This window comes from Pseudomonas sp. GQ91 (genome assembly GCF_059758795.1).
The window spans coordinates 343,227-399,263 of sequence record NZ_JCAXED010000005.1 but is presented as its reverse complement, the minus strand read 5'-3'; the positions used below and the strand labels follow the sequence as shown (position 1 = coordinate 399,263).

General features: G+C 58.2%; 52 protein-coding genes and 2 tRNA genes (2 of these 54 running past the window's edge). 24 read left to right on the top strand and 30 right to left on the bottom strand.

Translation table 11 applies throughout. The annotated features are described in order from the left end of the window. Positions 1-9, top strand: partial view of a LysE family translocator gene (locus tag AC6CIA_RS10350; protein ID WP_498311770.1) — the final stretch only. The gene continues 591 nt to the left of window position 1, outside the view; 9 of the gene's 600 nt are visible here — the last part of the coding sequence; its start codon lies off the left edge, out of view; its stop codon occupies positions 7-9. Between the two features lie 45 nt (positions 10-54). On the opposite strand, the gene AC6CIA_RS10345 is transcribed toward AC6CIA_RS10350, so the two are convergent. From AC6CIA_RS10345 to AC6CIA_RS10330, 4 genes are all read right to left on the bottom strand, one after another. After that, positions 55-339, bottom strand: a complete 285-nt coding sequence (locus AC6CIA_RS10345; RefSeq protein ID WP_339529346.1) for a DUF4156 domain-containing protein — start codon at positions 337-339, stop codon at positions 55-57. A 116-nt stretch (positions 340-455) separates the two neighbouring features. Then, positions 456-1,052 carry a LysE family translocator gene (locus tag AC6CIA_RS10340; RefSeq protein WP_498311769.1) on the bottom strand — a complete coding sequence of 199 codons (597 nt, stop codon included), beginning with the start codon at positions 1,050-1,052 and terminating at the stop codon, positions 456-458. 108 nt (positions 1,053-1,160) lie between these two features. Continuing rightward, on the bottom strand, positions 1,161-1,997 hold the full coding sequence (locus AC6CIA_RS10335; RefSeq protein ID WP_498311768.1) for a helix-turn-helix domain-containing protein: 837 nt from the start codon (positions 1,995-1,997) through the stop codon (positions 1,161-1,163). A 189-nt stretch (positions 1,998-2,186) separates the two neighbouring features. Then, complete coding sequence (locus AC6CIA_RS10330; protein ID WP_498311767.1) at positions 2,187-2,516, bottom strand: hypothetical protein; 330 nt, start codon at positions 2,514-2,516, stop codon at positions 2,187-2,189. Positions 2,517-3,235: 719 nt separating this feature from the next. On the opposite strand from AC6CIA_RS10330, the gene AC6CIA_RS10325 reads away from it, so the two are divergent. Both AC6CIA_RS10325 and AC6CIA_RS10320 read left to right on the top strand, forming a co-directional pair. Then, a complete protein-coding gene (locus tag AC6CIA_RS10325; protein ID WP_498311766.1) occupies positions 3,236-4,174 on the top strand; it encodes a retron St85 family effector protein in 939 nt (312 codons plus the stop codon). Then, positions 4,171-5,103 (top strand): retron St85 family RNA-directed DNA polymerase, encoded by a 933-nt coding sequence (locus AC6CIA_RS10320; protein ID WP_141562821.1) that lies wholly within the window; start codon positions 4,171-4,173, stop codon positions 5,101-5,103. Before AC6CIA_RS10325 ends, AC6CIA_RS10320 begins: the two co-directional genes overlap by 4 nt. A gap of 38 nt (positions 5,104-5,141) precedes the next feature. Here AC6CIA_RS10320 and AC6CIA_RS10315 read toward each other — a convergent pair whose 3' ends face one another. After that, the gene (locus AC6CIA_RS10315; protein ID WP_498311765.1) at positions 5,142-6,785 is read right to left on the bottom strand and encodes a DUF6119 family protein; all 1,644 of its coding nucleotides are present in this window, start codon (positions 6,783-6,785) and stop codon (positions 5,142-5,144) included. A gap of 203 nt (positions 6,786-6,988) precedes the next feature. On the opposite strand from AC6CIA_RS10315, the gene AC6CIA_RS10310 reads away from it, so the two are divergent. The 3 genes from AC6CIA_RS10310 (at position 6,989) to AC6CIA_RS10300 (ending at position 9,212) form a co-directional block, all read left to right on the top strand. Further along, positions 6,989-7,591, top strand: coding sequence for a hypothetical protein (locus AC6CIA_RS10310; protein WP_498311764.1), 603 nt, complete (start codon positions 6,989-6,991; stop codon positions 7,589-7,591). A gap of 172 nt (positions 7,592-7,763) precedes the next feature. Further along, positions 7,764-8,396, top strand: a complete 633-nt coding sequence (locus AC6CIA_RS10305; protein ID WP_498311763.1) for a hypothetical protein — start codon at positions 7,764-7,766, stop codon at positions 8,394-8,396. A 180-nt stretch (positions 8,397-8,576) separates the two neighbouring features. Next, entirely contained in the window at positions 8,577-9,212 is a 636-nt protein-coding gene (locus tag AC6CIA_RS10300) for a BRCT domain-containing protein (RefSeq protein WP_339529352.1), read from the top strand. A gap of 180 nt (positions 9,213-9,392) precedes the next feature. Here AC6CIA_RS10300 and AC6CIA_RS10295 read toward each other — a convergent pair. The 8 genes from AC6CIA_RS10295 to AC6CIA_RS10260 form a co-directional block, all read right to left on the bottom strand. After that, a tRNA-Thr gene (locus AC6CIA_RS10295) sits at positions 9,393-9,468 on the bottom strand. Between the two features lie 110 nt (positions 9,469-9,578). Continuing rightward, positions 9,579-10,766 (bottom strand): MFS transporter, encoded by a 1,188-nt coding sequence (locus AC6CIA_RS10290; RefSeq protein ID WP_498311762.1) that lies wholly within the window; start codon positions 10,764-10,766, stop codon positions 9,579-9,581. 230 nt (positions 10,767-10,996) lie between these two features. Then, positions 10,997-11,917 carry a LysR family transcriptional regulator gene (locus AC6CIA_RS10285; RefSeq protein ID WP_498311761.1) on the bottom strand — a complete coding sequence of 307 codons (921 nt, stop codon included), beginning with the start codon at positions 11,915-11,917 and terminating at the stop codon, positions 10,997-10,999. 305 nt (positions 11,918-12,222) lie between these two features. Beyond that, the gene (locus tag AC6CIA_RS10280; protein WP_498311760.1) at positions 12,223-13,446 is read right to left on the bottom strand and encodes a methyltransferase; all 1,224 of its coding nucleotides are present in this window, start codon (positions 13,444-13,446) and stop codon (positions 12,223-12,225) included. After that, positions 13,427-14,116, bottom strand: a complete 690-nt coding sequence (locus AC6CIA_RS10275; RefSeq protein WP_339529471.1) for an ABC transporter permease — start codon at positions 14,114-14,116, stop codon at positions 13,427-13,429. Before AC6CIA_RS10275 ends, AC6CIA_RS10280 begins: the two co-directional genes overlap by 20 nt. A gap of 38 nt (positions 14,117-14,154) precedes the next feature. Then, positions 14,155-14,850, bottom strand: coding sequence for an ABC transporter permease (locus tag AC6CIA_RS10270; RefSeq protein ID WP_339529356.1), 696 nt, complete (start codon positions 14,848-14,850; stop codon positions 14,155-14,157). Positions 14,851-14,925: 75 nt separating this feature from the next. Beyond that, positions 14,926-15,690: a transporter substrate-binding domain-containing protein gene (locus AC6CIA_RS10265; protein WP_339529357.1), complete on the bottom strand. Its 765-nt coding sequence runs from the start codon at positions 15,688-15,690 to the stop codon at positions 14,926-14,928. 13 nt (positions 15,691-15,703) lie between these two features. Next, positions 15,704-16,477, bottom strand: coding sequence for an ABC transporter ATP-binding protein (locus tag AC6CIA_RS10260; RefSeq protein ID WP_084380961.1), 774 nt, complete (start codon positions 16,475-16,477; stop codon positions 15,704-15,706). Positions 16,478-17,032: 555 nt separating this feature from the next. Between AC6CIA_RS10260 and gabP the strand changes: the two genes are divergently transcribed. Further along, positions 17,033-18,424 (top strand): GABA permease, encoded by a 1,392-nt coding sequence (gabP, locus tag AC6CIA_RS10255; RefSeq protein WP_498311759.1) that lies wholly within the window; start codon positions 17,033-17,035, stop codon positions 18,422-18,424. 225 nt (positions 18,425-18,649) lie between these two features. Here gabP and AC6CIA_RS10250 read toward each other — a convergent pair whose 3' ends face one another. Continuing rightward, positions 18,650-19,063, bottom strand: a complete 414-nt coding sequence (locus AC6CIA_RS10250) for a hypothetical protein (RefSeq protein WP_084380959.1) — start codon at positions 19,061-19,063, stop codon at positions 18,650-18,652. A gap of 150 nt (positions 19,064-19,213) precedes the next feature. Here AC6CIA_RS10250 and AC6CIA_RS10245 point away from each other — a divergent pair, with 150 nt between their 5' ends. Beyond that, positions 19,214-20,191: an arsenic resistance protein gene (locus AC6CIA_RS10245; protein ID WP_498311758.1), complete on the top strand. Its 978-nt coding sequence runs from the start codon at positions 19,214-19,216 to the stop codon at positions 20,189-20,191. Between the two features lie 15 nt (positions 20,192-20,206). Here AC6CIA_RS10245 and AC6CIA_RS10240 read toward each other — a convergent pair whose 3' ends face one another. The 5 genes from AC6CIA_RS10240 to AC6CIA_RS10220 form a co-directional block, all read right to left on the bottom strand. After that, entirely contained in the window at positions 20,207-20,890 is a 684-nt protein-coding gene (locus AC6CIA_RS10240; RefSeq protein ID WP_498311757.1) for a DUF899 domain-containing protein, read from the bottom strand. A 168-nt stretch (positions 20,891-21,058) separates the two neighbouring features. After that, a tRNA-Phe gene (locus AC6CIA_RS10235) sits at positions 21,059-21,134 on the bottom strand. Positions 21,135-21,237: 103 nt separating this feature from the next. After that, positions 21,238-21,510, bottom strand: coding sequence for an oxidative damage protection protein (locus AC6CIA_RS10230; RefSeq protein WP_498311756.1), 273 nt, complete (start codon positions 21,508-21,510; stop codon positions 21,238-21,240). Continuing rightward, the gene (mutY, locus tag AC6CIA_RS10225; RefSeq protein WP_498311755.1) at positions 21,507-22,574 is read right to left on the bottom strand and encodes an A/G-specific adenine glycosylase; all 1,068 of its coding nucleotides are present in this window, start codon (positions 22,572-22,574) and stop codon (positions 21,507-21,509) included. The genes AC6CIA_RS10230 and mutY overlap by 4 nt, the downstream gene beginning before the upstream one ends. Continuing rightward, positions 22,571-24,787, bottom strand: coding sequence for an AsmA family protein (locus AC6CIA_RS10220; protein WP_498311754.1), 2,217 nt, complete (start codon positions 24,785-24,787; stop codon positions 22,571-22,573). The genes mutY and AC6CIA_RS10220 overlap by 4 nt, the downstream gene beginning before the upstream one ends. A gap of 296 nt (positions 24,788-25,083) precedes the next feature. Here AC6CIA_RS10220 and AC6CIA_RS10215 point away from each other — a divergent pair, with 296 nt between their 5' ends. The 7 genes from AC6CIA_RS10215 to AC6CIA_RS10185 all read left to right on the top strand — a co-directional run bounded on the left by AC6CIA_RS10215 (position 25,084) and on the right by AC6CIA_RS10185 (position 30,966). After that, the gene (locus AC6CIA_RS10215; protein WP_498311753.1) at positions 25,084-26,745 is read left to right on the top strand and encodes an OFA family MFS transporter; all 1,662 of its coding nucleotides are present in this window, start codon (positions 25,084-25,086) and stop codon (positions 26,743-26,745) included. Between the two features lie 212 nt (positions 26,746-26,957). Further along, the gene (gene hisB / locus AC6CIA_RS10210; RefSeq protein ID WP_339529367.1) at positions 26,958-27,551 is read left to right on the top strand and encodes an imidazoleglycerol-phosphate dehydratase HisB; all 594 of its coding nucleotides are present in this window, start codon (positions 26,958-26,960) and stop codon (positions 27,549-27,551) included. Then, positions 27,551-28,189, top strand: a complete 639-nt coding sequence (gene hisH, locus AC6CIA_RS10205) for an imidazole glycerol phosphate synthase subunit HisH (RefSeq protein ID WP_498311752.1) — start codon at positions 27,551-27,553, stop codon at positions 28,187-28,189. The genes hisB and hisH overlap by 1 nt, the downstream gene beginning before the upstream one ends. Further along, positions 28,189-28,449 (top strand): DUF2164 domain-containing protein, encoded by a 261-nt coding sequence (locus AC6CIA_RS10200; RefSeq protein WP_498311751.1) that lies wholly within the window; start codon positions 28,189-28,191, stop codon positions 28,447-28,449. The genes hisH and AC6CIA_RS10200 overlap by 1 nt, the downstream gene beginning before the upstream one ends. 92 nt (positions 28,450-28,541) lie before the next feature. Beyond that, positions 28,542-29,291 carry a 1-(5-phosphoribosyl)-5-[(5-phosphoribosylamino)methylideneamino]imidazole-4-carboxamide isomerase gene (gene hisA, locus AC6CIA_RS10195; RefSeq protein WP_498311750.1) on the top strand — a complete coding sequence of 250 codons (750 nt, stop codon included), beginning with the start codon at positions 28,542-28,544 and terminating at the stop codon, positions 29,289-29,291. A gap of 83 nt (positions 29,292-29,374) precedes the next feature. After that, on the top strand, positions 29,375-30,145 hold the full coding sequence (hisF, locus tag AC6CIA_RS10190) for an imidazole glycerol phosphate synthase subunit HisF (RefSeq protein WP_154744819.1): 771 nt from the start codon (positions 29,375-29,377) through the stop codon (positions 30,143-30,145). Between the two features lie 65 nt (positions 30,146-30,210). Then, positions 30,211-30,966 (top strand): substrate-binding periplasmic protein, encoded by a 756-nt coding sequence (locus tag AC6CIA_RS10185; RefSeq protein ID WP_498311749.1) that lies wholly within the window; start codon positions 30,211-30,213, stop codon positions 30,964-30,966. Here AC6CIA_RS10185 and AC6CIA_RS10180 read toward each other — a convergent pair. From AC6CIA_RS10180 to gpmI, 4 genes are all read right to left on the bottom strand, one after another. Further along, positions 30,957-31,745 (bottom strand): divergent polysaccharide deacetylase family protein, encoded by a 789-nt coding sequence (locus AC6CIA_RS10180; protein WP_339529373.1) that lies wholly within the window; start codon positions 31,743-31,745, stop codon positions 30,957-30,959. The two genes, AC6CIA_RS10185 and AC6CIA_RS10180, sit on opposite strands and share 10 nt — an antisense overlap. Position 31,746: 1 nt before the next feature. Beyond that, positions 31,747-33,054 (bottom strand): S41 family peptidase, encoded by a 1,308-nt coding sequence (locus AC6CIA_RS10175; RefSeq protein WP_498311748.1) that lies wholly within the window; start codon positions 33,052-33,054, stop codon positions 31,747-31,749. Between the two features lie 29 nt (positions 33,055-33,083). Further along, positions 33,084-34,370, bottom strand: coding sequence for a murein hydrolase activator EnvC family protein (locus AC6CIA_RS10170; RefSeq protein ID WP_498311747.1), 1,287 nt, complete (start codon positions 34,368-34,370; stop codon positions 33,084-33,086). A gap of 258 nt (positions 34,371-34,628) precedes the next feature. Further along, positions 34,629-36,158 carry a 2,3-bisphosphoglycerate-independent phosphoglycerate mutase gene (gene gpmI, locus AC6CIA_RS10165; RefSeq protein ID WP_339529376.1) on the bottom strand — a complete coding sequence of 510 codons (1,530 nt, stop codon included), beginning with the start codon at positions 36,156-36,158 and terminating at the stop codon, positions 34,629-34,631. A 151-nt stretch (positions 36,159-36,309) separates the two neighbouring features. On the opposite strand from gpmI, the gene AC6CIA_RS10160 reads away from it, so the two are divergent. From AC6CIA_RS10160 to secB, 3 genes are read left to right on the top strand one after another with little or no spacing between them, the layout of a single operon-like run. Next, the gene (locus AC6CIA_RS10160) at positions 36,310-36,723 is read left to right on the top strand and encodes a rhodanese-like domain-containing protein (protein ID WP_339529377.1); all 414 of its coding nucleotides are present in this window, start codon (positions 36,310-36,312) and stop codon (positions 36,721-36,723) included. A 1-nt stretch (position 36,724) separates the two neighbouring features. Next, the gene (gene grxC, locus AC6CIA_RS10155; protein ID WP_498311746.1) at positions 36,725-36,979 is read left to right on the top strand and encodes a glutaredoxin 3; all 255 of its coding nucleotides are present in this window, start codon (positions 36,725-36,727) and stop codon (positions 36,977-36,979) included. Positions 36,980-37,018: 39 nt separating this feature from the next. After that, a complete protein-coding gene (gene secB / locus AC6CIA_RS10150; RefSeq protein ID WP_084381845.1) occupies positions 37,019-37,498 on the top strand; it encodes a protein-export chaperone SecB in 480 nt (159 codons plus the stop codon). A 135-nt stretch (positions 37,499-37,633) separates the two neighbouring features. Here secB and AC6CIA_RS10145 read toward each other — a convergent pair whose 3' ends face one another. Continuing rightward, positions 37,634-38,089, bottom strand: coding sequence for a tRNA (cytidine(34)-2'-O)-methyltransferase (locus tag AC6CIA_RS10145; RefSeq protein WP_498311745.1), 456 nt, complete (start codon positions 38,087-38,089; stop codon positions 37,634-37,636). On the opposite strand from AC6CIA_RS10145, the gene AC6CIA_RS10140 reads away from it, so the two are divergent. After that, complete coding sequence (locus tag AC6CIA_RS10140) at positions 38,088-38,528, top strand: hypothetical protein (protein ID WP_339529380.1); 441 nt, start codon at positions 38,088-38,090, stop codon at positions 38,526-38,528. The two genes, AC6CIA_RS10145 and AC6CIA_RS10140, sit on opposite strands and share 2 nt — an antisense overlap. A 380-nt stretch (positions 38,529-38,908) precedes the next feature. Here the strand turns inward: AC6CIA_RS10140 and ntrC are convergent, their stop codons facing one another. The 5 genes from ntrC to glnA all read right to left on the bottom strand — a co-directional run bounded on the left by ntrC (position 38,909) and on the right by glnA (position 44,419). Next, the gene (gene ntrC, locus AC6CIA_RS10135; protein ID WP_498311744.1) at positions 38,909-40,345 is read right to left on the bottom strand and encodes a nitrogen regulation protein NR(I); all 1,437 of its coding nucleotides are present in this window, start codon (positions 40,343-40,345) and stop codon (positions 38,909-38,911) included. Next, positions 40,342-41,427, bottom strand: coding sequence for a nitrogen regulation protein NR(II) (gene glnL, locus AC6CIA_RS10130; RefSeq protein WP_339529382.1), 1,086 nt, complete (start codon positions 41,425-41,427; stop codon positions 40,342-40,344). The genes ntrC and glnL overlap by 4 nt, the downstream gene beginning before the upstream one ends. Positions 41,428-41,722: 295 nt before the next feature. Continuing rightward, on the bottom strand, positions 41,723-42,148 hold the full coding sequence (locus AC6CIA_RS10125) for a cupin domain-containing protein (protein WP_498311743.1): 426 nt from the start codon (positions 42,146-42,148) through the stop codon (positions 41,723-41,725). A 76-nt stretch (positions 42,149-42,224) separates the two neighbouring features. Then, positions 42,225-42,761: a chorismate mutase gene (locus AC6CIA_RS10120; RefSeq protein ID WP_498311742.1), complete on the bottom strand. Its 537-nt coding sequence runs from the start codon at positions 42,759-42,761 to the stop codon at positions 42,225-42,227. A 251-nt stretch (positions 42,762-43,012) separates the two neighbouring features. After that, a complete protein-coding gene (gene glnA / locus AC6CIA_RS10115; RefSeq protein ID WP_498311741.1) occupies positions 43,013-44,419 on the bottom strand; it encodes a glutamate--ammonia ligase in 1,407 nt (468 codons plus the stop codon). Between the two features lie 332 nt (positions 44,420-44,751). On the opposite strand from glnA, the gene thiI reads away from it, so the two are divergent. Together thiI and typA are read left to right on the top strand one after the other, a co-directional pair. Beyond that, positions 44,752-46,206, top strand: coding sequence for a tRNA uracil 4-sulfurtransferase ThiI (thiI, locus tag AC6CIA_RS10110; RefSeq protein ID WP_339529386.1), 1,455 nt, complete (start codon positions 44,752-44,754; stop codon positions 46,204-46,206). Between the two features lie 139 nt (positions 46,207-46,345). After that, positions 46,346-48,166, top strand: a complete 1,821-nt coding sequence (gene typA / locus AC6CIA_RS10105) for a translational GTPase TypA (RefSeq protein ID WP_339529387.1) — start codon at positions 46,346-46,348, stop codon at positions 48,164-48,166. Positions 48,167-48,451: 285 nt separating this feature from the next. On the opposite strand, the gene AC6CIA_RS10100 is transcribed toward typA, so the two are convergent. Continuing rightward, a complete protein-coding gene (locus tag AC6CIA_RS10100; RefSeq protein ID WP_084379887.1) occupies positions 48,452-48,886 on the bottom strand; it encodes a YkgJ family cysteine cluster protein in 435 nt (144 codons plus the stop codon). Between the two features lie 227 nt (positions 48,887-49,113). Here AC6CIA_RS10100 and AC6CIA_RS10095 point away from each other — a divergent pair, with 227 nt between their 5' ends. The 3 genes from AC6CIA_RS10095 to AC6CIA_RS10085 all read left to right on the top strand — a co-directional run. Beyond that, positions 49,114-51,564 carry a glycogen/starch/alpha-glucan phosphorylase gene (locus tag AC6CIA_RS10095; RefSeq protein ID WP_498311740.1) on the top strand — a complete coding sequence of 817 codons (2,451 nt, stop codon included), beginning with the start codon at positions 49,114-49,116 and terminating at the stop codon, positions 51,562-51,564. A gap of 142 nt (positions 51,565-51,706) precedes the next feature. After that, on the top strand, positions 51,707-54,793 hold the full coding sequence (locus tag AC6CIA_RS10090) for a DUF2339 domain-containing protein (RefSeq protein WP_498311739.1): 3,087 nt from the start codon (positions 51,707-51,709) through the stop codon (positions 54,791-54,793). Next, positions 54,793-56,037: the 5' portion of a DUF3999 domain-containing protein gene (locus AC6CIA_RS10085; protein WP_498311787.1), read on the top strand. It continues 93 nt past the right edge of the window; only the first 1,245 of its 1,338 coding nucleotides appear in the window; the start codon lies at positions 54,793-54,795; the stop codon falls past the right edge of the window. Before AC6CIA_RS10090 ends, AC6CIA_RS10085 begins: the two co-directional genes overlap by 1 nt.

The window sequence follows — 56,037 nt, the reverse complement described above, 5'->3', positions numbered from 1 at the left end:
CAAGCATAAGTTCTGACCTTGACGGGAGACTTGCAACGGGTGCCCCTTGGTTTTTCATCGGCGGCAATTCAAGGCCGCCGCCTGGATTCTGGCGTCTTCCTCTACGTTGACAACGCTCATGCTGTCGCCTCCCAGTTCAGCGGCCTTGTTGAACGCCATATTGAGTGCGTCCCCGTTTGAGGAGCCCTTAACCGTAAATCCTTTGATGACCTGGCAAGCCTGGGCTGACGACGCCGTCACCAGGTTGACCTGCTGGCCTGCGTCAGTCAGTTGGGTGGTACAGGCTACGGTTGAAGTGGCGATCATGAGCAGCAACGAAACCGAATGCAGAGTGCGCATAATTTCAATATCCCTGTTTATGGGTTGCGCTTTTATAGGCGTTATCACCTATTTTAGATTTTTCCGCAAAACTCTTTCTGTCTTCACCTGAGTGTTCAAGCACTATTCTCCGCGCGTCAGACCATTACCGGCAACCAAGCGGATATCAGCAGCAGGCATGCCAGCACCTGGTTCATACGCTTGAGCGCCTGTGGCGAGCGCAAAACCCGGGCGCTCCCCAGGCCGAGTAACGCCCAAAAAGTCATGCACGGCAAGGAAACCAGCAAAAACAATAACGTCAGGAGCACCACGCGCAAGGTCTTGTCGCCATCCCCGACAAACACGCTGACCACCGCGAGAGCCATCATCCATACCTTGGGATTGATCAATTGCAGGGTAGCGGCACTGAACACATTGAGGCCCTTGTCGCGTGCTGTCGCCACATCCAGGGCGGGAGGTGGACTACTGAAAATCTGCCAAGCCAGCCAACTCAGCCACAGCACCCCGCACCAGACCATCGCCTGCTGCACCAACGGAAACCGCAGCAGCGTTTCACCCACCCCGAGACCGACTGCCAACACGATGAGCGCCGCCGCCATGCACGCCCCCAAGATGATCGGCAGCGTGGCATAGAGCCCGGCGCGCGAACTGTGACTTAAAACCAGAATATTGGTCGGCCCCGGGGTAATCGAAGCAACGAAGGCAAAGAGCACGAAAGGCAGTAACGATTCCATGGCTCAGGCTCCCGTGAGGCGCATTGAGACAGGGAAAGCGAGCAATGACACAAACATGGCATGGATCCCTTGAGCAGAAAGAAATCCATGGTGGCAAGTCAGCCCAAGTCAGTCTGGAAGGTTTGAGCAGCGCTTACGATAATCCGCCGGCGTGAGTTGGTAGGCACGACGAAACCAGCGTCCCATATGGCTTTGATCGGCAAACCCGAGAGCGCTGGCCACCTGTGCCGGCACCTCGCCCCGGGCTAACAGCCGGCGTGCCTTGGCCAGCCGCAGCTGGATCAAGTAAGCGTGCGGCGCCAAGCCAAAGGCTGCCTTGAAAGCCCGGGTCAGGCGGAAGCGGTCAACGCCACAGGCGTGAGCCAGGTCATCCAGGCCGATGTCCTCACAGACATTGGCATGCAGATAATCCCGCGCAACCTGGGCCGTCAGCGGCAGTCGCGGATCACAAGCTTGACGCTTGCGCCAATCAAGGTGGCAAGTAAGTGAGTCCAGCAAGGTGTCGAGGGCACTCTGGCGCACAATGCGCAAATCACCCTCATGGAAAGCGTGGAAGGCCTGGGAAATGGCAGTGGACAGGCCCGTGTCCTGGCTCAAGGTGGCAGCAAAACCCAGCTGGCAGTCAGCCGGTACGTGCTCGAACAAAGCGTGCAGCTCTCGTTCCAGCCAATGCGGTTCAAGGTACAGCATGGAATAGGTGAACCCTTCCTCGGTAGGCGCATGCCCATCGTGGATCTCCCCGGGCTCCAACATAAATACCTTGCCCGGCGTACTGAGATGACGAACACGCCGACAATTGAACTGCTGCACCCCTTGCTCCGTGACCCCCACCAGAAAGCTGTCATGCCAATGCGGATCGTACGCATGCCCCCGAAAATGGGCGCGAATCGACTCAATCCCGGTATCGGCATCTTGGGACAGTTCAATCCAGTTGCGGGTATCCACGGATAACTCCAAAAAGTGCCTGATTCACCTGAGTGACTAAATTACTGCGTTACGGGAAGCGGTGTTTAGAATATTTGTGCAGGTGGGGGCGGGCGGGTTCCTGATGCTCGCTTAGCGGTTGAACGTGAAGCAGAAAATGCCGCCCGGTGTGACGTGGGAGACCCGTGAGGCGAACAGACTGCGAGAGTCTTACGGCCGTTCGCTGGCCTTATTGCGGCATTTCAAAAGCCAAAGCAGCGTTAGCACTGTCGGCCAAAACAACGTGTTGAGCATGTCGTGTGCGCTTGCCTGCCAACGCCAGTATCCAAAGCTTTCAATATCATCTCGCCTATCGACCCACTCGCCAGCGCACGCAATGATGAAAACACCCAGCCAACCCATGTATGGCTTGTGTCGTCGGGTGATAGTGATCAACGTTAAATAGACCGCCATGCCCACATAGATGTGCAACGCATCCTTTGACAGCCCACTCGCCGCCACGATGGCGAGCTTGATGCTTTGTACGGTTGAGATGTCCATGTCAATGCTTCCTTGCTGCGCCAGCGGTGGGCTTCGTTTTCATCCAAGTAACAATACCCCCAATCTGGTTGGCGATCTCACGCGGAGGGACATGCTCTTGCCGGTTGGAGTCCTGGAAAAGAGGGCGGATCTGTATTCCAGAAGTCGCTGGCTAATATTTCGAGAAGAAAAGGATAAAGACGAGGCGAAAAAATGACCGTTCAAAAAATGGGACGAGTCCTGGACGGAGGCCGCTTTTTGGACGTTGGACAGGGGCGATTTTCCAAACCCCAGAAACCACAAAGCCCCGCATTGCGGGGCTTTGGGATATGGTGCGGCACCAAGAGTCGAATCGCATTACTATTGAGTTAAAAATCAATGGTTTAAGGTAATAGCCTTTGAGGCGCTACCTCTATTTATACCCTGATCGTGGATCAAATAATGGAGGGTGTTCGTTATTGATATGAGCGACTATTCGTGATCTGAAAGAGGAATGAGCTAAAAATTCTTAAATTTCGCGTATGTCATATTGACAGCGTCAATGCCGTTTGGGATATTCGACCCGTTCTTTACGCGTACAAGCTCGGTCTCGGTACCGATGCTTAGTCGGGCGATTAGCCAGACTCTAGAAAATTGCTTGGATTTATTCCGCAGAGAATATCTGCGGCCCTCCAATCGCGGGCTCATTACGGTCCACAGATATTCTCTGCGGCTGTTTCTTGGTAAAGAACCTCTTCTAAATGACAGATCCTCGACTTGCTGCTCTATCATCGATAAAAATAGAGTCATCAAGAGTCGAGTACTGTAAGTCTCACATCGTTCTTCTGTGTGGTGGCCGGTCGCCTGAAAAGGGGCATCCGGACGATCCCACCCCTTCGGTACAGTCCCTACGTCACGCGCTTGAGACGGACCTCAATAATAGAATTGAGTTCTTCAAGCCTGAGGATGTCACTAATTGGCAAGTTGACGCTATCTTTAGAAATCTGATTGATCTCGAGGTGGAGTTGGCTGCAATGTGCTCTCTGGTGGTTATCATACTAGAGAGTCCCGGAGCAATAGCTGAGCTTGGTGCGTTTTCTCAGTTGAAGGAGTTCAACGACAAAATTGTTGCTGTTTGCTCGGAAGGTCACTTTCAGAATGACTCATTCATAAAATTAGGTATTTTTCGACATATCTCAAACGATAAGCGAACTGCAGTAAAAAGTTATCCATTTGAAATCGGATTTCCACTTACTATAACTGCTGAGATCATAGAGGATGTTGTGGTTGATGTTCAGCGCGAGTTGGACGAACTGCCGAAATCGCAGCTTCTTAAAGTATCCAATAGCTCCCATGTTTTTGTTCTCTTGTATGAGCTTATAAAGCTATTTGTTGCCGTTAAAGAGAGCGAGCTATTGGATTATCTTTCCAGGCTAGGAGTTGACGCTGGCAGGGATCAACTAAGGGGCAAGCTTTTTTTGCTTCAGCGATTCAGGCTCATTAGTCTTGAGATTTATAGTGATTCCCAATTTTACGTCGCTAGAAACTCTGAGTTCCACAGGGTTAATTTTTCTGCGAGCTCTTCTGTGCCGATAGATAAGCTACGTATTTCTACAGAGTGCAAAGAGTTCTATAATACTTCGGGAAAAGATAATCACCGGCTTAGAGTTATTCGTCGGCTGTTTGGGGGTGGGAAGTGATCGCCCATAAAACGCTTGAGAAAATGTTGGCTGATTTGTCATTGTCAAGCGAACAGTTAGTACGTGTGGTTTCGAGGGCTCCTTATTCTTATAAAACTTATAGTATTCCAAAAAAGAATGGCGGGTTGCGAATAATCTCTCAACCTGCCAGGGAAACAAAGTATGTTCAACATTGGTTGATTCATAACGTTTTTCATCTATTGCCAATTCATGAGGCCGCGTCGGCATATGTAAAAGGTGCAAGCATTAAAAAGAATGCCGAGGCACACAGAACAAACGAGTACATGGTTAAGCTGGATTTTAAAGACTTCTTCCCGTCTATTAAAATTGATGACCTGATAGCGCACTTTCAGAAAAGCTTGCCTTTTCTTGATTTGCTAGAAATTCGATATATTGCAAGACTGTCATGTATTAATAGAGGGAATGGCGGTGCTCTGAGTATCGGCTCTCCAGCCTCACCAATACTATCGAACTCCATCATGTATGAGTTTGATAGTGTAGTAGCTGATTGGGCATCTCAAAACAAATTTGTTTATACTCGCTATGCTGACGATTTAACATTTTCCACGGCTTTACCTTACGCTTCTGAGTCAGTCGTGCCTGTAATAAAAGATTTGTTGTCTAGTTTGAAATACCCACGCTTAAGCTTGAATGTTGATAAGACGATACATTTGTCTAAGCGAGGGAGCCGCAGGATTACCGGATTAGTAATCACAAACGATGATAAAGTTTCTCTTGGTCGTGATAGAAAGCGAGAAATTAGCGCTCTTGTCCATAAGTATGGTCTGGGACTGCTTGAACAAAAAGACGTGTTTAGGCTTCAGGGATTGCTCGGTTTCGCTGCTGATGTAGAACCGTTGTTTTTATCGCGTTTAGGTAAGAAATATGGGATGAAAACCATATTGAATCTTCTGAGAAAGCGTCAGTGAGACCCGCGGGCATTATTATTCAATCTCCGTGAAAGCGTTCATGGTCTTTCTACTTTGGCGGCGGCTGATATTTTTACGGAGTAACCTCGCTGGGAAAGACTATCATATGCCCTAACAAGGTTTACTTTACTGAAGAAGGGCAGATTGCTTTTCACGTTTGCGGCATCGTCGCCCAATATCAGAAAAACCACTTCATATTCTGCGCTTCGAAAGTTGTCGAGTGGAATGATTTCGCGTGCAGCGTTACTGAAAGTACCCAATACCTTTCTGGCTGATTTTCTAAATTCTCGGTCTCCGAGCAATATCTCTGCGGCGACGCTCCCTTGTGCGAAAAGATGGCTTAGTCCAGCAGATCCCCCTTTGCGATGTTTTACGTGTATGAATTGCTTCTCAGTTGAAAGAAGATCGCACAGTTCAACTGAACTAGTCGATTTGTTGCTTTTGATCAGTCTCTTGTCTAATAAGTGATATCCGTGCATCTGAGAGGCCCTAATATTGTAATCCCCTTCAGCCTCTATTTTTGCCTTCTCACCTTCTTGCCACACGTAGCCCCCTGGAAATTGAAGTTCAGAAACACCTATATTCGCTAAGCTAGAATTGATTCTCCCTATGAATGAGTTGTCAATTTCATACCAGGTCCCTCCAAATATTATGTTGGTTTTGTTCGCGTTTATTATTTCATAGTAGATGCATTTGTATATTGAGTGATCAAATTCGTTTTCATGTATATCGAAAACATACAAATGATCTCTTTTGACTGACTCGATAGATAACTTTGTATTGTCAATCGTAGATAGATATTTTTCCGATGATACAGTTGGTGATCGATCACTTTTGGCTCGGGTAAAGCTGAAGCCGGTTATCGAGTCCCATTTCTCTATTTCTGGTAGTGTTATAACTATACTCGGATCACGGTCTTTAATTGCTTCAAGCAGAACCCGGTCTAACTGGTCTATGTGTGATTTTTCCTTGATTCTTCTAACGTTGTCTACCCATAGAAAGTCTGTTTTATAATCATCTTTTAGGTAATGGGTTTTTAAATTCTCAGTTATGGTTGATAAATCGCTGATCTCCATTTCAATACCAAATGAAAACATTGCGTCACCGCCAGAGATATTTTTGAAATCTATACCTGGTTTAGGTGTTCCAGTCACAGCTCTCAATATATCTCTAGATATATCAATGCCAAACACACTTATTTCTGAGTCGCGTGCGGCCTGTGATCTTTTTTGAACCGGTTGGTCTTCTAATGTATGAATATCTACGCTTCTTAAACTTTCGTGATTAAGAGTATTTAAGGCGGTTTTTAGCCCGAAGTCTTGGGCGAAGTTTGCAAGATTTACTAGGTGTCGGCCATAACCAAAAGTTATGGCGAATATGTCGGTATCTGTTTTTATGAATAATACCGCAGAGCTTGATTTGTTTCCGATCTGTATTACGTTGGTTCCGGTAATTGTGTCAACCAATTCGCCCCAATTCGGCCTTTTTTCAACTGTGCGCTTTACATATAAAACTCCTTCTAAGCCAAAATCTGCATCGAGTTCATATGGGACTACGTCCTTATCCAAAACTAGTAGATCCGAGAAACCGTTGATAACAGTATCTGGTTTCATCATGAACACATTTAAGTGACGATATTTCATTCCTGGTATTCTCCCTTCCCTAGGTGATATCTCGTGCATGGCATAACGCTACTCCACTCCTCTGGATATTGCTATAGTTGAAAGAGCTTAGAAATTTTTTTGGGAGGCTGAGTTTTCCAGTGTGGCGAATGTCCATGGTCGTCGAGAGCTGGCTCATTAATGATAGTTGTTCGCGTCTGATGGCGCGGGATTTTTCGATTGGTCACGCCGCAGTGTTCGGCATTACGTATTAAGGAAAAAAGATGAATAAGCCAGACGTTGCACTAATCTATGAAGAGGGCATGCCAAGCGAATTGTATATTGATTTCGAGAAGGCATTGCACAACCCAAATATCCGTATAGCGATTGAGTCTAGGCCCCCTAGTGGACCTCAAGCATGTCTTGAGTGGTTTATTTTTCCAATTGTCGCGGCTTACATAGCAAAACCTTACTTTAAGGCACTTTTTGGGGAGATGGGTAAGGACCATTACTTGCTTCTGAAGGAAAAACTTTCCGAAACAGCAGGCAAGGTGATGTCGCAACCTAAAATAGAGCCAGTCCTCTTAGGATCAGCAGGTAAGCTGAGTACGGAAAATCCATACTCCCTCGCTTTCTCCATATATGCGGAAGCAAATGATGGCAAAAAATTCAAACTACTTCTCCCAAAGAAATCGTCAGTAGAAAACGACTACAACGAAATAGTTAATGTTTTTTTGGATTTCCTATCTGAGTATCATGCAGGAATAAAGCAGCTTGACGAAATTGGTTTTGCCTCTAACTCCAATCCGCCGAGTGGACTTATATTTGTGCGCGTTGATCCAATAACTAAGAGCATCGAATGGCTAGATCACAGGCGCAATGGATAATGTAGGGAAGGCGAGCCCGCAAAAAAAGATCGGACATTCCGATAGGCGAGTTTACTTTTGCGATTGCTATGACAAGGATTAGACCTTTTAAAGGTTTGGCAACCAGCTATGGAATTGAATTTTTAAAAACTTATGCGCACAAATTTTTTATTCTTTATCGGAGTGGTTCGATATGTTTGAGATATTTAACTCTTTAATCGGTCAAGTTGGTGGTGCGGCAATCGTCATTACCGGACTTTCGGCTTGGCTGGGGAGTATCTGGAAGGATCGTATCAGCTTGAGAGAGAAGGCGACTTTTGAAGTTCTTATAGAAAAACTCAAATCAGAGCACTCTCGCCAGACACAGAATCTGGAAAGTGCATTGCAAACCGAGCGTCACCTGGTTCAATTGGGGCATGCAAATCTGATCGAAAAAAGAGCTGTATTTATCGACGAAAGCTACAAGCTTCTCGTTGATCTGCACGAAGCGATATATGAAACTATTCGACCCGATTATTTTGGGAGACAACGACCTTCAATCGCGCAGGCATATGAATCGGCATTACCAAAGTTCGATGCCTTCGTTGAGGTTTATGAGAAAAATAAAATTTATTTTTCTAAGGCAACGTCAGAAAGAATTTCAGAATTCTATGTTTCGGCTGCTCAGACATTGGATCAGGCTAGAGTAGCCATGCGGTCAGGGGAGGCGCTGGGGCACGGTGAGACGCCTCACCTTCAAAAATTGTTCGAAAAAGTGAATTACGAAATGTATGAGACTCGGACGGCAGTCGAACAGGAATTTAGACAACTAATGCACGTGCAATGAGTAATATCTATTTTATAGAACTGTTTAATGAAGAAATGAAAAAAGTGAAAAAAGGGGACGGATTAATTTTCTTATCAAAAATGGGGTGTCTGCGCGTAGTGGTGCTAGGTTTGAATACAACATCTGCTACCCGGTACTGCTTCAGTATCGAGCCAACACTCATCTCAAGGAAAACCCGTAATGGACCTACACAACGAGTTCGAGAACAGCAAATTCTTCCACCGCGCTCGCATCGATCGGCGCGCCGCCGATGCCTTGGTGGGGTTGGCCGCTGGGATTACGGCGGACGGTGTTGTGAATGCCACCGAAGCGGTTTTTCTAAAGCAATGGTTGGAAAACAATCTCGCGCATCTGAATGACCCGGTGATCAATCTGTTGTATTCGCGTTTGGCATGCATGCTTCAGGACGATGCTCTAGACAAGGATGAGTCCTTAGAGCTACTTGACATGCTGCGTGGTTTTTCTGGAGTGAACATTGAGAGGCCGAAGGTCATCGGCGCTGTTGCTCCTACTGATCTTCCGTTCAACTCACCAGCCCCTGATTTGATGTGGGATGGCCGGATGTTTGTGTTTACGGGAGTCATGGCCTTTGGGCCACGTAAGGAGTGTCAGGCGTTGGTCGAAGAACGGGGTGGATTGATTGGGGGCGGCGTGAGTAAGAAGGTGCATTACCTGGTGGTTGGTAGCGTGGGTAATGAGCAGTGGCGGCACAGTACTTATGGTACGAAGATCATAAAGGCCGTGGAGTTGCGTGAGGCGGGTGCTTCGATTGCCATTGTGGGTGAGGATCATTGGCAAAGGATGCTGTTTGGTTGAGGCTGCTCCGTTCGTGGTGTTTTGGGAAAGGAAGCCCTTGGTTTTGAACGGCAGATTGTCGGTGGGTATGACGGTTTCATCGCGCGCAGGTTCGCTCCCACGGGCTTCAGTGTATGGACGAAAAGTGAACGGTACAGAAACAACAAAGCCCTCGCATTTCTGCGAGGGCTTCGTTTTGTATGGTGCCGGCACCAGGAGTCGAACCCGGGACCTACTGATTACAAGTCAGTTGCTCTACCAACTGAGCTATACCGGCGTGTTAGGGCGACGATTATAGCGATTGGGAAGTTTCTGTAAACCCCTGAATTCTGACTATTTTTCAGGCCCCTGCTTTTCCTCTGTAACGCTCGCGCTGTCCATCCCCATTCAGCGGCTTTCCTCCAGCGCTGTCGCTGTCGTTGCGGTCCGGATTTGAAGCCCCAGCACGCCGATGGCGAGCAGGGCGGCGCCTGCGCCGGCGATGGGGATGTAGGCCAGGCCGATGTGGGTGATGACCCATGCCGCGCTGACTCCGCCCAGTGCGGTGCCGAGGTTGAACGAGGCGATGTTGAGTCCTGAGGCTACTGCGCTGGATTGCGGTATGTAGTGGTTAGCCAAGCGCAGCAGGCGCAGGGTGGACAGGGTGACGATGGCGAAGAATACGGTGCCCAGCAGGCCGATCAGGCTCAGGATGATGAGTTTCGAGGCGCTCCACAGGTACAGGCCCAGCAGGTTGAGCATCAGCACTGTCAGTGCGCCCAGCAGGCAGCGGTCGGCGTCGAAGCGATCGACCAGGTAGCCGCCGAGGATGTTGCCGAAGATGGAGCAGATGCCGAACAGCAGCATGGCGATGCCCAGGGTCTGGATCTGCAGGTGGGTGATGTCCAGCAGGAACGGCGAGACGTAGGTGAAAAAGGAAAATGTGGCCACGCTCACCAGTAGGGCGATGGTTGCGGCCATCAGCAGTTCGCGATGGAGAATGGCGCTGAGGTTTTGCTGGATGCTCGGGCGTTCGTGGGGCGGCGGGGCCGGTTGGCGCTGCATCAGCAATACCAGGCCGAGGGTGCTGAGCAGGCCGAGGCCGCCGATGGCCAGGAAGACCACGCGCCACGACCAGTAGCTGCCCAAAAACGTGCCGATGGGTACGCCAAATGCCACGGACAGAGTCAGGCCCATCCACACCAGTGACAGCGCACGCCCGGCCCGCGTCGGATCGACCCGTTTGATCGCGGCATTCGACGCGACGGCCATGAATACGCCGTGGCCCAGGCCGATGACGAAGCGCACGCCGTGCAGGGTCAGGATGTCGGGTGCGAGGCTGATCACCACACTGCCGATGGCGAGTACCGCCAGGGTCAGCAGCAACACGCTTTTGTCGCGCCAGGCCGCCAGCAGGGCGGTGATCAGCGGAGCACCGATGGCCGCGCCCAGGGCATAGGCGGCGATGGCGGAACCCACTTGGGCGACGGATTCGTGGAGGTCGATGGCGATCGATGACACCAGCCCGGCGACAACGAATTCGGACAAGCCAAAGGTAAACGTGCACAGGGAAAAGATGTAGATGACGGCAGGCATAAGCACTCTGTTGTTGAGAGAAGAGGGCGCACCTCGAGGAGGCGGAACCTTTCTTCTGGCAGACGTTATTCAGCTGTCGGTGATAGTGCGTGGGGCAGACGACGGGGGGAAATACTATAAATATCTCGGTTTGATACTTTTGACGAAGGGCGCGGGGAGTTAAAACGGCATGAGTCGTTAGTGGATGTTTGCGCGGATTGATATTCCACGGACATTTATAAACAACGTGCTCAGGATGTTTTAACTTGCGGTTCGCAACTGAAGTCGAGCAGCGAAATGAAGTTGTCTATCAACGGCGATGCGTTGTCGGTGTTCCAGCTCATGTAAAGGCCGATGGCCGGGTTGGGTGCTGTGGTCAGCGGGTTGATCCGGCGGAACCACACCTTGTCGCGCATGATCGAGTGGGCAATCGACTCAGGTACCAGGGCCACGCCGAAACCGCACGCCACCAGGCCGATCAAGGTATGGATCTGCGCGGCTTCTTGAACCACTTTCGGGTAAAAACCGGCGGTTTCGCACAAGGCGATGAGCTGGCTGTGGTAGCCCGCGCCCAAGCCTTGAGGGGTGAACACGAAGTTCTCGTCGGCAAAGTCCCGCAGGTCGATCTGCCCGTTCCCGGCCTTGGGGTGCCCGGCAGGCAGCGCCATTACGATGGCTTCATCCAGCAGCAAGCGCGATTCGACGTTTTCCGTCGAGATCGGCAACTTGCGCAGGAATGCGATATCCGCTTCCCCCGACAAGATGGCCTTGGCCTGGCTGGAAGAGGGCATTTCCTTGATAACCAATTGGACGTTGGGAAAGGTCTCGCGGAAGCGGCGAAAGGCGTTGAGCAGCGATTCGTAATAGGCAATCGACACGGCCGTGATGGTCAGCTTGCCGGCGATACCGGCGGACACCTGACGGGCCTGCTCGATCCCCGTTTCCAGGGTCTTCAGGGTGTTGTAGGCGGTACTGAGGAACGCGCTGCCGGCGGGCGTCAGTTTTACTCCGCGCGTGCTGCGCTCAAACAGGCTGAATCCCAATTTGTCTTCCAGGCGATTGATGGCCTGGCTCAATGGCGGCTGGGCCATATGCAAACGCAAAGCCGCTTTGTGAAAGTGCAGTTCTTCAGCCACGGCGATGAATTGACGTAACAGGCGGGTCTCGATCATTTCTCTGTTCCTTCATATGAATTGATCAGTGGTCCAGTGATAAGTGCAGGCTGATGCGATGTGCGCGGGACGCATATAGTGTTATGCGCAAATGCTTATGCACAATTCAGTGGTTAGACATAAGCCGTAACCGCGACTCGCTGAAGTTATTCTCATTAAGCTGCAACTGCCTGTTTTGCGTGCATTTTATTTTGTGAACAAAAAATGACCAGTCAACAATTTGCTCTGTAGCGCTTGTCTTTACGGCCTTCCACAGAATTCCATCAACAGAGTTATCCACAGGGCGGGGTGGGTGGATGTGCCCTTTAATCGCGCTCGGCGAGTAGCATCAGGTTGCGCGGCGTGAGCGCCGTTTCGCAGAAGCAACCTAGCTGGACCCTGTAGCCGTTTTCCAGCAGAAACAATGCCCGATCGAGTACCAGCCACAGTTCCAGCGGGCGGCGAAACAGCCCACGGACCAATTCCAGGTTGCGTACGTGTGCCAGGCGCTGCCAGCCTTGTTGCTCCAGCGCCGTCCAATTCTGTTCACCTGTGGATAACCCTTTGAGCGCCGCCAGTTGCTGGCAGTACTCGGCGTAAGGTTTGTTCAGCCAAGCGCTGGGCAGTGAAGGGGTGGGCAGGTATTCGTCGCACGCGCGCAATTGCCGTTGCAGTTGATCAAACCCCAGGCGCCGGGCCATCGAGGTATCCCGCTGCTGCCGTACGCGGGCGCCAGCGGTGACGGTTTCGCTCAGGGGCAGGCCGAGATCGTCCACTGACAGGCGCAGCGTCGAGCGGTGGGCCGGAGCTGATAGCGGTTGGTAGTGGTCGGCGCTGATGCGGTTATAGCAGCAGGGCGCCACGGCCAGGTGTTTACAGCCGGCGGCGCTGGCCAGTTGCAACAGGCGCACATGCAGGTCGCCGCAGGCGTGGAGGGCGACGGGGGTGTGATCGCGGGTGAGTTGCTGTCCGGCGTCATCCGCCATCACGTCTTGCTGGCAGTGTCTGGCGGGCAGTTGATGCTGTTCGCTGAGGACCTTGCCGGCGGCGATCAGCGCGGGATCGTATTCCAGGCAGGTCAGTTGCTGGCCGGGTTGCAGCAGCCGACGGCCGAGGTGGCCTTTTCCGGCGCACCAGTCGAGCCAATGGCAGGGGCCTGTGGTAAACCCCAGGGCGGCGCCGAAGGCTTCGATCTGTTGCCATTTGCGACCGGGTACATCGACATTCAGTCGCGCAGGCGCCGGAGGCAGTTTAACCCTCGGTAGCCTATCCACGGCACTCAGCGCGATGGACTGACTCGCCCACTGGGCAAACGGCGCGGGAGCCTGGAGTTCGTGGGGGCGGTTGTGGCTGCTTTCGGCGTCCTCCAGCGAACGCTGGCGCAGCCATCGGGCCAGCTCGGCGTGCCGGGTTTCCCACGGCAATTGCAGGTGGGTAAAGGGCCGTGGACGCCACAGCCCTTGGTGCTCGATGAGAAACGCATCCAGCGCCTGGAAGCGGGCGAGCAACTGCGCGCCCGTCAACCGGCTGTCAGCGTCCCTGGCAGGCATCGACCCGCAACCAGCGTTCCAGCAGCTTGAAGCCGCGTACCAGCACGTAGGCCATCAGCAGATAGAACATCCCGGCGGCGAAGAAGATCTCTACCGGCAAGTAGGTGCGGGCAATGATGGTACGGGCCATGCCGGTCAGTTCAAGCAAGGTCACGGTACTGGCCAGGGCGCTGGCCTTGAGCATCAGGATCACTTCGTTGCTGTAGGCCGGCAAGCCGATGCGCGCGGCCCGTGGCAGGGTGATGTAGAACAGGGTTTTCGGTTTGGACATGCCCAGGGCCCGTGCGGCTTCGATTTCGCCGGGCGGAATGGCCTGGATTGCACCGCGCAGAATCTCGGCGATATACGCCGCGGTGTGCAGGGTCATGGTGGCCGTGGCGCACCAGAACGGGTCCCGCAGGTAGGGCCAGAGGACGCTTTCGCGCACGGCATCGAACTGGGCCAGGCCGTAGTAGACCAAAAACAGCTGCACCAGCAGCGGCGTGCCACGGAAGAAGAAAATGTAGCAGTAGGGCAGCGTGCGCACGTACCACAGGCGCGAGGAGCGGGCGATGCCCAAGGGAATCGCCAGGATCAGGCCGGCGATGACCGCGATGGCCACCAGTTCCAGGGTCAGGGTGGCGCCCTGGGCCAGTCTCGGCAGCCACTTGATGATGACGGCCCAGTTCAGGCCCAGGTCGAAATGCGCCAGCCAGCTGTAGTCGCCGTTCATTGCGTGCTCCTCGCAAAGCCGCGCGCGGCACGTTTTTCCAGGAAGTACATGCCGGCCATGGCCAGGACGGTGAGGCCCAGGTACATGAAGGCCGCGACCATGAAGAAGGTGAAGGGTTGCTTGGTCACGGTCACGCCGATCTGGGCGTGACGCATGATTTCTTCCAGGCCGATCACCGAGACCAGCGCGGTGTCCTTCATCAGGATCATGAACAGGTTGCCCAGGCCCGGCAGGGCGATGCGCCACATTTGCGGCATGATCAACCGGGTGAAGATACGAAACTTCGACAGGCCCAATGCGACACCGGCTTCGCGGTGCCCTTTGGGAATCGCCAGGATCGCGCCCCGGAACACCTCGGTGGCGTAGGCGCCAAAGCACAGGCCGAGGGCGATGACCCCGGCGGCGAAGGCATTGAGTGAAAGGTCGGGGTTGCCGAACCACTCTCCGAGGGCACGCATCATGTTGACCGTGCCGAAATAAATCAGCAGGACCCACAGCAGTTCCGGAATTCCGCGAACCACGGTCGAGTAGGCGCCGCCAAGCCATTGCAGCGGCTTGTACGCAGAAGTCTTGGCCAAGGCACCGGCAAGGCCGAGTACCAGTCCCAGGCACAGGGCCGTGAGGGCGAGTTTGACGGTCATCAGCGCGCCGGCAGCGAGTGCAGGGCCGAATCCGTAGAGATCGAAATTCATGGTTTAGTCATATCGCGGCAGGCATTGCGAAGAGCCGGCGCGCTCAAGCGAGCGCGCCGGGCAGGCCAGTCAGGATCATTCGATACTGAAAGGGAAGTACTTGTCGTTGATCTTTTTGTAAGTGCCGTCGGCCTTGATTTCAGCCAATGCCTTGTTCAGGCGCTCACGCAGCGGATCGCCTTTACGCACGGCGATACCGATCTTGTCGCTGTCGACCACAGGCTCGCCCTTGAACTCGTAATTTGAGCCGTCTTTGCTCTTGAGCCATTCGTATTGCACGTATTTGTCGGCGAGGATTCCGTCAACGCGACCGGAAAGCAGGTCGAGGTAGGCATTTTCCTGGGTGTCGTAGAGCTTGATGTCCACGCCATAGTCATCTTCCATGTTGCGGTCATCCAGCCAGGTACCGGCCAGGGTCGCACGCTGTGCGCCGATGACTTTGCCCTTGAGGTAGGCCTTGTCGGTCTTGAAGTCTTTGGTGGCTTTTGGCGCGATGAACTGCAGCTTGTTGGAGTAGTACGGGTCGGTGAAGTCGACGGCTTGCTTGCGCTCGTCGGTGATCGACAGCGAAGACACCAGGAAGTCGAACTTCTTGGCGTTCAGGGCCGGGATGATGCCGTCCCAGTCCGACACATACACTTCGCACTTCTCGACTTTCATCTTGGCGCAGAGCGCATCGCCGATGTCTTTGTCAAAACCGACGACCTGACCGCTGGCGTCTTTATTGTTGAACGGCGGGTAAGCCGCTTCGATCCCCATTTTCAAGGTTTCGGCCATGGCCGTGGCGCTGAAAGCCATGCTCACGGCGGCGGCCAGGAGGAATTTTTTATAGTTCTGCATGCATGTTGCTCCGTTAGCGGTTGCTGGACATGAATTGTTTGCAGCGCGCCGAAAGCGGGTTGTCGAACACCTGCTGTGGCGATCCTTGCTCTTCGACCAGTCCCTGGTGGAGAAACACCACTTCGCTGGACACTTGGCGGGCAAAGCCCATCTCGTGGGTGACCAGCAGCATGGTGCGGCCTTCTTCGGCCAATGCGCGGATTACATTAAGTACTTCCTGAACCATTTCCGGGTCAAGCGCCGAGGTGGGCTCATCGAACAAAATGACTTTGGGTTGCATCGCCAGGGTGCGGGCAATTGCCGCGCGTTGTTGCTGGCCGCCGGACAATTGCGCGGGGTAAGCGTGACGTTTGTCGCTGATCCCGACCTTGGCCAGCAGCGCTTCGGCCACTTCGATGGCTTCAGCCTTGCTTTGGCCGAGCACGCGGCGCGGAGCCTCGATGATGTTGTCGAGAATGCTCATGTGCGGCCACAGGTTGAAGTTCTGAAACACGAAACCGATTTCGCTGCGCAGGCGGTTGATCTGCTTGCCATCGGCAGCCATCAACTCGCCGTTTTTCGCGGCTTTCAATTTGAGTTCTTCGCCGGCTACCAGGATCTGGCCCTGATGCGGGTTCTCCAGCAGGTTGATGCAGCGCAGGAACGTGGACTTGCCGGAACCGGAGGAACCCAGGATCGAGATCACATCGCCGTCGCGAGCGGTCAGCGAGATACCTTTAAGCACCTCCAGCTCACCATAGCGTTTATGCAAGTTGCGGATTTCAAGCGCGGGCGTGGCCTCGGCCATGTGCGGTCCTCATTGTATTCATTGCGTTCCTGCTGTTAGGCCGCCTTCCTGGCGAGGCGCCAAGCTAGCATAGCGCCCGGATGACAGCCAACAGCGCCACGGGCGTTAAACAGACGGTATGCGGCAGGTTGTCGCATCGACACAGCAGCGTGTCGCGCCATCAACAACCGAACAGCTGTTTTAACCGGAAAACCCGTGGCAGTCGCGTAAAAAAAGGCGCGATGGTGCCAGCTTTGGCCGGGGGTTGGAAGGGTTAAACAGGTAAACGGTCCCCTATCAGGCATCGAATGGTGCGTCACGCACTTTTTGTGGGTGTTTTTGGTGCGTTTTTTCGTCGGGGAAATGAGTAGGCAGGTAACGTTCTGGCAGTTTGCCATTAATCTCAATGACTTGCGTTGGTTGAGGGATTTGCCTACAGCCCGCGTCAACCTTGAGTTTGTTACATTTTGGCGTAAATCTTGCGTAAAAAATAAAGAACACTCTGTTGGTTTCTTTTCACGAAAGAGATTCCGGGTTGGGTAGACCGTATTCGCAAATCCTCGCAAAGGTGTGTCAATGAGTAGTACGCAAAGCTCCAATGACCTCGAACAGGGGCTCAAGCCACGGCATGTCACCATGTTGTCGATTGCCGGGGTAATCGGCGCCGGTCTGTTTGTCGGCTCCGGTCACGCCATTGCCGCGGCAGGCCCGGGGGTGTTGTTGGCATATGCCGCTGCCGGGACCCTGGTGGTGCTGGTGATGCGCATGCTGGCCGAGATGGCCGTGGCCTCGCCGGACACCGGATCGTTCTCCACCTACGCCGACCGGGCCATCGGGCATTGGGCCGGCTTCACCATCGGTTGGTTGTATTGGTGGTTCTGGGTGCTGGTGATTCCCCTGGAGGCCAACGCCGCGGCGACGATCCTGCACGCCTGGTTCCCCGATGTGGCGATCTGGGCATTTACCTTGGTCATTACGTTGTTGCTGACCGCGACCAACCTGTTCAGCGTCAAGAACTACGGTGAATTCGAGTTCTGGTTCGCGCTGATCAAGGTTGTGGCGATCATTGGCTTCGTGATCCTCGGCATCCTGGCGATTTTCGGCTTCCTGCCCAACAGTCAGGTCAGCGGCGTATCGCACCTGTTCGACACCCAAGGCTTCCTGCCTAACGGCATGGGCGCGGTGCTGGCGGCGATCCTGACCACCATGTTCTCGTTCATGGGCACCGAGATCGTGACCATCGCCGCCGCTGAATCGAAGAATCCTGGCCAGCAAATCACCAAAGCCACCAACTCGGTGATCTGGCGGATAGGCTTGTTCTATCTGGTGTCGATCTTCATCGTCGTCGCACTGGTGCCGTGGAATGATCCGACCCTGGCTGCCGTAGGCTCCTACCAGACGGTGCTGGAGCGCATGGGTATCCCGAATGCCAAGTTGATCGTCGACCTGGTGGTATTGGTGGCGGTTACCAGTTGCTTGAACTCGGCGCTGTATACCGCCTCGCGCATGCTCTTTTCCCTGGGGCGCCGCGGTGATGCGCCGGCGGTGTCCAAGCGCACCAACAAGAGCGGCACGCCTTACTGGGCGGTGATGTTGTCGACGGGGGCGGCGTTCCTGGCGGTCTTCGCCAACTACGTGGCCCCTGCAGCGGTGTTCGAGTTCCTGTTGGCCAGCTCTGGCGCCATCGCGTTGCTGGTGTATCTGGTGATCGCGGTTTCACAACTGCGTATGCGCCAAAAGCGCATGGCGGCGGGCGAGAAGATTGTCTTCAAGATGTGGCTGTTCCCGGGCATGACCTATGCGGTGATCGTGTTTATCGTCGGTACGCTGACCATCATGGCGTTCCAGGACGCGCACCGGGTGGAGGTGCTGTCCACGGGCGCGTTGAGTCTGCTGGTGGTGATCGCGGGTTTGATGGTGGCGCGTCGGCGCAAGATCCAGCGGGCTGGGGCCGCGGTACTCAACTAAGGCGCGAGCCTTCTGTGGCAAGGGAATGAGGTATCTGTAGGAGCGAGGGCGCGCCTAGCCCTTGCTTGCGAAAAACGTTAACGATAACGCGTGTTTCCTGAATGAACGCGGCGCCTATCAGTTTTTCGCGAGCAAGCTCGCTCCTACAAAAAAGGCCTAAAATCATCCGGCCGAGTTTGTTGGGAAAAATGCGAGGCAGGCCCCTCGTCTGAGTCCGGCTTTCGCCTATTCCCCTGCGCTGACCAGCGCCTGGGAGGCCGCCACGTAATCGGCCTGAAACTCTGGCGATTCAATCCACGCCAGCGCTGCCGCTTCATCATCGGAATCGGTGGACCACTGTCGATACTCGATCAGCGCCGCGAGGATAAAGTCGGTTGCCTCTTCTTCGCCTTCCTGCTCCAGCACCAATGCCAGTAGCGGGTGCGCCAGGAACACTGCGCACAGCGCCTGTTGGCTGGTTTCGCCAGCGGTGCGCATCTCTACAAACAGTTCGGTCAAATCCACCGACTCAAGATCAATGCGGCTGTCGTCGCCGGCGAACGCATCCTGCTTGGGGGCAACGGCCCGCTGGGTGCGGTTCTGCTTGGCCTTGGCCTTTGCCCGGTGGGCGCGTTTTTGCTGTTTGTTCGGCGAAGCCATGGGCTCTCGTCCTTGGGTCAGGATCTGGGTGGGGTATTGAAGCGCAGGTCTGGCAAAATCCCAAGGATTTCCAGCGCCCAGTCCTTTATTCCTCGACCTTGTCCGCCCGGATGCCTAGGCTTGGCGTCTTGAGACCGAGCAGAGCCAACCATGACCCGCGATACCCTCGAACAAAAGCAGATACCGGTGTATTTCGTCACGGTGGCGCTGGCTATCGCCCTTGGTTTGCTGGCGCCATCGGCGTCTCACCACCTGGAACTGCTGGTCACGCCGGCTATTGCGGTGCTGATGTACGCGATGTTCCTGCAAATCCCGTTTCTGGACTTGCGCCAGGGCTGGAGTGACCGGCGCTTCATGGCCGCATTGCTGTTGGCCAATTTTGTGCTGATTCCGCTATTGGTGTGGTCGTTGACCCGCGGGCTGGTGGATCACCCGGCCATCCTGCTGGGCGCCTTGCTGGTGTTGCTGACGCCGTGTATCGATTACGTGGTGGTGTTTACCCATATCGGCAAGGGTGATTCGCGGTTGATGCTGGCGGCGACGCCGGTGCTGTTGTTGCTGCAATTGCTGCTGTTGCCGGTGTACCTGGGACTGATGCTGGGCGCGCACTCGGGCGTGGTGGTCGCGGTCGGGCCTTTTGTCGAAGCCTTTATGTTGCTGATTGTCGCGCCGATGATCCTGGCGGTGCTGACAGCAAGCTTGTCGCGTCGATCAACCGTCATCAGTCGATGGAATGACGTTTGGTCCTGGCTGCCCGTCCCGGCGATGGCTCTGGTATTGCTGGTGGTGATCGGCTCGCAAATCGTCTCGGTGGTGCGCGATATCGAGCTGCTGGCGCCGGTGATTCCGGTGTACATCGGCTTCCTGCTATTGGCGCCGTTGATGGGCGCGTTGGCTTCCCGTTTGTTCACCTTGCCCGCCACGGCAGCGCGGGCGGTCACGTTCAGCGCTGCGACACGCAATTCGCTGGTGGTCCTGCCTTTGGCCCTGGCGCTGCCCGACGGCGTTCGTGAGCTGGCCGCGGCCGTGGTCATTACCCAGACGTTGGTCGAGCTGGTCGGGGAGTTGGCCTACGTTCGACTGATCCCGGCGTTGCTGACATCCACGGGCCGGCCGCCAGCTGCCTGACAACGCGCTGTCGGATCAGGCGCCGTATTCATCGTGCCGCCGCAGCCAGCTGTAGGGCTCGGTCTGCGGCCAGCCTTTCGGTGAATCTTCCCAGGTTTCCTGGCGTCCCCAGGGTGTCAGGTCGAGGTAGGTCCAATGGCTGCCCAGGTGTTCGACGCCACGGGCGCCGGTGAAGTACGTACGGTAGAGGTGCTCGCCGTCGCGGAGTAGCACACTGACGCCATGCTGTTCGCCTTCGCCGGTGGTCACGCCGAAGTCGGCATTGAAGTCGCTGCCAAACGACGAATACCAAGGCAGGTCCCAGCCCATGCGTTTTTTATACGCTTCAAGCTGCTTCAGCGGTGCCCTGGACACCAACACCAGCGAGGTGTTGCGCGCATGCAAGTGGGCGAGATGAGGCATTGCCTCGACGACCCAGGAGCATCCCGGACACCCTTGGGACCAGTCCGGCGCGAACATGAAGTGGTAGACGATAAGTTGCCGACGACCCTGGAACAGATCCAGCAGGCTCACCTGGCCGGTGTGGCCGTCGAAGCGGTAGTCATGCTTGATCTCGACCATCGGCAACCGGCGACGCTCGGCGTTGAGAGCGTCCTGTGCGCGGGTCAGGGCTTTTTCCTTGATCAGCAACTGGCTGAGGGCGGTGTCCCATTCTTGCGCCGAGACAATCTCGGGCAGGGCGGGTTTCGAGGTGCTCATGCGGGGATCCTCATTCCTGATGCCGCCGAGGTGGTGTGGCAGCCACTACGTTGCTCAGGATAGATCAAGGATGCTCAGGAGAGGGCGCTTGCCTTGCCGTTCATCGTCAAATTCCAGGCAATAAAAAACCCCAAGGAATCATCTTCGCTTGGGGTTTTTCGGTATTAGTGGTGCCCAGAGACGGAATCGAACCGCCGACACGGGGATTTTCAATCCCCTGCTCTACCGACTGAGCTATCTGGGCAACGGGGCGCATTAAACGGGTTTTTCAGGGGGTCGTCAAGCAAGTTTTCAAAAAATATTTAATTATTACCGTCGCTTACGTTCCGACCCCGGATTTTGATCAGTTATTGAGCAGGCGGCACGTAGCCGTCGGCCTTGGCGTAATCCTCGCCGGAAAAGAACTTGTCCATCTCGCCCTGAAGGTATTTGCGGTCTTCGGCGTTCATCATGTTCAGGCGCTTTTCGTTGATCAACAGGGTCTGGTGCTTTTGCCAGTCGCTCCAGGCCTTCGCGGAGACATGATCGAAAACGTCCTGGCCCTTGGCGCCCGGATAAGGAGGGCGCTCAAGGCCAGGCAATTGTTCTTTGTACTTGCGGCACATTACGGTGCGGGTCATGGCGAAACTCCTGCGTTCAATACGTCGGCCGCGCGCTTCAGCAGTTTTTTCACCGGGGCGGCAAGGCCCAGGCGCGGCGGGGTGGCGAGGTTATACCAGAGCCAGTCGGCCTCGGCCACGTGATGGGCGGATTCCTTGACCTGGACCAGCCAGGGTTCGATGGCCAGTTGGAAATGGCTGAACGTGTGGATCAGGCTCGGCAGCGCCTGCTGTTCACCCAGCGCCAGCGAGTGTTGGTTGGCCAGGTGCTCAAGGTCGTCCAGCGCGTCCAGCTCCGGCAAGCTCCACAAGCCGCCCCACAAACCCGTAGACGGGCGACGGTAAAGCAGAATCGCGCCCTCGGCATTGGCCAGCAACGGCATCAGCGTGCGTTTCTGCGGGATGCTCTTGCGCGGCTTGGGGATCGGGTAGCGTGTCTCCAGGCCCAGCAGGTGGGCTTCGCAGCCTTTTTCCAGCGGGCACAGCAGGCAACTGGGCTTGCTGCGGGTGCAAAGGGTGGCGCCCATGTCCATCATCGCCTGGGTGTAGGCGTTGACGCGATCGTGGGGCGTGAAACGCTCGGCGGTGGCCCACAGTTGTTTGGCGACCTTGGGCTCGCCCGGATAGCCTTCCTGCGCGGTAAAGCGTGCGAGCACGCGCTTGACGTTGCCGTCGAGGATCGGCGCCCGCAGGCCCATGCTCAGGCTGGCAATCGCACCGGCGGTGGACAGGCCGATACCTGGCAGCTCGGTGAGTTTTTCGACGTCGCGGGGGAATTCGCCGCCGTACTCGGCGACGATGATTTTCGCGGTCTTCTGCAGGTTGCGCGCCCGGGTGTAATACCCCAGCCCGGTCCACAGGTGCAGCACTTCGTCTTCCGGCGCGGCGGCCAGGGCTTCGACCGTTGGCAGTGATGCCATGAAGCGCTCGAAGTAATTGAGCACAGTGCTGACCTGGGTCTGCTGCAGCATGATTTCCGAGACCCACACCCGGTAAGGGGTGATGCCCTGTTGCCAGGGCAGGTCATGGCGACCGTGGCGGTCGTACCAATCGAGCACCGCCGTGGAAAATTGCTCGTCTCTCATCGATTGAACAGACCTTTAAGGGCGTCCTTGAGCTTGGGATTGACCTTGTCGAGTTTCTCTTCCAGCTTCTCGCTGATCTTGTTGCCTGCCATCTTGGCAGCCACTTGGCCGAGGCCGTCCTTGTCCAGGCGGCAAGCCTTGGCACCCAGCTCCAGCGGGCCACGGCAGCGCAGCGGGACTTCGATGCCGCGGAAGTTGGCGCCCACCTGGCACGCCGGGTCCGGCATGTCGCGCTTGTCGCCTTCGACAATGATGCCGACGCGGTAGTCCATGCCCAGCACGCGCAGATCGACGTCGCCGTTGCCGTTGACGGTCAGGCCGGGGATGCGCACTTTCAGGTCGGGATTGCTGGCCACGCCATTGCGCACCGTCAGATTGCCCCTGAGTTCCTGGAACGGTGTGTCCTTGCTCCGAGGTTCGCTAGCGAGGGTTTTACGGTTGAGCAAGGCAATACCGGTGCACAGTTGTTGTTCGATGTTGGCGTTGAGCAGTACACCGTTGGTGACCACGAAACTGGCGGTGCCATTGAGGCTGTCGACCAGCGCTTTCTGGCTGTTGCCTTGACCGCTCAGGTTGCTGTCGAGGGTGACCTGGCCCTTGATCGGCGGCTTTTTCCCCTGGGCTTGCAGGATTTGCTCCACCGGCACTTGCTTGATGTGGGTTTGCAGTGCCAGTACCGGCACATCCTGGCGTACGTCGAGGTTGCCATTGGCTTGGAACGTACCGTTGTAGAGACCGCCGCTCAAGGTGTCGAGCTTGAGTTGTCCGTCCAGGCCCGAAGCTTTCAGGGTGGCGTTCTCAATGGGCAATTTGCTCAGGGTCAGTTGGCCGAACGACAGGTCGGCAACCACATCCAGCGTGCGCAGGCGCGGCAACGGCAACAGCTTGTCGGTGCTCCAGGCGCCTTGGGTTGGCGCATTCGGCAGCGGTGTGCTGCCGCCCGCAGCCATGGCCCCGGCTTCGCTGCCCTGGACTTCGGCCTGACGGGCGGCGGCCGCGCTATTGGCCGCTTCGGACTTGGCCGGCAAATAGTTGTCGGCATTGAAGGTGTCGGCCTTCAACTGCACGCGCAGGGATTGCTTGGCGAAGTCTTCCACGGCCAGGCGGCCGGTGAAGGTGCTGCCGTCGAGTTTCAGGTTCAGGTCTTCCAGGGCCATGCGGGTAGGCGTGCCCTGCAGGCGGCTGACCAGCTCGACCTTGCTCAGGCTACCCGGGGCCATGGCGGGCAGAGGGTGGCCGACGCTTTCGAGAAACTTGCCCAGGTCGAACTGGGCAATCGACAGGGCACCGCTGATATTCGGGGTTTTGTCCAGGTCGTTGACCTTCAGCTCGCCCAGGGCGCGCAGTTGGTTGGCCGAGAGCTTGAGGTTGGTCCATTCGGCAATGTTGGCCGACAGGTCCACCAGCAGTTGACCCTGGGTGGCGAAGGACACGGTTTTGCCTTGCAACGGCTCACCGGTGGCTTCGCCGGTGACTTTCATGTCTTCGAACTGGTAGCGCTTGAGCGCGCGGTCAAAGCGCAACTGGCCGCTTAGCTCGCTCTTGACCCGCATGAGTGGCTGGTTGCTGCCGAAAAATGCGGTGAGCTTGACCGGAATGCTCGAGCCTTCATGCACGGCGCCGGTGCTCAACTGGATACTTTCGGCGCTGAATTGCTTGCCGGTTTGTTCGTCGTTGTATTCGATGCGGGCGTTATTGACCGTCAGGCTGTCAATGTCCAGGCGGATCGGCTGGGCCGGTTTTTCCGGGGCTGGCGGGGTGGACGCTGGCGTAGCGGCAGGCGCCTCGACGGTGCCGGCGGTGACGGCCGGTGCCTTGCCGATGTCCTCCCAGTTGCCGTGGCCGTGCTTGTCGCGGTTCAGGCGCAGGTTCAGGCCTTCGACACGCACATCGCTCATCTGCACTTCGCGGCGCAACAGCGGCAGCACGCGTACCGAGAGACCGAGCATCTGCAAGTCGGCAAACGGCTGGGCGGGATTGGTCAGGGTTGCCACGCTGGCGTCATGCAGCTCCAGGCCGAGCCAGGGGAAGAGGCTCCAGCCGATATCGCCATTGAGCGTCAGCTCGATGTGGGCCTTGTCACGGGCAATCTGGCGAATCTCGTCTTTATAGTCGTTGGGATCGAAGAGGTGGGTCAGGGCGAAACCCAGAGCCACAATGATCAGCAACAACCCGAGAAGTACCAGGCCCAGGATTTTGCCGAACGCTTTCATGGGCGAGTCCTTGTAAGTCAATTTTAAAATTCAGCCGCAGAGTATAACGCCGGCAGCTCTGCCGCTGTTTACGTATCGTTACATAGTGTCAAACAAAACAGCTGACTTGAAAAAGCTAGTGGCAGTTTGGTTTTTCTGTCATCGACAGATGTTAATCTCCCCGTGTTCGTCCGCCTTCTGCGACTAAAGGTCGCGCATACAGGGAGCTTCACTCGACAAAAACGGCCACGCTTGCGTGCAAAGGCCGAGGAGGAGAGCGCCTGACGAACACAGACTAATAACTGGGGGAAACATCAATGAGCACTAGCACTGCGGCAGGTATAACTGCCGCGCAGCCCGCGTTCCTGTCCAAGGAACGCATTATCGCCAAGCCGGGTTTCAACCGCTGGCTGGTTCCACCGGCCGCTCTGGCCATTCACTTGTGCATCGGCATGGCTTATGGCTTCTCGGTGTTCTGGCTGCCACTGTCCAAGGCGCTGGGCGTTACCGCCCCGCTCGCTTGTTCGCCGGACATGAGCTTTATCGCCCAGGTTTTCTCGTCGCAATGCGACTGGCCGATCTCGATGCTGGGCTGGATCTACACCCTGTTCTTTATCTTCCTGGGTTGCTCGGCAGCCATTTGGGGCGGCTGGCTGGAACATGCCGGACCACGCAAGGCGGGCGTTGTCTCGGCCCTGTGCTGGTGTGGCGGCTTGCTGATCTCGGCGCTGGGGATTTATACCCACCAGATCTGGCTGATGTGGATCGGCTCGGGGGTCATTGGCGGTATCGGCCTGGGCCTTGGCTACATTTCGCCGGTCTCGACCCTGATCAAGTGGTTCCCGGACAAGCGCGGCATGGCGACCGGCATGGCGATCATGGGCTTTGGTGGTGGCGCGATGGTCGGTGCTCCGCTGGCGGCGGCGCTGATGGGTCACTTCGCGACGCCGGACAGCGTTGGCGTGTGGCAGAGCTTCCTGGTGATGGCCGCGATCTACTTCGTGTTCATGATTGGCGGCGCCTTGTCCTACCGCGTTCCACCGACCGGCTGGAAGCCTGAGGGCTGGACCGCGCCGGCGAAAAAAGCCAGCAATGCGATGATCACGCATCGTCACGTACACGTGAACGTGGCCTGGAAAACCCCGCAATTTCGTCTGGTCTGGCTGGTGCTGTGCCTGAACGTATCCGCCGGTATCGGCATCATCGGCATGGCTTCGCCGCTGCTGCAGGAAGTATTCGGTGGCAAATTGCTGGGCGTTGATGTGCCTTTCGGTCAACTGGATGCGGGTCAATTGGCCTCGATTGCGGCCATTGCCGCCGGTTTCACCGGGCTGTTGAGTCTGTTCAACATCGGTGGCCGCTTCTTCTGGGCGTCGTTCTCCGACTACCTGGGGCGTAAAAATACCTATTTCGTGTTCTTCGCCCTGGGCGTTGCCCTGTATGCGCTGATTCCGAACATGGGGCACCTGGGCAACGTGGCGCTGTTCGTGGGCGCGTTCTGCGTCATTCTGTCGATGTACGGCGGCGGGTTTGCGACAGTCCCGGCTTACCTGGCGGACCTGTTCGGCACGCAAATGGTTGGCGCGATCCACGGTCGTCTGTTGACGGCCTGGGCGGCGGCGGGCGTATTGGGCCCGGTGTTGGTCAACTACCTGCGTGAGTATCAGTTGAGCATTGGCGTGGAGCGTGCGGCGGCTTACGACATCACCTTGTACATCCTCGCGGGCCTGCTGGTACTGGGCTTCATCTGCAACCTGCTGGTGCGTCCGGTGGCCGACAAGTACTTCATGACCGACGCCGAACTGGCGGCCGAACAGGCCTTGGGTCATGACAAGGGCACCGATGCCACCACCGTGCTGGAATGGAAAGCTGCGTCGGGCAGCGTGCCGTTGGCCGTTGCCGCCTGGCTGGTCGTGGGTCTTCCGTTGGCGTGGGGGGTGTGGGTAACCCTGCAGAAGACCGCGGTGCTGTTTAACTAACAGCGCAAGACACAAGCGGGCTTGCTCGCGATGCAGGTAACTCGGTCAGTCTGGATACCGAGGTGATGCTATCGCGAGCAAGCCCGCTCCCACATGTACACACATGTCTATCCCCGACACTCCATCAGTCTTATCCCCGCCGATGTTTCTGTTTAGCGCCCGCGCCCCTATAATGGCTGCCTTTTTCGCCCAATGATTTTGCGGAGCTGGTGATGGCCGAACGTATGGCGTCTGTCGAGCGCGACACTCTGGAAACCCAGATCAAAGCCTCGATCAACCTGGATGGCACCGGAAAGGCCCGATTTGATATCGGTGTACCTTTTCTTGAGCACATGCTGGACCAGATCGCCCGTCATGGGCTGATCGACCTGGATATCGTCAGCAAGGGCGACCTGCATATCGACGACCACCACACCGTGGAAGATGTCGGTATCACCCTGGGCCAGGCATTCGCCAAGGCTATTGGCGACAAGAAAGGCATCCGCCGCTACGGCCATGCCTATGTGCCGCTGGATGAAGCGCTGTCACGGGTGGTCATCGACTTCTCCGGTCGCCCTGGCCTGCAGATGCACGTGCCGTATACCCGCGCCACCGTGGGCGGTTTCGACGTCGACCTGTTCCAGGAATTCTTCCAGGGTTTCGTCAACCACGCACTGGTCAGCCTGCACATCGACAACCTGCGCGGCACCAACACCCACCACCAGATCGAAACGGTGTTCAAGGCCTTCGGCCGCGCCCTGCGCATGGCCGTCGAGCTGGACGAGCGCATGGCCGGGCAAATGCCGTCGACCAAAGGCGTCCTGTAATGCAGACGGTCGCGGTTATCGACTACGGCATGGGTAATCTGCACTCGGTGGCCAAGGCCCTCGAGCACGTAGGTGCCGGCAAGGTGCTGATTACCAGTGATGCCGAAGTGATTCGCGAAGCCGATCGGTTGGTCTTCCCGGGCGTCGGTGCGATTCGCGACTGCATGGCCGAAATTCGCCGCCTGGGCTTCGACAGCCTGGTGCGTGAAGTCAGCCAGGATCGACCATTTCTCGGTATCTGCGTGGGCATGCAAGCCTTGCTCGACAGCAGTGAAGAGAACGAGGGTATCGACTGCATCGGTCTGTTCCCGGGCCAGGTGAAGTTCTTCGGCAAAGACCTGCATGAAGACGGCGAACACCTGAAAGTCCCGCACATGGGCTGGAACGAAGTACGCCAGAGCGTGGATCACCCGCTGTGGCACGATGTTCCGGACCTGGCGCGGTTCTACTTTGTCCACAGTTACTACATCGCGGCCGGTAATCCGCGCCAGGTGGTGGGTGGCGGGCATTACGGCGTCGACTTCGCCGCGGCCCTGGCCGATGGTTCGCGCTTTGCCGTGCAGTTCCACCCGGAGAAGAGCCATACCCATGGCCTGCAATTGCTGCAGAACTTCGCCGCCTGGGACGGGCGCTGGTAATGGCCAGGAAGGTCAAGCCGCCGATCTTGAACCTCACTCCCCAGCAGGAGAGTGAGGCGACGAACAAGATCCAGCGTTTCATGGAAGACCGCTTCGAGCTCAAGCTGGGCTCGTTCGAGGTGGCTGAGATCCTCGAGCTGTTCACTACCGAAATTGCTCCGCACTATTACAACAGGGCGATTTTCGATGCACAGACGCACCTTAAAGAAAGGTTCGAAAGCATCGAAAGCGACTTGTGGGCGCTCGAAAAAAGCAGCTGAAAGCGTCAAGCCTCAAGCTGCAAGAATTGGTACGCGTGCTTGCTTGCAGCTTATAGCTTGCAGCTTGCAGCTCTTTTGACGAAGGAAAAAGCATGCTCATTATCCCCGCTATCGATCTCAAGGACGGCGCTTGCGTACGTCTGCGCCAGGGCCGTATGGAAGACTCCACGGTGTTCTCCGATGACCCGGTGAGCATGGCTGCCAAGTGGGTGGAAGGTGGCTGCCGCCGTTTGCATCTGGTGGACTTGAACGGCGCCTTCGAAGGTCAGCCGGTCAACGGTGAAGTGGTCACGGCCATCGCCAGGCGCTACCCGAACCTGCCGATCCAGATCGGCGGCGGCATCCGCTCCCTGGAAACCATCGAGCACTACGTCAAGGCTGGCGTGAGCTACGTGATCATCGGCACCAAGGCGGTGAAAGATCCTGCCTTCGTCGCCGAGGCTTGCCGCGCGTTTCCGGGCAAAGTGATCGTGGGCCTGGACGCCAAGGACGGTTTCGTCGCCACCGACGGCTGGGCTGAAATCAGCACCGTGCAGGTGATCGACCTGGCCAAGCAGTTCGAGGCCGACGGCGTGTCCGCCATCGTCTACACCGACATCGCCAAAGACGGCATGATGCAGGGCTGCAACGTACCCTTCACCGCAGCGCTGGCTGGCGCAACCAAGATTCCGGTGATCGCTTCCGGCGGTATCCACAACCTGGGTGATATCAAGTCACTGCTGGACGCCAAGGCGCCGGGGATCATCGGTGCGATTACCGGGCGTGCAATCTACGAAGGCACGCTTGATGTGTCTGAGGCTCAAGCTTTTTGTGATGGCTACGCGGCCAGCTCCAAGTCGTAAGCTGCAAGTTGCAAGTAAAAGCAGATCTGCTTCTACTTGCAGCTTGCAGCTCAAAGCTTGCAACTCTAATCGGAGATAAGCCTATGGCGCTGGCCAAACGCATCATCCCTTGCCTGGACGTCGACAACGGTCGCGTGGTCAAGGGCGTCAAGTTCGAGAACATCCGTGACGCCGGCGACCCGGTGGAAATCGCCCGTCGCTACGACGAACAAGGCGCCGACGAGATTACCTTTCTCGACATCACCGCCAGCGTCGACGGTCGTGACACCACCTTGCACACCGTCGAGCGCATGGCCAGCCAGGTGTTTATCCCGCTGACCGTTGGCGGTGGCGTGCGTACCGTGCAAGACATCCGCAACCTGCTCAATGCCGGCGCGGACAAGGTTTCGATCAACACCGCGGCGGTGTTCAATCCGGAATTTGTCGGTGAGGCCGCGCAGCATTTCGGTTCGCAGTGCATTGTCGTGGCCATCGATGCCAAGAAGGTTTCCGGGCCGGGTGAAACCCCGCGCTGGGAAATCTTCACCCACGGCGGACGCAAGCCTACCGGGCTGGATGCGGTGGAGTGGGCGATGAAGATGGAAAGCCTGGGCGCCGGTGAAATCCTGCTGACCAGCATGGACCAGGACGGCATGAAAAATGGCTTCGACCTGGGCGTGACCCGCGCCATCAGCGATGCCCTGGGCATTCCGGTGATTGCCTCCGGCGGCGTCGGCAACCTGCAACACTTGGCCGATGGCGTGATCGAAGGCCACGCCAGCGCGGTGCTGGCGGCGAGTATTTTCCACTTTGGCGAATACACCGTTCCCGAGGCCAAGGCCTACATGGCCGCACGCGGCATCGTGGTTCGCTAAACGTCACTGGACACCCTGGCAGGCTCGCGGCACTCTTGGGCCTGCCATGGATTTCGGTAACCCTCATGTTCAAAGACCTGCTGCTTGCCTTTGCCAGCGCCTCCATTCTGTGGGTGAGTTCGGCTGACGCCGCCGATCCCGGTGACACTGAGCTGGTGTTGCTGACGGAAAATTTTCCGCCCTACAACATGGCAAAAAACGGCAAGAACTTCGCCAGGGACGAGAACATCGAAGGCATCGCCGTGGACATCGTCCGCGAAACTTTCAAGCGTGCCGGCATTTCCTACAACCTCACCCTGCGTTTTCCTTGGGAGCGAATCTACAAACTCGCCCTGGAAAAACCGGGCTACGGCGTATTTGTGACGGCTCGCCTGGCGGACCGTGAAGCGCTGTTCAAGTGGGTCGGCCCGCTCGGCCCGGATGATTGGGTGCTGCTGGCCAAGGCCGACAGTAAAATTCAGCTCGATGATCTGGCCCAGGCCCGCGTCTACAGAATCGGCGCCTACAAAGGCGATGCAATCGCCGAGAGCCTGGAAAAACAGGGACTCAACCCGGTGCTCGTATTGCGCGACCAGGACAATGCGCAAAAACTCCGCGACGGCCAGATCGACCTGTGGGCCACCGGCGATCCGGCGGGTCGCTACCTGGCGCGACAGGTCGGGGTGAAAGGACTCAAGACCGTGTTGCGCTTCAATAGCGCCGAGCTGTATCTGGCATTGAACAAGGAGGTGCCGGATGAGCTGGTGGCCAAACTGCAGGCAGCCCTTGATCAGTTGCGCAAGGACGGCGTGGTGGAGCAGATCACGGCGCGCTACCTGTAACGGTAGACGCCATCCTTTCCGTGCCCGGCCATGGCTTGATTGCCGCGCACGCTGATCATCAGCTTTATATCAATCCACTCGATGCCCTGGGCCTTGAGCTTGGGCAACTCGCGCTCCAGTACCGCCAGGGTTTGTGGATAAGGATGGCCGATCATGACGGCCGAGCCCTGTCTATGGGCCAGCTTGATCGCCGTCTGCAGCTGTGTGGTGATGGCGGCTTCGGTGCGTTCGTCATCGAGAAACACATCTCGCGAGACGCTGGCCAAGCCGATCTTTTGCGCCTCGGCTGCCGCCACGGTCTTGGCGCTGGTACGGCTGTCGAGAAAAAACTTGTGGCGCCGCTGCAACTCACCCATCAGCCAGGCCATGGCGGCCGGTTCGGCGGTCATGCGGCTGCCCATGTGGTTGTTGATCCCGGCGGTATAGGGCACCGCCTTGAATGCCGCGTCCAGGCGCTTGCCGAGTTCCTCGACGGGAAGCCCGGGATGCCAGGCGAATGGGCCGGTGGCGGGGTCCATGGGCATGTGCAGGATAATGGTCTTGCCGGCCTGATGCGCCTCGCGGGCAAATTCGGCGGCGTGAGGGGTGTCGGGCATGATCGCCGTGGTCACCGGGCCGGGCAAGGCCAGCACACGACGATCGCGCGGCAGGTTCTGCCCCAGATCGTCGATGATCAGCGTCAGGTAGGCTTTATGCGGCGCCGCCAAGGTGCTGGCGGAGGCACCTTGGGCAGCTCCCGCCAGGCAGCACAGCAACGTGAAGATCAGTCCACAGCGCATATCAGCGGTTGCGGGTGATGCTCAGACCCTTGAGCAGGCTCAAGGCCTGGGCCAACTGGTAATCATCATCCTGCGGCATTGGCTTGGCTTTCGGGCCGCTGCCGGTAGGCTGGTCGGCGCCGCCGTTGCCGTTGCCCAAGTGACCTTGCAGGTCGGCTTCCTTGAAGTACTCGTTTTCCTGTTCGTTGGTGATCTTGGCCTGGCGCACCTCGATGTCAGGCGCGATGCCCTGGGCCTGGATCGAACGACCGTTAGGCGTGTAGTACAGCGCCGTGGTGATCTTCAAGGCACGTTCATTGTTCAGCGGCAGCACGGTTTGTACCGAGCCCTTGCCGAAACTGGTGGTACCCATCAACACGCCGCGTTTCTGGTCTTGCAGGGCGCCGGCGACGATCTCCGAGGCCGAGGCGCTGCCCCCGTTGATCAACACCGCCAGCGGAACATTTTCGCTGAGGTCATTGCCGGTGGCCGAGAAGCGCAATTCGGAGTTGGCAATCCGGCCCTTGGTGTAGACGATCAGGCCTTTGGTGATGAAGTGGTCGACCACTTCGACGGCCGATTGCAGCACGCCGCCGGGGTTGTTGCGCAGGTCGAGAACGATGCCGTTGAGTTTCTTGCCGTTGTCCTTGCGCAGCTTCGCCAGGGCCTTGGCCACTTCATCGCCGGTCTTGACCTGGAACTGGGTGATGCGGATGTAGCCGTAGCCCGATTCCAGCAGCTGGCTTTTCACGCTCTTGACCGTGATGGTGGCACGAGTCAGGGTCACGTCGAACGGGCTACCACCGTCGCGCACCAGGGTCAGGGTGATTTTCTGGCCGACCTTGCCGCGCATCTTGTCGACGGCTTCGGTCATGGTATGCCCACGGGTCGGTTGACCGTTGATCTTGACGATCAGGTCGCCGGCCTGGATGCCGGCCTTGGAGGCCGGGGTGTCGTCGATCGGCGAGACCACTTTGATGATGCCGTCTTCAGCGCCGACTTCAATGCCCAGGCCGCCGAATTCACCGCTGGTGCTTTCCTGCAGTTCGGCAAAGTCTTCCGGACCCAGGTAAGCGGAGTGCGGATCGAGGTTGCTGAGCATGCCCTTGATGGCATTTTCCAGCAGCGTCTTGTCGTCCACGGGTTCGACATAGGCCGCTTTGATCCGGTCCATGACCTCGGCAAAGGTGCGCAACTCGTCCAGCGGCAACGGTGCCTTGGTGGTCGCGGCCGTGGCTGGCTCGGCAGCTTCGTCGGCAAATGCCAGGGGCGCGCCGAGCATCAGGGCGAGCGTCAGGGCCAGCGAAGTGAGGCGGGACAAATGCAGCATGTCGAACGAACTCCTAATGTAGGTGCGGCCTATCCTTGGGCGCGACACCATTGTGCAGGATCGCTGGGGCGACCCTGCTGACGAATAGCGAAGTACAACGCCGGAGTGTCCTGGCCACCACTGCTACCGACAGTGGAGATGGATTCACCGGCTTTTACAACATCACCTGCTGCTTTGAGCAATGTCTGATTGTGGCCGTAAAGGCTCAAATAGCCATTACCGTGGTCGAGAATCACCAACAAACCCGCGCCGCGTAGCCAGTCGGCAAACACCACGCGCCCACCGTGGACAGCATGCACCTGGCTGCCGGCGGCGGCGCTGATCATCACGCCGTCCCATTTGGTGCGGGTGTCGTCGCCACGGGTCTGACCAAAACGTGCAAGCAATCGACCATCAACTGGCCATGGAAGTTTTCCCCGGGCTGAAGCAAAAGGCCCGCCGAAAGATTCACCGGCACTGGACACCAGCGGTCCGGAAGCTGTGCGCGCCGGTTTACGCGGGGCGTCGGTGGTGGCCGTCTCGGCGTCACGCTGACGCTTTTTTTCGGCTTCCTGCTGGGCGATCAGCGCCTTTTGTCGGGCCTGTTCAGCCTCGCGCGCCTGGCGCGCCAAGGTCTCTTCGATGGTTTTCAGGACCTTGGCCAGGTCGGCCTGGTCCTGTTGACGGGCCCGGAGCCTGGCGTCACGGGCTTTCACGTCGTTATTGAGCTTGGCCAATGCCTGCTGGCGTTCCTTGCGGACCTTCTCCAGCTCATCACGCTGGGTATCAAGGCTGCTTTTTTGCGCCAGCAACTGGTTCTGCTGGTCAGCGATTTCCTGTTCGACATTGGCCAGCTGGCGCAAGGTCTCGTTGAAGCTTTTAAGTTGCTCCAGGCGCGCCGTGCTCAGGTAATCGTAATACGTCAGGGTGCGAGCGAATTTTTCCGGGTTCTGCTGGTTGAGCAGCAGCTTGAGGTATTCCTGGCGGCCGTTCTGGTACGCGGCACGCGCCTGGATCGCGATCAGGCGTTGCTGTTCAACGCGGGCGCTCTGGAGTTTTTTTTTCTCAGCGTCGAGTCGCTCCAGTTCCGACTCGCTCTTCTTTAATTCTTTTTGCAGCTCCTGGACCTGCTTCTCCAGCTTGCCCATTTCGGTTTCCGTGCCGCGCAGATCTTTCTGCACGCCGGATTTTTCTTTCTGGAGCTTGCCGAGCAGCTTTTTCAGCTCGGTAATATCCTGACGCGTAGCGTCCAACTGTTGTTGGGTTTGCGCGCGCTCGTCGGCAAAAGCCGGTTGGAGCAGGCAGACAAGAGCAAGGGTAATCAAGGCGCGAAGCATAGAGGCGGGCGACACCAGGGAAAGGGACGGCCTAGTATGCCCGGCAAGCGCCGCAAAAAAAACGCCCAATTGGGGCTTGCGGGCAAGTTAGGTGCCGAGTGGCGGGGGGATGGCAGAAAGACATCTGCCAAACACTGAAGATTAAATGTGGGAGGGGGCTTGCTCCCGATGGCGGTGTATCAGTCAAATAGATGTCGACTGACACACTGCTATCGGGAGCAAGCCCCCTCCCACCGAGGTTTTGTGGTGGGGCCGAAGTCAGACCAGAATCGAAGTGCCAGTCATCTCGGCGGGTTTTTCCAGGCCCATCAACTTCAGCATGGTCGGCGCCACGTCCGCCAGTACGCCGCCTTCGCGGACCTTGAAGTCACGCTTGCCGACATAGATGAACGGCACCGGCTCGGTGGTGTGGGCCGTGTGGGCCTGGCCGGTGGATGCGTCGGACATTTGCTCGCAGTTGCCGTGGTCGGCGGTGATCAGTGCTTCGCCACCGACTTTCTCCAGGGCATCGACGATGCGGCCGACACACAGGTCGAGGCATTCGACGGCTTTGACGGCCGCTTCCAGGTTGCCGCTGTGGCCGACCATGTCGCCGTTGGCGTAGTTGACCACGATCACGTCATAACGCAGGTTTTCAATGGCCTCGACGATCTTGTCGGTCACTTCCGGCGCGCTCATCTCCGGCTGCAAGTCATAGGTGGCGACTTTCGGCGACGGGATCAGGATGCGTTCTTCACCGGGGAACGGTTCTTCACGCCCGCCCGAGAAAAAGAAGGTCACGTGGGCGTATTTCTCGGTTTCGGCAATGCGTAACTGGGTCTTGCCGTTTTTTGCCAGGTAGTCCCCCAGCACGTTCTCCAGGCTGCCCGGCGCAAAGGCCGAAGGTGCCGGGATGCTGGCGGCGTATTGGGTCAGCATCACGAAGCCGGCGAGTTTTGGCTGGCGGGCGCGCTCGAAGTCGTGGAAATCGTCTTCCACGAACACACGGCTCAGCTCGCGGGCGCGGTCGGCGCGGAAGTTCATGAACACCATGGCGTCGCCATCTTCGACTTTCACCGGTTCACCGATGGTGGTGGCCTTGACGAATTCATCGCTTTCGCCACGGGCGTAGGCGGCTTCCAGGCCTTGCTGGGCGGTGGCGGCGTTGAATTCGGCGTTGCCGTCGACGATCAGGTTGTAGGCTTGGGCCACGCGGTCCCAGCGGTTGTCGCGGTCCATGGCGAAATAGCGCCCCACCAGGCTGGCGATACGGCCCTTGCCCAGGGCGGCGAAGGTCGCGTCCAACAGTTCGATGGACGATTGCGCGCTTTTCGGCGGGGTATCGCGGCCGTCGAGGAAGGCGTGCAGGTAGATTTTTTCGGCGCCGCGCTTGTAGGCCAGTTCGGCCATAGCCACCAGATGATCCTGATGGCTATGGACGCCGCCATCGGACAGCAGGCCCATGAAATGCACGGCCTTGCCGGCCGCGACGGCTTTATCCACCGCTGCGCAGAGGGTCGGGTTCTCGAAAAACTCGCCATCGCGAATGGATTTGGTCACGCGCGTGAAGTCCTGATACACCACTCGTCCGGCGCCCAGGTTCATGTGGCCGACTTCCGAGTTGCCCATTTGACCGTCCGGCAGGCCTACATCCATGCCGGATCCCGAGATCAGGCCGTTGGGCACGGTCGCGGTCAGGCGGTCCAGTACGGGCTTGTTGGCCGAGTACACGGCGTTGGATTCGTGGCTTTCACTGTGACCGAAGCCATCGAGAATCATCAGGACCAAAGGTTTAGGCGTCGTAGTCATAGATCCTCTCGCGGCGGTATTAAAGGAAGGCGATTGAAAAGGGAGTGGCAGTTTAAAGCGAAGTTCCGATGCCGTCACCGCTTTACGGGGGTTGGCCGGCCATGACGGCTGTGTATACTTACCGCCATTTTAACGCCCTGGAACCTCCTAGATGGTTGATCACCTGATTGCATTCGCTACCTCTCACTATCTGCTGGTCGGTGCCTTTGTCGTACTGCTGGCGCTGCTGATCGCTCATGAAATGAGCCGTGGCGGCCGCAGCCTCAGTACCGGCGAGCTGACTGCGCTGGTCAACAAGGACCAGGCCGTTATCGTCGATATTCGTCCCGCCAAGGATTTTGCCGCCGGTCATATCGTCGGTGCGCTGAACATTCCCCAGGACAAGCTGATCGCGCGCATCGCCGAACTGGAGAAGCACAAGGCCAAGACCATCATCCTGGTCGACGCCCAGGGCCAGCACTCCGGTGGCCACGCCCGCGAAATGATGAAAAGCGGTTTCACCGCCGCCAAGCTGTCCGGTGGTATCTCCAGCTGGCGCGCCGATAACCTGCCATTGGTGAAGTGATATGAGTCAGGTTGTCGTGTATTCCAGCGATTATTGCCCTTATTGCATCCGCGCCAAGCAGTTGCTCCAGAGCAAGCAGGTTGCCTTTGAAGAAATCAAGGTCGATGGCAAGCCTCAGGTGCGCGCCGAAATGGCCCAGAAGGCGGGTCGTACCTCGGTCCCGCAAATCTGGATCGGCAGCCGGCATGTCGGCGGCTGCGATGAGCTGTTCGCCCTGGATCGCGCCGGTAAACTGGACGCATTGCTTCAGGCCTGACTCCCAACCCCTATAAGACCCCAAGCGCAAGGATCTACGATGACTGACCAACAGAACACCGAAGCGGCAGAAGCTCAAGGCCCACAGTTTTCCCTGCAGCGTATCTACGTGCGTGACCTGTCGTTCGAGGCGCCGAAAAGCCCGGCGATCTTCCGTCAGGAGTGGACGCCAAGCGTCGGTCTGGACCTGAACACCCGTCAAAAGCAACTGGAAGGCGATTTCCACGAAGTGGTGCTGACCCTCTCGGTTACCGTGAAAAACGGTGAAGAAGTGGCGTTCATCGCTGAAGTGCAACAGGCCGGTATCTTCCTGATCCAGGGCCTGGACGAAGCATCGATGAGCCACACGCTGGGTGCGTTCTGCCCGAACATCCTGTTCCCGTACGCTCGCGAAACCCTGGACAGCCTGGTCACCCGTGGCTCGTTCCCGGCCCTGATGCTGGCTCCGGTGAACTTCGATGCGCTGTACGCGCAAGAGCTGCAGCGCATGCAGCAGGAAGCTGCGCCAACGGTTCAATAAACCGCCGCGGTTTCAAAATGTGTGTGGGTTTGTGTGGGAGCGGGCTTGCTCGCGATTGCGGTGTGTCAGTCACTGAAAATGTTGACTGATGTACTGCAATCGCGAGCAAGCCCGCTCCCACATTTGTTGTGTGTATTACTTGAAACCGAGCTGGCGCCAGCCTTCGTAGACGGCAACGGCGACCGTGTTGGACAGGTTGAGGCTGCGGCACCCTTCGCGCATCGGCAGGCGCAGGCGATGGCCCTCGGGCAGGGCGTCCAGCACATCGGCCGGCAAGCCTCGGCTTTCCGGACCGAAGAGAAAGGCATCGCCTTCGACAAAACTGGCATCATGAAACGGTCGCGAGCCCTTGGTGGTGAACGCAAACAGCCGCGGGTGGCCGAGGCTTTCCAGGCAACTCGCCAGGTCCGCGTGGCGTTGCAAGGTGGCATATTCGTGATAGTCCAGCCCTGCCCGGCGCAGGCGTTTGTCATCCATGTCGAAACCCAGCGGCTCGATCAAGTGCAGGTTGCAGCCACTGTTGGCACACAGCCTGATAACGTTGCCGGTATTCGGCGGAATTTCTGGTTGAAAAAGGATGACGTGAAACATGCACGGCTCCGAAGGTAAAGATGCGCAGCATTCTACCCCCGAAGCAGATCCCAGGCCGAAGCTATTACCCAGGGTTTTGAGTTCGTTGGTGATTGTCGGCCTGATGGTGGGCCTGATGATCGGCCGGTTGACCACCCCGGACCCGGTTGAACTGCAACAGGTAGAACCCTCGGTGGACGGCCTGGTGCTGTGGTTCAACAGCGAACCCAAACTTCACGGTGAGCATATCGACGGTACCGTGGCGTTGCTGTTCGACGCGCAGGGCAGGGCTCAGGCGGGCCAAGTGAAGGTCAACCACAAGGATGCGAATTGGCGGGTGCGCAAGACCGATAAGGGGTTGCTGCTGAACGTAGTAGCGGCGCGGCCGCTGCGGGGACAGTGGACAGGCGCCGAGGTCGATGACCGTTGGCGGTTGGAGATCCATCTCCAGGAGCAATAAAAGAAGGAGTTCCCGGCCTGCCTGTACCAGGACTCCCAAAACCGCGTGAAGCACGATGGCTTCGGTATAAAAGAGGGGATTCTCGGCCTGCCTGTACCAAGGTCCCCAAAACTGGGTAGTACCGGGGTTATTGCAGGGCGCGTGCCAGAATTGCGAAGTCGTGGCAGAACGTTCTTCATAAAGCCAAAAGCCCCGGATTGCGGGGCTTTTGGGTTTTCAGCGTTTGGAGTTTCTTCGAAATTGACCTGGGGTTTGTGCGCGATGCCGGTTCAGGGTGCATTGAAGCGGTGCACGATCCCTGGACTTGGTGAAGAACCAAAGGTGGAATCGTCGCACCGCCGCTCCCACAGTTGGATCTTCAGTGAGTTGGAGAGCTGTTATCAGCCCTCTTCACCCTCGTCGTCGTCACCAGCATCAACCTTCATTCCTAACTCCTTGATCTTGCGCGTCAAGGTATTGCGGCCCCAGCCCAGCAGCACTGCGGCGTCGCGGCGGCGGCCGGCAGTGTGCTTGAGGGCGGTTTCGATCATGATCCGCTCGAAGGTCGGCACGGCGCTGTCCAACAGGTTCGATTGACCGCGTGCGAGTGCCTGGTCAGCCCATTGGCGCAAGGCCTGCTCCCAGTTCGTCACCGGCGCCGAATCCTGCGGCAGGCTCAGCAGCTCGGGCGGCAGGTCGCTGATATGCACTTCACGCCCGGAAGCCATCACCGTGATCCAGCGGCAGGTGTTTTCCAGCTGGCGCACGTTGCCCGGCCACGGCAGGTTCTTGAGGTATTCCTCGGTTTCCGTCTTCAGCAGTTTTGGCTCGACAGCCAGCTCCTGAGCGGCGCGACTGAGAAAGTGGCGGGCCAGGGTCGGAATGTCTTCGCGACGGTCCGACATCCGTGGGATGTGGATGCGGATCACATTCAGGCGGTGAAACAGATCCTCGCGGAATTTCCCGGCGTGAACCAGGGTTTCCAGATTCTGGTGGGTCGCGGCAATGATCCGCACATCGACCTTGACCGGCGTGTGGCCACCCACTCGATAGAATTCGCCATCCGCCAAGACCCGCAACAGTCGGGTCTGGGTGTCCGCCGGCATGTCGCCGATCTCATCGAGAAACAGCGTGCCGCCGTCCGCCTGCTCGAAACGGCCACGGCGCAGGTTGGCGGCGCCGGTGAATGCGCCTTTTTCATGGCCGAACAGTTCGGACTCCATCAAGTCCTTCGGGATGGCCGCCATGTTCAGCGCGATGAACGGCGCTGCCGCCCGCGGGCTGTGGCGGTGCAGGGCGTGGGCCACCAGTTCTTTGCCGGTGCCGGACTCACCGTTGATCAGCACGGTGATATTGGAGTGGCTCAAGCGCCCGATGGCACGAAACACTTCCTGCATCGCCGGCGCCTCGCCGATGATTTCCGGGGTGCGGGTCAGTGTCGGTACCACGTCCTGGCCTTGCTGTTCCTGAGCGTGCTGGTTGGCGCGCTTGACCAGCGCGACCGCTTCATCGACATCGAACGGCTTGGGCAAGTATTCAAACGCGCCACCCTGATAGGACGCGACAGCGCTATCCAGGTCCGAGTGCGCGGTCATGATGATCACCGGCAGGCGCGGGTGCTGTTCGCGAATGCGCGCCAGCAAGTCCAGGCCGCTGGCACCGGGCATGCGAATGTCGGAGATAATCACATCAGGCTGTTGGCGCGCGAGGCGGCTCATCACGCCGTCGGCGCTGTCGAAGCTCTGGGTCGTCATGCCTTCCTGCTGCAAGGCTTTCTCCAGGACCCAGCGGATAGAACGGTCGTCATCGACGATCCACACAGTTTCACTACGGCTCATGTCGATGGGGCTCCTTGTTCCAGTGGCAGAAAGATCGAAAAAATCGTGTGGCCGGGATGGCTTTCACATTCGATCAAACCCTGGTGCTGGCTGATGATGTTCTGGGTAATGGCCAGGCCCAGTCCGGTACCGTCCGGGCGGCCACTGACCATCGGAAAGAAAATGGTTTCCTGCAGATCGGCGGGAATGCCCGGACCGTTGTCGATGATCTCGACCTTGGCGACCAGGCGATGGCGCACGTGACCGATAGTGAACTGGCGCAGGGCGCGGGTGCGCAGGCTGATGCGGCCCAGGCGCAGCTCGTTCTGGCTGCTGATGGCTTGCATCGCGTTGCGCACTATATTGAGCACCGCCTGGATCATCTGCTCGCGGTCGATCAATACATCGGGAATGCTCGGGTCGTAGTCACGCACCAAGGTGATACAGCCCTGGCTTTCGGCCTCTACCAGTTGGGAGACGCGTTCCAGCACCTCGTGCACATTGGTCAACGCCAGTGAAGGCAGCTTGTTGGAGCCGAGCATGCGGTCCACCAGGTTACGCAGGCGGTCGGCTTCCTCAATGATGACGTTGGTGTAGTCCTTGAGGTGCTCGTCGGGCAGTTCGCGTGCGAGCAACTGCGCGGCGCCGCGAATCCCGCCCAGCGGGTTCTTGATCTCATGGGCGAGGCCGCGCACCAGCATCTTGCTGGTTTCCTGCTTGGACAGTTGCGCTTCCTCCTTGGTGATTCGCAGCAGACGGTCACGCGGGTGGACTTCCAGCAACAGCAGGGTCGCGCCCTTGCTCAGGATCGGCGTGACGGCATAGTCGACAGTCAAGGTCTGGCCGGTGAGGGCGGTGAGCATCGCTTCGCGCTTGGTGAAGGGATGTGCCTGCTCTACAGCCTGGCGCAACGAACTCAAGGCCTCGGCGGACTCGGTGAACAGTTCGCTGATGAATTGTCCGTGACTGCGCTGGCCGCTGATGGCCAGGAGCATCTCCGCCGCCGGGTTCATGTACTCAAGGCGTAATTCGTCATTGAGCAGGATGGTCGCGGTGGTCAGGTTGTCGAGTAGCAAACGGTGCAGTGCGTCGCTGATGGTCATGAGGACCTCTTTTGGAGCAAGGCGCGGGCTTGAGGCGCGCGCTGATACCAGGAAAATGCAAAAACCAAACCAAAGCTCCGAAAAGAAGCGTAAAAACCCTGAAATAGGGGCTTGAAGCGCGAAACTATGGCGTAAAGCCAGCTTTTTCGGGATGTCTCGAACCAAAATGGGTTAGGCAGGTGGGAAGGGTGCAGTCTAACGCACCAATATAGTGCAGTTTTGTGAAGGGTGTTCAGGAAGGGATGGGCGGATCGTTTTCAATGCGGGGTGGAAACGATCCGCGATAGGCGCTGTATCAGCGTTGCTCGGACAGCGGCATGCCAGTACTGCCCGCGTAAAATACCAGGAGTTCAACCGGTTTCTCTGCGGTGATGCCGCGATGTTCGGTACCCACCATCTCGGCCAGGGTTTGCCCTTGCCTCAAGGTGCGAGTCATCCCGCTGTTGCGGGTTTCAACGGTCAACTCTCCCGAGACGATGTAGGCGGCGTTCGGCATCGGATGGGTGTGCCATGGCAACTGAGTATGCGCGGGGATCTTGAGGCGTATCAGCGTGAGCCGCGGCGGGCCGGAGGGGTAGGCTTCGTAGGGCGCGCCATCCCACGACTCGCTGCGCTCAAGCAGGACCTCCTTCTCGAGGGATGCAGCATGCTTGGGTTGGGTGCCGCAGCCAAGCAACGACAATCCGAGCGCCGTTGCAATCAAGCATTTGAAGGTGTCCATGGTTCCATCCTGATCGGTAAATGACTTTTCAGGCTATGTCTACCGATAGGCGGAGGATGCAGGGCGATGCTTCAAATCAAGTAGGCCGCGTACACAATTCGGCGGTGGCGCGGATCATTGCCAGTTGGCGCAATGGAGCATTGAGCGGCGCATGCACCGCCTGGGCCAGCCATCGCGGGCAGTCTGGGTCGGTGCGCTGCGGGGAAAAGTCGGCCAATTGCTGCAGCAGGCGTTTTTGCAACAGGTCCAGTTGCGGGCGAATCTGCTTCACCAGGTCCGGGCGCGGGGCGTCGGGCGCCTTGCCCTGGAGCTGCCAGTCGGAGAGGTGGGTGTACTGCACCAGTTTGTTCGCCTCGATTTGTGCCGAGAAAAACTGTTCGGCGGCGGCAGGGTCGAGTTTGTAACTTGATGCCTGGGCGATGACGTTGGCGATTACCTCTTGCTCGCGTTTCTTGTCTTCCACGGGTTTGTGGCTGTCCCATTTGCTCAGGGCCACCTGATCGGCAATGGCCAGGCGTTCTGCGATGCTCTTGAGCAGCGGCTCAAGGGCAGGCGGCGCGGCGCTGGCACTGGCGCTGACAAATAACAGGGCGAATGCAAATCTATATTTCAATTGGGATCTCCTTGTGGGAGCGGGCTTGCTCGCGAAAGCGGACGTTCAGTCGCGGCATCGGGTGACTGATACACCGCATTCGCGAGCAAGCCCGCTCCCACCTTTTGATTGGGTTTGCAGGTCTGGAGTGGCGTCAGTCAGAGGCTACCTTATCTTTCGCGGTTGCTTACCAGTGGACTAAACCGGGCGCAAAAAAAAAGACCTCCGAAGGAGGTCTTTTTCATCACGCCACGTTACGCAGCGCTACCGGATCAGCAGCTGTAGTACAGCTCGTATTCCAGTGGGTGTACGAAGGTGCGGACCTTGATTTCTTCTTCGCTTTTCAGGGCGATGTAGGCATCGATAAAGTCGTCGCTGAACACGCCGCCTTTGGTCAGGAACGCACGGCCCTTGTCCAGCTCTTCCAGGGCTTCTTTCAGGCTGCCGCACACTTGTGGAATTTCCTTGGCCTCTTCAGGCGGCAGGTCGTACAAGTTCTTGTCGGCAGCGTCGCCTGGGTGGATCTTGTTCTGGATGCCGTCCAGGCCAGCCATCAGCAGTGCAGCGAAGCCCAGGTACGGGTTGGCGGCTGGATCCGGGAAGCGTGCTTCGATACGGCGCGCGCGCGGGCTGGACACGTAAGGAATACGGATCGAGGCGGAACGGTTACGAGCCGAGTAGGCCAGCATTACCGGAGCTTCGAAACCTGGGACCAGACGCTTGTAGGAGTTGGTCGACGGGTTGGTGAAACCGTTCAGAGCCTTACCGTGCTTGATGATACCGCCGATGAAGTACAGGGCAGTGTCGGACAGGCCGGCATAACCTTCGCCAGCGAAGGTGTTCTTGCCTTCTTTGGCGATGGACAGGTGAACGTGCATACCCGAACCGTTATCGCCGTACAGCGGCTTAGGCATGAAGGTGGCGGTACGGCCGTAGGCATCAGCCACGTTGTGTACGCAGTACTTCAGGGTCTGAACTTCGTCAGCCTTGGCCACCAGGGTGTTGAACTTCACGCCGATTTCGTTCTGGCCGGCAGTCGCCACTTCGTGGTGGTGAACTTCGATGACCAGGCCCATTTCTTCCATGGCGTTGCACATGGAGGTACGGATTTCGTGGTCGTGGTCGAACGGAGGAACCGGGAAGTAGCCGCCTTTGACGCCTGGACGGTGGCCTTTGTTGCCGCCTTCCACGTCCTGGTCGGACATCCACGAACCTTGTTCGGAGAAGATTTTGAACATCGAACCGGAGATGTCGGATTTGAACTTCACTTCGTCGAAGATGAAGAACTCAGGCTCCGGCCCTACGAATACGGTGTCGCCGATACCGGTGGACTTCAGGTATTCCTCGGCACGCTTGGCGATTGCACGTGGGTCGCGGTCGTAGCCTTGCATGGTCGACGGCTCGATCACGTCGCAGACCAGAATCAGGGTCGGCTCTTCGGTGAACGGGTCGAGTACGGCGGTGGTGTCGTCCGGCATCAGGATCATGTCGGAAGCTTCGATGCCTTTCCAGCCAGCGATGGAGGAACCGTCGAACATTTTGCCTTCTTCGAAGAAGGCCTCATCCAGCGCGTCGCGAGCCGGCATGGTCACGTGGTGCTGAGTGCCTTTGGTGTCCGTGAAGCGCAGATCAATCCATTTAACGTCATGATCTTTGATGAGTTGAACCGACTTCGACATAGTGTCCTCCGGGTGGCTTCGGGCTGGGTAGTGGAGTTAGCCCTTGAATATGGGTGATGCCGGCGCGGATAGTCCGCCATGGCAACCTGCCTCACAAGAGAGCAAATTGCATGCCAGTGCGCCAACATGGTCTTTTTGCCTCAAAATGGCCCCTATAAAGGTGCAGTCAGCTAAAACGGCACAAATCGCGCACTGCAATGTAGCGTAAAAACAGGGTTTCGCCCCATGTTGGTGCGTCGAGTGCTGTTTGCATATTAACTGGTTAAACCTTGAGCGATTTCCGCTATAATCCGCGCCCCCCTTTTTCGGCAGGCCCTGTGCGCGCTGTTTCCATGAAATTAATCGTTAAAGTCTTCCCCGAGATCACCATCAAGAGCCGACCGGTACGGATGCGTTTCATCCGCCAATTGGCCAAGAACATCCGTGCCGTGCTCCGCGATCTGGACCCGGCTGTGGTGGTGAACGGCGTGTGGGACAATCTCGAGCTGGAAACCCGCGTGACCGACCCGAAAGCCTTGAAGGAGCTGACCGAGCGCCTGAGCTGCATGCCGGGCATCGCGCACTTTCTGCAGGTCGACGAGTACCCGCTGGGCGACTTCGACGACATCACCGAAAAGTGCAAGCAGCACTTCGGTGATGAGCTTTCGGGGAAGATTTTCTCCGTGCGTTGCAAGCGCGCCGGCAAGCATCCGTTCAGCTCCATGGACGTCGAAAAATACGTCGGCAGCAAGCTGCGTCGCGAGTGCGGCGCCGCCGGGATTTCCCTGAAAGCACCACAAATTGAAGTGCGCATGGAAATTCGCGACCAACGGTTGTTTGTGATCCACAGCCAGCACAACAGCATCGGCGGCTATCCGCTGGGCGCCCTGGAACAGACCCTGGTACTGATGTCCGGCGGTTTCGATTCCACGGTCGCGGCCTACCAGATCATGCGTCGCGGCCTGATGAGCCACTTCTGCTTCTTTAACCTGGGCGGTCGTGCACACGAATTGGGCGTGATGGAAGTCGCGCATTTCATCTGGAAAAAGTACGGCAGCTCCCAGCGCGTGCTGTTTGTCAGCGTACCGTTCGAGGAAGTTCTGGGAGAAATCCTCGGAAAAGTCGATAACGGTCATATGGGCGTAGTATTGAAGCGTATGATGTTGCGCGCTGCGTCGAGTATTGCCGATCGGCTGCAGATCGAAGCGCTGGTGACCGGTGAGGCGATCTCCCAGGTTTCCAGCCAGACCCTGCCGAACCTGTCGGTGATCGACTGCGTGACCGAGAAGCTGGTATTGCGCCCGCTGATTGCCAGCCACAAGCAGGACATCATCGACCTGGCCAACGAAATCGGTACCGCCGATTTCGCCAAGCACATGCCGGAGTACTGCGGGGTCATCTCGGTGAACCCCAAGACCCACGCCAAGCGCTACCGCGTGGAGCATGAAGAAAAAGAATTCGACATGGCGGTTCTGGAGCGAGCGCTCGAGAATGCCAAGCTGGTGCCAATTGATCGCGTGATCGATGAGCTGGGCCAGGATGTGAAGATCGAAGAAGTCAGTGAAGCCCTGGCCGGCCAGATCGTCATCGACATCCGTCATCCGGATGCCGCCGAGGACGAGCCGCTGGAAATCGCTGGCATCGACGTGCAGACGCTGCCGTTCTATGCACTGAACGCGCGTTTCAAGGAACTGGATAACAGCCGTCAGTACCTGTTGTATTGCGACAAAGGCGTGATGAGTCGCCTGCATGCTCACCATTTGCTCAGTGAGGGGTATGCCAATGTGCGCGTTTATCGACCGAGCTAAGAGCCCGGGGCTGTTTGCCTGTGGCCTGCGTCACCGGCCCCCCGACTCTGCCGTCAAGCTGTAACGGCAAGGCCTGACTCTACTGTTAATCGCTGCCACGACCTGTCAGCACACCGAATCCTCTGATCGAGATACACAAGTGATCGAAAATCTACGTAACATCGCCATCATTGCTCACGTTGACCACGGTAAAACCACCCTGGTAGACAAACTCCTGCGTCAATCCGGCACCCTGGAGCGCAACGAGCTCAACGACGAGCGCGTGATGGACTCCAACGACCAGGAAAAAGAGCGCGGTATTACCATCCTGGCGAAAAACACCGCCATCAACTGGAACGGCTACCACATCAACATCGTGGACACCCCGGGCCACGCCGACTTCGGCGGCGAAGTAGAACGTGTAATGTCGATGGTTGACTCCGTTCTGCTGCTGGTTGACGCTCAAGACGGCCCTATGCCGCAAACCCGTTTCGTGACCAAGAAGGCGTTCGAAGCCGGCCTGCGTCCAATCGTGGTGATCAACAAGGTCGACCGTCCAGGCGCGCGTCCGGACTGGGTTCTGGACCAGATCTTCGACCTGTTCGACAACCTCGGTGCCACCGAAGAACAGCTGGACTTCAAAGTCGTCTACGCCTCGGCCCTGAACGGCATTGCCGGTCTGGACCACACCGACATGGCTGAAGACATGACCCCGCTGTACCAGTCGATCGTCGACAACGTACCGGCGCCGGCGGTTGACCGTGACGGTCCGTTCCAGATGCAGATTTCCGCTCTGGACTACAACAGCTTCCTGGGTGTTATCGGTGTTGGCCGTATCGCTCGTGGTCGCGTCAAGCCGAACACTCCGGTTGTCGCTATCGACGCCACCGGCAAGAAGCGTAACGGCCGTATCCTGAAGCTGATGGGTCACCACGGTCTGCACCGCATCGACGTTGAAGAAGCGGCGGCAGGCGACATCGTTTGCATCAGCGGCATGGATTCGCTGTTCATCTCCGACACCCTGTGCCACCCGGACACGGTCGAAGCGATGAAGCCGTTGACCGTTGACGAGCCAACCGTTTCCATGACCTTCCAGGTAAACGACTCGCCTTTCTGCGGTAAAGAAGGCAAGTTCGTGACTTCCCGTAACATCAAGGAACGTCTGGACAAAGAGCTGCTGTACAACGTTGCACTGCGCGTTGAAGAAGGCGACTCGGCCGACAAGTTCAAGGTTTCCGGCCGTGGTGAGCTGCACCTCTCGGTACTGATCGAAACCATGCGTCGCGAAGGCTTCGAAATGGGTGTTGGTCGTCCGGAAGTGATCATCCGCGTGGTCGACGGCAACAAGCAGGAACCGTTCGAAAACGTCACCATCGACACCCCTGAAGAATCCCAGGGCAAGGTCATGGAAGAGATGGGCCTGCGTAAGGGCGACCTGACCAACATGGTGCCGGATGGCAAAGGCCGTGTTCGTCTGGAATACAACATCCCTGCTCGCGGTCTGATCGGTTTCCGTAACCAGTTCCTGACCCTGACCAACGGTGCTGGCATCCTGACCTCGATCTTCGATCGCTACGACACCATGAAGTCCGGCCAGATGTCCGGTCGTCAGAACGGTGTTCTGGTGTCGGTAGAAACCGGCAAGGCGCTGACCTACTCCCTGGAAACCCTCCAGGCGCGTGGCAAGCTGTTCGTTGAGCACGGTCAAGAGATCTACAACGGTCAGATCGTTGGTCTGAACAGCCGTGACACCGACATGGGCGTCAACCCAACCAAAGGCAAGAAGCTCGACAACATGCGTGCTTCGGGCAAAGACGAAACCATCGCTCTGGTTCCACCTGTTCGCTTCACTCTGGAACAGGCCCTGGAATTCATCCAGGACGACGAGCTGTGCGAAGTCACGCCTAAGTCGATCCGCCTGCGTAAGAAGATCCTGGACGAAGGCGAGCGTACCCGCGCTGCCAAGAAAGCCAAGAACTGAGTTAACTCAGGCTGAATAAAAACGCCCCCGGTCGAAAGGCCGGGGGCGTTTTTTTATGCCTGCAGTTTGTGCCGGGCCGGCTCTTGTTGTGAGCGAGCTGTGGTGGCAAGCCTGCTGTTGTGGCGAGCGGGCTGTTGTGGCGAGCGGGCTTGCCCCGCGCTGGGCTGCGAAGCAGGCCCAATAGGCTCAGCGCTTTCTTTCAGGTAAAACTCTTTGCCTGGTTTTAGGGCCGCTTCGCAGCCCAGCGCGGGGCAAGCCCGCTCGCCACAGTCGTTCGGCGTTGGATCAGAACTTGTCGAGGGTCTTGAATTTGGTCTCGCGCACCACTTCCTTCGGCTTGTAGGCGCAATACCCCGGCCGAGGTCCGATCTTCGGGTGATTGCGGCAGGTATCCGGGCGCTTGTCATAAATAGTGCAGAAACGGCTCTTACGATCCAGATACAGGCAGTCGTTGTTACTCATGCGCTGCAAGGTGAAAATCTCGGATTTCTGGTTGTAACGCTCGACGATGCCTTCCTTCTGCAAGCGCTTGGCGATGTTCTTCGGCGGATCGCCGCGCTCGAACTCATCGACGATGCCAATGCGGATCAAATCCTTGATCTTCACCTCAACCGGCAAGGTGCAGCAGCTGGAGACGCAGCCGCCGCACATGTGGCTGGAGTATTTCTGCCACGTTTCGAGACGGTCGAGTTCCGCGGCGGCGATCAGTTGAGGCTTCATCAGGTTTCCAAGAGGGGCGTTGTCCGGGCGCGCGATCATACCGGGATTGGTGGTTTTTTGAACAATATTTTGCAGGTTTCAGCCCAAAGGGTGATCGGGCACGGCCCCTGCATCAAATTCCCCCACAGGTGAATGAGTGAAAAAACTGCCGAACCGTCAGCCTTGAGGTTTGTCAGACCGACTAGGCTTTAGGATTCCCTTCTTCTATCTCGCTCGAGGTCACACCGATGTCTCAGGAACCGCTTGTACGAGAAGCAGAGGTGGCAGCGTTTCGCGATGCCGTCTTGACCAAGCTCACTTATGCCGTGGGCAAAGACCCCGATCACGCTTTCGATCACGACTGGTTCGAAGCCATCGCCCTGGCGGCGCGCGATCACATGGTCGATGACTGGATGGACCATACCCGGCGCATTTATCGTCGTGGGCAGAAGCGGGTCTATTACCTCTCGCTGGAATTTCTGATCGGCCGCCTGTTGTTTGACAGTCTGAGCAACCTCGGCTTGCTGGAGGTGGCGCGCGAAGCCCTGGGTGAACTGGGTGTGGACCTGGAGCGTATTCGCCTGCTGGAGCCCGATGCGGCCCTCGGCAACGGTGGCCTGGGGCGCCTGGCGGCGTGCTTCATGGAAAGTATGTCGTCCCTGGGCATCGCCGGCCATGGTTACGGTATTCGTTATGAACATGGCCTGTTTCGCCAGGCGATTGTCGATGGTTGGCAGCAGGAGCAGACTGAGCGCTGGCTGGATTTCGGTAACCCTTGGGAGTTCGAGCGGCCCGAGGTGATCTACCCGATCGGCTTTGGTGGCAGCGTCGAAACCGTATTGGACGCGTCCGGCAAGCCGATCCAGGTCTGGTCGCCGGGTGAAACCGTGCGCGCCGTAGCCTACGACACCCCGGTGGTCGGCTGGCGTGGCGCCAGCGTTAACACGCTGCGTTTATGGCGTGCGCGGGCGGTGGAAGATCTGCACCTGGAACGTTTCAATGCCGGTGACCATTTGGGCGCCGTCGCTGAAGTGGCGCGTGCGGAAAGCATCTCGCGGGTGCTTTACCCGGCCGACAGCACTGAAGCGGGGCAGGAATTGCGCCTGCGCCAGGAATACTTCTTCGTCTCCGCCTCGCTGCAAGACTTGCTGCGTCGCCACAAAAACATGCACGGCTCGGTGCTGAGCCTGGGTGAGCATGCGGCGATCCAGCTCAACGACACTCACCCTTCCATCGCGGTGGCCGAGTTGATGCGTCAGTTGGTGGACCTGCACGACATCGCCTGGGATGCGGCCTGGCAGGTCACCGTCGAAACGCTGTCCTACACCAACCACACATTGCTCCCCGAAGCCCTGGAAACCTGGCCGGTGGGGTTGATGGAGCGCATGTTGCCGCGGCACATGCAGATCATCTACCTGATCAACGCCCAGCACATCGACTCGTTGCGGGCCAAGGGCATCCATGACTTCGACGTGCTGCGCGCCGTGTCGCTGATCGAGGAAGACAACGGCCGCCGCGTGCGCATGGGCAACCTGGCATTTCTCGGCTCCCATAGCGTCAACGGCGTATCCGGCCTGCACACGCAGTTGATGCGCAGCACGGTATTCTCCGAATTGCACAAGCTGTATCCGGAGCGGATCAACAACAAGACCAACGGCATCACCTTCCGCCGTTGGTTGTTCCAGGCCAACCCCAAGCTCACCTCGATGCTGGTGGGGGCCCTGGGCCCGGACATCCTCGACAACATGGAGCAGCGCCTGGTGGAGTTGGAAACCTTTGCCGAGAAGGAGGTTTTCCGCAAAGCCTTTGCCGAGCAGCGCCTGCACAGCAAGCGCGCACTGGCGGACATCATTCATCAGCGCCTGGACATCTCCGTCAACCCGGCGGCGATGTTCGATGTGCAGGTCAAGCGCATTCACGAATACAAGCGCCAGTTGCTCAACCTGCTACACACCGTCGCCCTGTATCAGGCGATTCGCGCCGAGCCCGAGACCGATTGGGTGCCACGGGTGAAAATCTTCGCCGGCAAGGCGGCGGCCAGTTATCACCAGGCCAAGCTGATCATCAAACTGACCAACGACATCGCCCGCACCGTAAACAACGACCCGACCGTGCGCGGTTTGCTCAAGGTGGTGTTCCTGCCCAACTACAACGTCAGCCTGGCGGAAAACATCATTCCAGCGGCCGATCTGTCTGAGCAGATATCCACCGCAGGATTCGAGGCGTCGGGCACCAGCAACATGAAGTTCGGCCTCAACGGCGCGTTGACCATCGGGACCATGGATGGCGCGAATGTCGAGATGCACGAGCGCATTGGCGGCGAGCACATGTTTATCTTCGGCCTCAGCGCCCAGGAGGTGGAAGCGCGTAAACAGGCTGGCGAGTTCAGTGCGGGCCCCGAGATTGCCGCGTCCCACCGTTTGAACGACGTGCTGCAAGCGATTCGTGGCGGGGTGTTCTCGCCGGACGATCCCGGCCGCTATGTGGGGCTGATCGATTCGTTGATCGACTACGACCGCTTTCTGGTCTGTGCAGACTTCGATTCTTATTGGGACGCCCAGGCGCGGGTCGAAGCGCATTGGCATGACTCCAAGGAGTGGTGGCGCTCGGCGGTGCTCAATACCGCGCGTACTGGCTGGTTCTCCTCGGACCGCACCATCCGGGAATATGCGACCGAGATCTGGAAAGCCTTGGACTAAGCACTGCAGATCCAAAAATGAGGGAGCGGGCTTGCTCGCGATAGCGCACCGCTATCGCGAGCAAGTCGAATCGTCGCACCGCCGCTCCCACATTGGTTACACGTCGATATACTAGGCTTTGGTTTTCCTAGGGATTTCGACCATGCAATGGATGTTCATGCTGATTGGCCTGGTGCTCGGCTGGGCGCTGGATGAATCGTTCAGGGATGCAGGTGTCGGAGCACTACTAGGGTTGGTGATTGGCCAGGCAGTTCGTCTGTCGAACCTCGGCAGCGCCTTGCAGGCGCTGGAGCAACGCCTCGCGATTCTGGAACAGCCGCCTCAGGTCGAACCGTCCATTGCTGAGCCCGTGGCCGCGCCTGAGTTGGTCTGGGAGCTGCCCGCCGAACTGCAACCGACCTATTCCCCCGAACCCAGTCAACCGCTACCGGACGACCTTTGGAAGCCTGCCGCTGCTGTGCTCGCCGCTGAACCCGACGCTACCCGTGGCCCCAATCTGATCGAACGCGCTATCCAGGGTGCGCGCAACTGGCTGCTGGGCGGCAACACCGTATTGCGTGTTGGCGTGGTGCTGCTGTTCCTCGGCCTGGCGTTTTTGCTGCGCTACGCCACCGAAGGCATGGTCGTGCCTATCGAATTGCGTTACGCCGGTGTCGCTGCCTGTGCCCTGGGTTTGCTGGGCCTGGGCTGGTGGCTACGCGTGCGCAACAGCCATTACGCGCTGATGTTGCAAGGCACCGGCATTGCCGTGCTGTATCTGACAGTATTCGCCGCGCTGCGTCTGCACCCGCTGCTCGACCCCGCCGCGGCGTTCGGCCTGCTGGTGGCGGTGACGCTGTTCTCGGCGATTCTGGCGATCACCCAGGACGCCATCGGCCTGGCTTGCGCCGCGGCCCTGGGCGGGTTCGCCGCGCCGATCCTGGCGTCTACCGGCGAAGGCAGCCATGTGGCGCTGTTCAGCTATTTCGCCTTGCTCAACGCTGGCATCCTCGCGATCGCCTGGTTCAAGGCCTGGCGCCTGCTGAATGTGATCGGTTTTGTCGGCACCTTCGGCATCGGCTTCGCTTGGGGTATTCGTTCCTACACGCCGGAACTGCTCTGGAGTATCGAGCCGTTCCTGATCCTGTTTTTCCTGATGTACCTGGCCATCGGCCTGTTGTTCGCCCGGCGCAAGTTGCTGGACATCAGCGATGCCCCGCCAGACGATAGCCGCGGCGCACTGCTGCGCTGGTCGGCGGCCAAGGGCGATTATGTCGATGGCAGCCTGCTGTTCGGTCCGCCGATCGTGGCGTTTGGCTTGCAGTTCAGCCTGGTCCAGCACCTGGAGTTTGCGGCCGCTTTCAGCGCATTGGTGCTGGGCGTGATCTATATGGGATTGGCGCGCATGTTCAGCGCAGGGCGCACCGTGCTGCTGGCGCAGACGTGCCTGGCGCTGGGGGTGATCTTCGCCAGCCTGGCGATTCCGTTGGGGCTTGATGCCCGTTGGACGGCTGCGGCCTGGGCGGTGGAGGGCGCGGGTATCTTCTGGCTTGGCTTGCGCCAGCAGCGGTTGATGGCGCGGATGTTTGGCTTGCTGTTGCAACTTGGCTCGGCATTGGCCTTCCTCAGCGAGTTGGGTGCGGGTGACGACAGGCTATTGGAGGGCGCGCCGCTGGGAGCGTTGCTGCTCGGTGTGGCGCTGCTGTTCAGCTTCCATCAACTGCGCAAGGCGTCCGGCGAGCAGGCGGCGGGTTGGGAGCGTCACGTTCTACCGGTCCTGGCCTGTCTGGGGCTGAGCTTTTTGTATGTACTCGCACCGTTGCTGTGGTCGAGTCACGGCACCGCTATCAGTTGGGCGTTGGCGGGCGTGGCGAGCCTGTTTGTTGGCCTGCACATCACTTCGCGTACCTTTGTTTGCACGGCGCTTGGCGTGCAATTGCTGGGCGGCGCGTTGCTGCTGTGGGCGCCATGGAGCGGCGAGGCGTTGCCGGCGTTTGCCCATAAAGGCTTCTGGGCACCGATGATCGTCGGGATGGTCGCGCTGTTGGGCGCGTGGCGTTTGCAGCACGGCACGCCATCGCCGGGTTTTGCCGGGCTCGGGTTGCAGCGTCTATCCGATCTGCTGCTGGTGTGGGGCGGCGCCTGGTGGGCGTTGGCGCTGAGCAGTGAAGTGCTGCGTTTCATGCCGCCACAGTTGCAGGCAACTTGCCTGTTGGCTGCTGCGGCCACGAGCGCCGCCATCTGGACAGTGCTGGCCTGGCGCCTGCGCTGGGCCTCGCTGGGAATGCTGTGCCTGTTGTTGATGCCGGCGGCGGCGATGGTGCTGCTGGTGTCCTTGCACAGCTATTACCACCCGGCGGCCACGCTCGGTTGGCTGGCTTGGGCGGCGGTGTTCGGCGTGCATTTTATCTCCCTGCGGTATTTGGCGGCGCAGGTGCCGCAAAAAGCCCTGGGCATTGCGCATGTGCTGGGCTGCTGGATGCTGATCGGCGTGCTGGCGCTGGAGTTGCGTTATGGCCTGTTGCGGTTGTCGGTGCAGTACAACGCCTGGCGTTGGCTGGGCTGGGCGGTGCTGCCGAGTCTGTATCTGGTGTTGGCCGCTTTGCCGCGTCATTGGCCATGGCCGGTGTCGGCTTATCCGCGAGAGTACCGGGTGCTGGCGGCGCTGCCGTTGGCGGTGCTGATGCTGGCCTGGTTCTGGCTGGCCAACCTCTTCAGTGACGGGACTGCCGCGCCATTGCCGTATGTGCCATTGCTCAGCCCGCTCGACCTTGGCCTGTTGTTTGCGCTGCTGGGGGTGTACCTGTGGTCCCGCAGCGCGGCACCGGAAAAGGGGCGGCGCGCTGAGCTGGCTGCCCAAGGGATTGTGGGCATCTCGCTGTTCGCCTTCTGCACTGCGCTGGTGATGCGCGCTGCGCACCATTGGGGCGGCGTGCCGTTCCATCTGGAGGCGTTGTTGGAGTCGATGCTGGTGCAGGCGGGACTGTCGATTGTCTGGACGCTGATTGCCCTGAGCCTGATGATCGGTGGCCATCTGCGTGGCCGCCGCGAAGTCTGGTTGATCGGCGCGGCATTGATTGCCGTGGTGGTCGCCAAATTGTTCTTCGTCGAACTGAGCAACCGTGGCGGATTGGCGCGCATCGTGTCGTTTATCGGGGTCGGTGGGCTACTGCTGGTGGTGGGGTATTTTGCCCCGCTGCCACCCAAGCGCGCCGAACCCGTCACTGAAAGCCAAGGAGCATCCTCTTGATCGGCAAGTTGAGCGTCGCTGTCGTGGGGCTGTGTACGGCGCTATCCGCGTGGGGCCAGGAAGTCCCCGCCGACTTCGCTACCCAAGTGCCGCTGACGCTCAGCGGTAAAGGCCCGTGGTATCGCCTGGAGTTGCCGCTGGCCGCGCGGTTGAGCGCCCGTCAGGCGAACCTTGGTGATGTGCGCGTATTCAATGTCGCTGGCGAACCCCAGGCTTACGCGCTGGCGTCGGCACCGCGCAACGAAAACCGCACACTCACGGCGGTGAAGTGGTTCCCGTTGTACGCCGGGGCCGACGCCAACGAGGCGACGCCCGGCGTGCGAGTACAGTCGAGCGCCAGTGGCACCTTGGTGCAGGTGCAACCTTCGACGCCGTTGGCGGCCGGCGATGCCGTGCGTCGTGGCTGGCTGCTGGACGCCAGTGCGATCAAGGCACCCTTGCAGCAATTGGTCCTCGACTGGGTCAGCGAGCGCGATGGCTTCCAGCAGTTCAGCATTGAAGCCAGTGATGATTTGCAGCATTGGCGCTCCTGGGGAGAAGGGCAGGTGGCGCGTCTGGCGTTTGCCGACGAACGCGTCGAACAGCACGACGTGGCGTTGCCCGGACAGTCGGCCCGCTACCTGCGCCTGATGTGGAAAGGGCAGGCCGCGCCGCTGCTGACAGCCGCTCACGTGCAAGGCGCAAGCAGCCTGCCATTGCCGTTGGTGTGGTCGCAGCCATTGGCCGGTAGCCGGCTCAAGACGGGCGAATACACTTGGCAGTTACCCGCCACGCTGAGTGTGGAAAGGTTGCGTATCGAGTTGCGCCAGCCCAATAGTCTGGCGCCCGTGACCCTCTATGGGCGTGGAGAACCCGCTCAGCCGTGGCGCCCGTTGAGCAGTGGCCTGCTCTACCGGTTGACGCAGGATGGACAACAGGTGGTGCGCGATGAGTTGCCCTTGTCGGGCCAGGCGGTCCAGCACTTCAAACTCGAGGTGGACGAGCGGGGCGGTGGCCTGGGACCGGATGCCCCGGCGCTCAGGTTTGCGGTACGCGCCACACAATTGATCTTCCTGGCGCGGGGGGAACCGCCCTTCACCCTGGCGGTGGGCAACGCGTCGGTCAGGCCGGCGAACTTACCGCTGGCGACACTGATTCCCGACTACAACGCCAGGCACCTCGAGGATCTGGGCCAGGCCAAGGTGGACGGCGAGTGGCTACCCGATCCGTCCCCGCCGCCCGATGCGCGGGCTGTGGACTGGAAG

Bases quoted from the DNA above. Each gene is read 5' to 3' on its own strand.
- AC6CIA_RS10345 (WP_339529346.1), bottom strand. From the start codon at position 339: ATGCGCACTCTGCATTCGGTTTCGTTGCTGCTCATGATCGCCACTTCA.
- AC6CIA_RS10340 (WP_498311769.1), bottom strand. From the start codon at position 1,052: ATGGAATCGTTACTGCCTTTCGTGCTCTTTGCCTTCGTTGCTTCGATT.
- AC6CIA_RS10330 (WP_498311767.1), bottom strand. From the start codon at position 2,516: ATGGACATCTCAACCGTACAAAGCATCAAGCTCGCCATCGTGGCGGCG.
- AC6CIA_RS10325 (WP_498311766.1), top strand. From the start codon at position 3,236: ATGACAGATCCTCGACTTGCTGCTCTATCATCGATAAAAATAGAGTCA.
- AC6CIA_RS10315 (WP_498311765.1), bottom strand. From the start codon at position 6,785: ATGCACGAGATATCACCTAGGGAAGGGAGAATACCAGGAATGAAATAT.
- AC6CIA_RS10310 (WP_498311764.1), top strand. From the start codon at position 6,989: ATGAATAAGCCAGACGTTGCACTAATCTATGAAGAGGGCATGCCAAGC.
- AC6CIA_RS10305 (WP_498311763.1), top strand. From the start codon at position 7,764: ATGTTTGAGATATTTAACTCTTTAATCGGTCAAGTTGGTGGTGCGGCA.
- AC6CIA_RS10300 (WP_339529352.1), top strand. From the start codon at position 8,577: ATGGACCTACACAACGAGTTCGAGAACAGCAAATTCTTCCACCGCGCT.
- AC6CIA_RS10290 (WP_498311762.1), bottom strand. From the start codon at position 10,766: ATGCCTGCCGTCATCTACATCTTTTCCCTGTGCACGTTTACCTTTGGC.
- AC6CIA_RS10285 (WP_498311761.1), bottom strand. From the start codon at position 11,917: ATGATCGAGACCCGCCTGTTACGTCAATTCATCGCCGTGGCTGAAGAA.
- AC6CIA_RS10280 (WP_498311760.1), bottom strand. From the start codon at position 13,446: ATGCCTGCCAGGGACGCTGACAGCCGGTTGACGGGCGCGCAGTTGCTC.
- AC6CIA_RS10270 (WP_339529356.1), bottom strand. From the start codon at position 14,850: ATGAATTTCGATCTCTACGGATTCGGCCCTGCACTCGCTGCCGGCGCG.
- AC6CIA_RS10265 (WP_339529357.1), bottom strand. From the start codon at position 15,690: ATGCAGAACTATAAAAAATTCCTCCTGGCCGCCGCCGTGAGCATGGCT.
- AC6CIA_RS10260 (WP_084380961.1), bottom strand. From the start codon at position 16,477: ATGGCCGAGGCCACGCCCGCGCTTGAAATCCGCAACTTGCATAAACGC.
- gabP (WP_498311759.1), top strand. From the start codon at position 17,033: ATGAGTAGTACGCAAAGCTCCAATGACCTCGAACAGGGGCTCAAGCCA.
- AC6CIA_RS10250 (WP_084380959.1), bottom strand. From the start codon at position 19,063: ATGGCTTCGCCGAACAAACAGCAAAAACGCGCCCACCGGGCAAAGGCC.
- AC6CIA_RS10245 (WP_498311758.1), top strand. From the start codon at position 19,214: ATGACCCGCGATACCCTCGAACAAAAGCAGATACCGGTGTATTTCGTC.
- AC6CIA_RS10240 (WP_498311757.1), bottom strand. From the start codon at position 20,890: ATGAGCACCTCGAAACCCGCCCTGCCCGAGATTGTCTCGGCGCAAGAA.
- AC6CIA_RS10230 (WP_498311756.1), bottom strand. From the start codon at position 21,510: ATGACCCGCACCGTAATGTGCCGCAAGTACAAAGAACAATTGCCTGGC.
- mutY (WP_498311755.1), bottom strand. From the start codon at position 22,574: ATGAGAGACGAGCAATTTTCCACGGCGGTGCTCGATTGGTACGACCGC.
- AC6CIA_RS10220 (WP_498311754.1), bottom strand. From the start codon at position 24,787: ATGAAAGCGTTCGGCAAAATCCTGGGCCTGGTACTTCTCGGGTTGTTG.
- AC6CIA_RS10215 (WP_498311753.1), top strand. From the start codon at position 25,084: ATGAGCACTAGCACTGCGGCAGGTATAACTGCCGCGCAGCCCGCGTTC.
- hisB (WP_339529367.1), top strand. From the start codon at position 26,958: ATGGCCGAACGTATGGCGTCTGTCGAGCGCGACACTCTGGAAACCCAG.
- hisH (WP_498311752.1), top strand. From the start codon at position 27,551: ATGCAGACGGTCGCGGTTATCGACTACGGCATGGGTAATCTGCACTCG.
- AC6CIA_RS10200 (WP_498311751.1), top strand. From the start codon at position 28,189: ATGGCCAGGAAGGTCAAGCCGCCGATCTTGAACCTCACTCCCCAGCAG.
- hisA (WP_498311750.1), top strand. From the start codon at position 28,542: ATGCTCATTATCCCCGCTATCGATCTCAAGGACGGCGCTTGCGTACGT.
- hisF (WP_154744819.1), top strand. From the start codon at position 29,375: ATGGCGCTGGCCAAACGCATCATCCCTTGCCTGGACGTCGACAACGGT.
- AC6CIA_RS10185 (WP_498311749.1), top strand. From the start codon at position 30,211: ATGTTCAAAGACCTGCTGCTTGCCTTTGCCAGCGCCTCCATTCTGTGG.
- AC6CIA_RS10180 (WP_339529373.1), bottom strand. From the start codon at position 31,745: ATGCGCTGTGGACTGATCTTCACGTTGCTGTGCTGCCTGGCGGGAGCT.
- AC6CIA_RS10175 (WP_498311748.1), bottom strand. From the start codon at position 33,054: ATGCTGCATTTGTCCCGCCTCACTTCGCTGGCCCTGACGCTCGCCCTG.
- AC6CIA_RS10170 (WP_498311747.1), bottom strand. From the start codon at position 34,370: ATGCTTCGCGCCTTGATTACCCTTGCTCTTGTCTGCCTGCTCCAACCG.
- gpmI (WP_339529376.1), bottom strand. From the start codon at position 36,158: ATGACTACGACGCCTAAACCTTTGGTCCTGATGATTCTCGATGGCTTC.
- AC6CIA_RS10160 (WP_339529377.1), top strand. From the start codon at position 36,310: ATGGTTGATCACCTGATTGCATTCGCTACCTCTCACTATCTGCTGGTC.
- grxC (WP_498311746.1), top strand. From the start codon at position 36,725: ATGAGTCAGGTTGTCGTGTATTCCAGCGATTATTGCCCTTATTGCATC.
- secB (WP_084381845.1), top strand. From the start codon at position 37,019: ATGACTGACCAACAGAACACCGAAGCGGCAGAAGCTCAAGGCCCACAG.
- AC6CIA_RS10140 (WP_339529380.1), top strand. From the start codon at position 38,088: ATGCACGGCTCCGAAGGTAAAGATGCGCAGCATTCTACCCCCGAAGCA.
- AC6CIA_RS10145 (WP_498311745.1), bottom strand. From the start codon at position 38,089: ATGTTTCACGTCATCCTTTTTCAACCAGAAATTCCGCCGAATACCGGC.
- ntrC (WP_498311744.1), bottom strand. From the start codon at position 40,345: ATGAGCCGTAGTGAAACTGTGTGGATCGTCGATGACGACCGTTCTATC.
- glnL (WP_339529382.1), bottom strand. From the start codon at position 41,427: ATGACCATCAGCGACGCACTGCACCGTTTGCTACTCGACAACCTGACC.
- AC6CIA_RS10125 (WP_498311743.1), bottom strand. From the start codon at position 42,148: ATGGACACCTTCAAATGCTTGATTGCAACGGCGCTCGGATTGTCGTTG.
- glnA (WP_498311741.1), bottom strand. From the start codon at position 44,419: ATGTCGAAGTCGGTTCAACTCATCAAAGATCATGACGTTAAATGGATT.
- thiI (WP_339529386.1), top strand. From the start codon at position 44,752: ATGAAATTAATCGTTAAAGTCTTCCCCGAGATCACCATCAAGAGCCGA.
- AC6CIA_RS10100 (WP_084379887.1), bottom strand. From the start codon at position 48,886: ATGAAGCCTCAACTGATCGCCGCCGCGGAACTCGACCGTCTCGAAACG.
- AC6CIA_RS10095 (WP_498311740.1), top strand. From the start codon at position 49,114: ATGTCTCAGGAACCGCTTGTACGAGAAGCAGAGGTGGCAGCGTTTCGC.
- AC6CIA_RS10090 (WP_498311739.1), top strand. From the start codon at position 51,707: ATGCAATGGATGTTCATGCTGATTGGCCTGGTGCTCGGCTGGGCGCTG.